48 protein-coding genes, 1 pseudogene and 1 other annotated feature (1 of these 50 running past the window's edge) are annotated in these 57,671 nt (G+C 47.6%); of the genes and pseudogenes, 47 read left to right on the top strand and 2 right to left on the bottom strand.

Annotated elements, in window-relative coordinates:
• From rpmJ to argB, 29 genes and pseudogenes are all read left to right on the top strand, one after another.
• Positions 1-83 carry the 3' portion of a 50S ribosomal protein L36 gene (gene rpmJ / locus Tfer_RS08985; protein WP_008516283.1) on the top strand. It extends 31 nt beyond the left edge of the window, so only the last 83 of its 114 coding nucleotides appear in the window; the start codon falls outside the window, past its left edge; it ends in the stop codon at positions 81-83.
• A gap of 49 nt (positions 84-132) precedes the next feature.
• Complete coding sequence (gene rpsM / locus Tfer_RS08980) at positions 133-504, top strand: 30S ribosomal protein S13 (RefSeq protein WP_013119231.1); 372 nt, start codon at positions 133-135, stop codon at positions 502-504.
• Positions 505-523: 19 nt separating this feature from the next.
• Positions 524-910, top strand: a complete 387-nt coding sequence (gene rpsK / locus Tfer_RS08975; protein ID WP_013119232.1) for a 30S ribosomal protein S11 — start codon at positions 524-526, stop codon at positions 908-910.
• Positions 911-924: 14 nt separating this feature from the next.
• On the top strand, positions 925-1,551 hold the full coding sequence (gene rpsD / locus Tfer_RS08970; RefSeq protein ID WP_013119233.1) for a 30S ribosomal protein S4: 627 nt from the start codon (positions 925-927) through the stop codon (positions 1,549-1,551).
• A 42-nt stretch (positions 1,552-1,593) separates the two neighbouring features.
• Positions 1,594-2,541 carry a DNA-directed RNA polymerase subunit alpha gene (locus Tfer_RS08965; RefSeq protein ID WP_052218131.1) on the top strand — a complete coding sequence of 316 codons (948 nt, stop codon included), beginning with the start codon at positions 1,594-1,596 and terminating at the stop codon, positions 2,539-2,541.
• Between the two features lie 14 nt (positions 2,542-2,555).
• Positions 2,556-2,894: a 50S ribosomal protein L17 gene (gene rplQ / locus Tfer_RS08960; RefSeq protein ID WP_083436872.1), complete on the top strand. Its 339-nt coding sequence runs from the start codon at positions 2,556-2,558 to the stop codon at positions 2,892-2,894.
• Positions 2,895-3,043: 149 nt separating this feature from the next.
• Positions 3,044-3,892 (top strand): energy-coupling factor transporter ATPase, encoded by an 849-nt coding sequence (locus Tfer_RS08955; protein ID WP_052218130.1) that lies wholly within the window; start codon positions 3,044-3,046, stop codon positions 3,890-3,892.
• Positions 3,868-4,728, top strand: a complete 861-nt coding sequence (locus Tfer_RS08950) for an energy-coupling factor transporter ATPase (protein ID WP_052218129.1) — start codon at positions 3,868-3,870, stop codon at positions 4,726-4,728. Before Tfer_RS08955 ends, Tfer_RS08950 begins: the two co-directional genes overlap by 25 nt.
• Positions 4,725-5,525, top strand: a complete 801-nt coding sequence (locus tag Tfer_RS08945; protein WP_052218128.1) for an energy-coupling factor transporter transmembrane component T family protein — start codon at positions 4,725-4,727, stop codon at positions 5,523-5,525. Before Tfer_RS08950 ends, Tfer_RS08945 begins: the two co-directional genes overlap by 4 nt.
• A gap of 9 nt (positions 5,526-5,534) precedes the next feature.
• Complete coding sequence (gene truA / locus Tfer_RS08940; protein ID WP_083436871.1) at positions 5,535-6,275, top strand: tRNA pseudouridine(38-40) synthase TruA; 741 nt, start codon at positions 5,535-5,537, stop codon at positions 6,273-6,275.
• Between the two features lie 146 nt (positions 6,276-6,421).
• Complete coding sequence (rplM, locus tag Tfer_RS08935) at positions 6,422-6,856, top strand: 50S ribosomal protein L13 (RefSeq protein WP_052218127.1); 435 nt, start codon at positions 6,422-6,424, stop codon at positions 6,854-6,856.
• A 23-nt stretch (positions 6,857-6,879) separates the two neighbouring features.
• Positions 6,880-7,272 carry a 30S ribosomal protein S9 gene (gene rpsI, locus Tfer_RS08930; RefSeq protein ID WP_052218126.1) on the top strand — a complete coding sequence of 131 codons (393 nt, stop codon included), beginning with the start codon at positions 6,880-6,882 and terminating at the stop codon, positions 7,270-7,272.
• A gap of 185 nt (positions 7,273-7,457) precedes the next feature.
• A complete protein-coding gene (gene pdcA / locus Tfer_RS08925) occupies positions 7,458-8,549 on the top strand; it encodes a periplasmic decaheme cytochrome A (RefSeq protein ID WP_052218125.1) in 1,092 nt (363 codons plus the stop codon).
• A 983-nt stretch (positions 8,550-9,532) separates the two neighbouring features.
• The gene (cwlD, locus tag Tfer_RS08920) at positions 9,533-10,285 is read left to right on the top strand and encodes an N-acetylmuramoyl-L-alanine amidase CwlD (protein WP_052218124.1); all 753 of its coding nucleotides are present in this window, start codon (positions 9,533-9,535) and stop codon (positions 10,283-10,285) included.
• Positions 10,286-10,340: 55 nt separating this feature from the next.
• Positions 10,341-11,747 (top strand): AmmeMemoRadiSam system protein A, encoded by a 1,407-nt coding sequence (amrA, locus tag Tfer_RS08915; RefSeq protein WP_052218123.1) that lies wholly within the window; start codon positions 10,341-10,343, stop codon positions 11,745-11,747.
• A gap of 17 nt (positions 11,748-11,764) precedes the next feature.
• Positions 11,765-12,757: an AmmeMemoRadiSam system radical SAM enzyme gene (amrS, locus tag Tfer_RS08910; RefSeq protein WP_052218122.1), complete on the top strand. Its 993-nt coding sequence runs from the start codon at positions 11,765-11,767 to the stop codon at positions 12,755-12,757.
• A gap of 122 nt (positions 12,758-12,879) precedes the next feature.
• On the top strand, positions 12,880-20,034 hold the full coding sequence (locus Tfer_RS08905) for a DUF6531 domain-containing protein (RefSeq protein WP_052218121.1): 7,155 nt from the start codon (positions 12,880-12,882) through the stop codon (positions 20,032-20,034).
• Positions 20,035-20,043: 9 nt separating this feature from the next.
• Positions 20,044-20,217 carry a hypothetical protein gene (locus tag Tfer_RS16550; RefSeq protein WP_160315547.1) on the top strand — a complete coding sequence of 58 codons (174 nt, stop codon included), beginning with the start codon at positions 20,044-20,046 and terminating at the stop codon, positions 20,215-20,217.
• A gap of 131 nt (positions 20,218-20,348) precedes the next feature.
• Entirely contained in the window at positions 20,349-21,335 is a 987-nt protein-coding gene (locus Tfer_RS08900) for an RHS repeat-associated core domain-containing protein (RefSeq protein ID WP_052218120.1), read from the top strand.
• A gap of 643 nt (positions 21,336-21,978) precedes the next feature.
• Positions 21,979-22,911: a DMT family transporter gene (locus Tfer_RS08895; RefSeq protein ID WP_052218119.1), complete on the top strand. Its 933-nt coding sequence runs from the start codon at positions 21,979-21,981 to the stop codon at positions 22,909-22,911.
• Between the two features lie 83 nt (positions 22,912-22,994).
• Entirely contained in the window at positions 22,995-23,123 is a 129-nt protein-coding gene (locus Tfer_RS17130; protein WP_282432066.1) for a hypothetical protein, read from the top strand.
• A gap of 520 nt (positions 23,124-23,643) precedes the next feature.
• The gene (locus Tfer_RS08885) at positions 23,644-24,885 is read left to right on the top strand and encodes a hydrogenase small subunit (protein ID WP_052218117.1); all 1,242 of its coding nucleotides are present in this window, start codon (positions 23,644-23,646) and stop codon (positions 24,883-24,885) included.
• The gene (locus tag Tfer_RS08880) at positions 24,885-26,291 is read left to right on the top strand and encodes a nickel-dependent hydrogenase large subunit (protein WP_052218116.1); all 1,407 of its coding nucleotides are present in this window, start codon (positions 24,885-24,887) and stop codon (positions 26,289-26,291) included. Before Tfer_RS08885 ends, Tfer_RS08880 begins: the two co-directional genes overlap by 1 nt.
• Before the next feature lie 12 nt (positions 26,292-26,303).
• Positions 26,304-26,903, top strand: coding sequence for a cytochrome b/b6 domain-containing protein (locus tag Tfer_RS08875; RefSeq protein WP_052218115.1), 600 nt, complete (start codon positions 26,304-26,306; stop codon positions 26,901-26,903).
• 179 nt (positions 26,904-27,082) lie between these two features.
• Entirely contained in the window at positions 27,083-28,126 is a 1,044-nt protein-coding gene (gene argC, locus Tfer_RS08870) for an N-acetyl-gamma-glutamyl-phosphate reductase (RefSeq protein ID WP_052218114.1), read from the top strand.
• A gap of 75 nt (positions 28,127-28,201) precedes the next feature.
• Positions 28,202-29,404, top strand: coding sequence for a bifunctional glutamate N-acetyltransferase/amino-acid acetyltransferase ArgJ (gene argJ / locus Tfer_RS08865; RefSeq protein ID WP_052218113.1), 1,203 nt, complete (start codon positions 28,202-28,204; stop codon positions 29,402-29,404).
• Positions 29,405-29,530: 126 nt separating this feature from the next.
• Positions 29,531-30,430, top strand: coding sequence for a radical SAM protein (locus Tfer_RS08860; protein WP_052218112.1), 900 nt, complete (start codon positions 29,531-29,533; stop codon positions 30,428-30,430).
• Positions 30,431-30,554: 124 nt separating this feature from the next.
• A pseudogene (locus Tfer_RS08855) lies at positions 30,555-30,938 on the top strand (pyridoxamine 5'-phosphate oxidase family protein); the annotation flags it as partial.
• Between the two features lie 21 nt (positions 30,939-30,959).
• Entirely contained in the window at positions 30,960-31,847 is an 888-nt protein-coding gene (argB, locus tag Tfer_RS08850; RefSeq protein ID WP_052218110.1) for an acetylglutamate kinase, read from the top strand.
• A gap of 12 nt (positions 31,848-31,859) precedes the next feature.
• Here argB and Tfer_RS08845 read toward each other — a convergent pair whose 3' ends face one another.
• Positions 31,860-32,306 carry a hypothetical protein gene (locus Tfer_RS08845; protein ID WP_052218109.1) on the bottom strand — a complete coding sequence of 149 codons (447 nt, stop codon included), beginning with the start codon at positions 32,304-32,306 and terminating at the stop codon, positions 31,860-31,862.
• A gap of 195 nt (positions 32,307-32,501) precedes the next feature.
• On the opposite strand from Tfer_RS08845, the gene Tfer_RS08840 reads away from it, so the two are divergent.
• The 18 genes from Tfer_RS08840 (at position 32,502) to acs (ending at position 57,256) form a co-directional block, all read left to right on the top strand.
• Positions 32,502-33,713: an acetylornithine transaminase gene (locus tag Tfer_RS08840; RefSeq protein ID WP_052218108.1), complete on the top strand. Its 1,212-nt coding sequence runs from the start codon at positions 32,502-32,504 to the stop codon at positions 33,711-33,713.
• Between the two features lie 25 nt (positions 33,714-33,738).
• Positions 33,739-36,954, top strand: a complete 3,216-nt coding sequence (carB, locus tag Tfer_RS08835) for a carbamoyl-phosphate synthase (glutamine-hydrolyzing) large subunit (protein ID WP_052218107.1) — start codon at positions 33,739-33,741, stop codon at positions 36,952-36,954.
• Positions 36,955-37,022: 68 nt separating this feature from the next.
• Positions 37,023-37,964, top strand: a complete 942-nt coding sequence (gene argF, locus Tfer_RS08830) for an ornithine carbamoyltransferase (RefSeq protein ID WP_052218106.1) — start codon at positions 37,023-37,025, stop codon at positions 37,962-37,964.
• A 52-nt stretch (positions 37,965-38,016) separates the two neighbouring features.
• Positions 38,017-39,228 (top strand): argininosuccinate synthase, encoded by a 1,212-nt coding sequence (locus Tfer_RS08825; RefSeq protein ID WP_052218105.1) that lies wholly within the window; start codon positions 38,017-38,019, stop codon positions 39,226-39,228.
• Positions 39,229-39,262: 34 nt separating this feature from the next.
• The gene (locus Tfer_RS08820) at positions 39,263-39,550 is read left to right on the top strand and encodes a hypothetical protein (RefSeq protein WP_152909016.1); all 288 of its coding nucleotides are present in this window, start codon (positions 39,263-39,265) and stop codon (positions 39,548-39,550) included.
• Positions 39,551-39,564: 14 nt separating this feature from the next.
• The gene (gene argH, locus Tfer_RS08815) at positions 39,565-40,956 is read left to right on the top strand and encodes an argininosuccinate lyase (protein ID WP_052218103.1); all 1,392 of its coding nucleotides are present in this window, start codon (positions 39,565-39,567) and stop codon (positions 40,954-40,956) included.
• Positions 40,957-41,043: 87 nt separating this feature from the next.
• Positions 41,044-42,273 carry an aspartate kinase gene (dapG, locus tag Tfer_RS08810; RefSeq protein ID WP_052218102.1) on the top strand — a complete coding sequence of 410 codons (1,230 nt, stop codon included), beginning with the start codon at positions 41,044-41,046 and terminating at the stop codon, positions 42,271-42,273.
• Positions 42,274-42,330: 57 nt separating this feature from the next.
• Positions 42,331-42,580: a binding site (T-box leader), on the top strand.
• A gap of 110 nt (positions 42,581-42,690) precedes the next feature.
• Positions 42,691-43,569: a branched-chain-amino-acid transaminase gene (gene ilvE, locus Tfer_RS08805; RefSeq protein ID WP_427916561.1), complete on the top strand. Its 879-nt coding sequence runs from the start codon at positions 42,691-42,693 to the stop codon at positions 43,567-43,569.
• A gap of 34 nt (positions 43,570-43,603) precedes the next feature.
• Positions 43,604-45,265, top strand: a complete 1,662-nt coding sequence (gene ilvD / locus Tfer_RS08800; RefSeq protein WP_052218100.1) for a dihydroxy-acid dehydratase — start codon at positions 43,604-43,606, stop codon at positions 45,263-45,265.
• A 109-nt stretch (positions 45,266-45,374) separates the two neighbouring features.
• On the top strand, positions 45,375-47,036 hold the full coding sequence (gene ilvB / locus Tfer_RS08795; protein ID WP_052218099.1) for a biosynthetic-type acetolactate synthase large subunit: 1,662 nt from the start codon (positions 45,375-45,377) through the stop codon (positions 47,034-47,036).
• A 4-nt stretch (positions 47,037-47,040) separates the two neighbouring features.
• A complete protein-coding gene (ilvN, locus tag Tfer_RS08790) occupies positions 47,041-47,592 on the top strand; it encodes an acetolactate synthase small subunit (protein WP_013119270.1) in 552 nt (183 codons plus the stop codon).
• A gap of 3 nt (positions 47,593-47,595) precedes the next feature.
• Positions 47,596-48,591: a ketol-acid reductoisomerase gene (ilvC, locus tag Tfer_RS08785; protein WP_013119271.1), complete on the top strand. Its 996-nt coding sequence runs from the start codon at positions 47,596-47,598 to the stop codon at positions 48,589-48,591.
• Positions 48,592-48,698: 107 nt separating this feature from the next.
• On the top strand, positions 48,699-50,267 hold the full coding sequence (locus tag Tfer_RS08780) for a 2-isopropylmalate synthase (RefSeq protein WP_052218098.1): 1,569 nt from the start codon (positions 48,699-48,701) through the stop codon (positions 50,265-50,267).
• A gap of 146 nt (positions 50,268-50,413) precedes the next feature.
• Positions 50,414-51,679 (top strand): 3-isopropylmalate dehydratase large subunit, encoded by a 1,266-nt coding sequence (leuC, locus tag Tfer_RS08775; protein ID WP_052218097.1) that lies wholly within the window; start codon positions 50,414-50,416, stop codon positions 51,677-51,679.
• Between the two features lies 1 nt (position 51,680).
• Positions 51,681-52,175 (top strand): 3-isopropylmalate dehydratase small subunit, encoded by a 495-nt coding sequence (gene leuD, locus Tfer_RS08770; protein ID WP_013119274.1) that lies wholly within the window; start codon positions 51,681-51,683, stop codon positions 52,173-52,175.
• Positions 52,172-53,251, top strand: a complete 1,080-nt coding sequence (leuB, locus tag Tfer_RS08765) for a 3-isopropylmalate dehydrogenase (protein ID WP_152909015.1) — start codon at positions 52,172-52,174, stop codon at positions 53,249-53,251. Before leuD ends, leuB begins: the two co-directional genes overlap by 4 nt.
• A gap of 19 nt (positions 53,252-53,270) precedes the next feature.
• Positions 53,271-54,857 carry a citramalate synthase gene (gene cimA / locus Tfer_RS08760; protein WP_052218096.1) on the top strand — a complete coding sequence of 529 codons (1,587 nt, stop codon included), beginning with the start codon at positions 53,271-53,273 and terminating at the stop codon, positions 54,855-54,857.
• 470 nt (positions 54,858-55,327) lie between these two features.
• Positions 55,328-57,256, top strand: coding sequence for an acetate--CoA ligase (acs, locus tag Tfer_RS08755; protein ID WP_052218095.1), 1,929 nt, complete (start codon positions 55,328-55,330; stop codon positions 57,254-57,256).
• 201 nt (positions 57,257-57,457) lie between these two features.
• Here the strand turns inward: acs and Tfer_RS17125 are convergent, their stop codons facing one another.
• Positions 57,458-57,592, bottom strand: coding sequence for a hypothetical protein (locus tag Tfer_RS17125; protein WP_282432065.1), 135 nt, complete (start codon positions 57,590-57,592; stop codon positions 57,458-57,460).
• Positions 57,593-57,671: the final 79 nt, after the last annotated feature.

Genomic DNA, 57,671 nt, shown 5'->3' with positions numbered 1-57,671 from the left:
GTGAAAAGTGCAAGATAATAAAACGTAAAGGCAAAGTAATGGTAATTTGCGAGAATCCAAAGCATAAGCAGAAGCAGGGATAAGTTGTCACGGAAAACTATACTTACATTGGAATGACGGAGGTGTAATTTAATGGCCAGGATAGCAGGTGTTGATTTGCCCCGGGACAAAAGGGTAGAGATTGCTTTAACCTATATTTTTGGCATAGGCCGCCCGACTGCCAATCAAATTTTAAGTCAAACAGGGGTAAATCCTGATACCAGAGTTCGGGACCTAACTGAAGAAGAAGTTGCTAAGTTACGTGAAGTAATTGATAAAAACTACAAAGTTGAGGGTGACCTTAGAAGAGAGATTTCTTTAAACATTAAGCGGCTGATGGAAATTGGCTGCTACCGGGGATTGCGCCACCGTAGGGGACTGCCTGTACGGGGCCAAAGAACTAAGACCAACGCCCGGACACGGAAAGGACCGGCTAAGACCGTTGGCGTAAGGCGTAAGAAATAAGTAAAGGGGGAAAGAGTGGATGGCACGAAGAGTCAGGGGCAAACGTAAAGAGCGGAAAAATGTGGAACAAGGTATTGCCCATATCAAATCAACCTTTAATAATACAATTGTTACCATTAGTGACCGTGCAGGAAATGCTATTTCCTGGGCCAGTGCAGGGGTCATGGGCTTTAAGGGTTCCAGGAAAAGCACTCCTTTTGCTGCTCAGATGGCAGCTGAAAAGGCAGCAAAAGAAGCAATGGATCATGGTATGAAAGAAGTAGAAGTCTATGTTAAAGGGCCTGGGGCCGGCCGTGAGGCAGCTATCAGGGCTATTCAGGCGGCAGGAATTGAAGTCAATGTTATTAAAGATGTTACACCAATACCACACAACGGTTGTAGGCCGCCCAAGAGAAGAAGGGTTTAGGAGGTGTTTAAATAATGGCAAGATATACGGGGCCTGTTTGCAGATTGTGTCGTAGAGAAGGCGCTAAATTGTACCTGAAAGGTGATAGATGCTACAGTGACAAGTGTGCCATAGACCGTAGAGGGTATGCCCCCGGTATGCACGGCCAGGGACGGAAGAAGATTTCTGAATACGGAATTCAGTTAAGGGAAAAACAAAAGGCCAGAAGAATCTACGGTGTTCTGGAAAAACAGTTCCGGAACTACTTTGCTAAAGCTGACCGCCAGCCCGGGGTTACCGGTGAGAATTTGCTCCGATTACTGGAAAGAAGGTTGGACAATGTTGTTTACCGGTTAGGCTTTGCTTCATCCAGGACGGAAGCCAGGCAGTTGGTTCGCCATGGTCATTTCACCGTAAACGACAAAAAGGTGAACATCCCATCCTACTCTTTGAAGGTTGGCGATGTTATAAAAATCAAGGAAAAGAGTCTGGAACTGCCGAGAATTAAGGAGCTTTTGGAGCAGGCTGCTCATAAGACTCCCCCCGCTTGGTTGGAATTGGACGTAGATCAGCATCTAGGAAAGGTGGTTGCTATTCCTTCCAGAGAAGAGATTGACGTGCCTATTGAGGAGCACCTCATTGTTGAGCTGTACTCTAGATAAAAGGCCGGGATTAATCGAGTTCTCTAGAAGGAGGGTTATCTTATGTTGGAAATTGAAAAGCCCAAAATTGAGTGTGTGGAACTCAGTGAAGACAATACTTATGGCAAGTTCGTAGTAGAACCCCTGGAGAGAGGATACGGAATTACTCTGGGTAATTCTCTGAGAAGGATTCTGTTATCATCTCTCCCGGGTGCTGCGGTTACATCGGTCAAAATTGATGGAGTACTGCACGAATTTTCTACTGTTCCCGGTGTTTATGAAGATGTTACAGACATTATTCTTAACCTGAAAGAATTGTGCCTTAAGATGTATACCGACGAGGAAAAAGTCCTCCGCATTGAGTCAAAAGGACCGGGTGAGGTTAAGGCAGGAAATATAATAACTGATGCTGATGTGGAGATCCTGAATCCGGAGTTACATATCGCTACTTTATCCGATGATGCTCGTTTAGTTATGGAGATTAACGTTGCAAAGGGTAGAGGATATGTACCTGCGGAAAGGAATAAAAAAGACGATCATGTAATCGGTATTATCCCGGTTGATTCGGCTTTTTCGCCTGTTCGGCGGGTAAATTACTACATTGAAGATACCCGGGTAGGCCAGATTACTGATTATGACAAGCTGACCCTGGAAGTGTGGACTAACGGCAGCATCCGTCCTGACGAGGCTACCAGCTTGTCAGCCAAGATATTAAGCGAGCACCTGCGCCTGTTTATAGGCTTGACAGAAAATATCAAAGATGTTGAAATAATGGTGGAAAAAGAAGAGGAAGAAAAGGATAAAATTTTGGAGATGACAATTGAGGAATTGGACTTGTCAGTTCGTTCATACAATTGTCTTAAGCGGGCCGGGATTAATACCGTGGAAGAGCTTACTCAGCGGACCGAAGAGGATATGATAAAGGTCAGGAATCTCGGGAAAAAATCCCTTGAAGAGGTTATTAATAAATTGGCCGAACTTGGTTTGTCGCTCAAAAAATCTGAAGACTAAAGGGAGGGATTGTCGTGGGGTTATCCAAATTAAGACGTCCTACTGCTCATAGGAATGCTATGCTAAAAAACCTGGTAACTTCTCTGTTGCGAGAGGAAAGAATCCAGACCACAGCTCCCAGAGCAAAGTCTGTCAACCGTTTAGCTGAAAAAGCTATTACCCTTGCTAAGCGCGGCGACTTACATGCAAGGCGCCAGGCGCTGGCAATGATTCAGGATGAAGAAGTGGTAACCAAACTGTTTGATGTTTTGGCAACCCGGTATGAAGACAGGCAGGGAGGTTACACCAAGATTATCAAGGTTGGAAATCGCCGTGGCGATGCGGCAGAAATGGTTATCCTGGAATTAGTTTAATCCCAATACAGGAATTAAAAAGGGCACGAGGTCAGGATGTTTACAAAATAGTCAAGTAAACGGTACTCCTGGCTTCTCTTTCTTTATAACCTGATTTGGGATTGCGGTTCGATAACAAGAAATGTGTGTTATTTAAGCGGAGGGATTTTATGGTCACTCTCGTCGAGATGGCCGGTGTGGAATTTACCTACCCAGATGATAACCATAGAGCCGCGCGGCCTGTGCTCAAAGGGGTTAACCTGCGGGTTGGGCGGGGCGAATTTCTGGCTGTCATTGGACCGAATGGTTCAGGTAAATCAACCCTGGTCAAACATTTTAACGGGATCCTTTTACCTTCGAAAGGACGGGTCACAGTAGACGGCCTGGATACGGCTAACCAGGACAATCTATTGGAAATCAGACGGAAAGTGGGGCTGTTGTTTCAAAACCCGGAAAACCAGTTGGTCTCTTCTATTGTGGAAGAAGATGTGGCTTTCGGCCCTGAGAACCTAGCCCTGCCACCGGTAGAAATACAAAAAAGAGTAGCTGAGGCTCTGGAAGCTGTGGAGATGACCCCTTACCGGCATCAAACGGTACATACCCTGTCCGGTGGCCAAAAACAAAGGGTTGCCATAGCAGGATTATTGGCTATGCGGCCTGATTGCCTGGTTTTGGATGAACCAAGTTCTATGCTTGACCCGGCTGGCAGGAGGCGTTTGTTTGACATTTTGCTGCGTTTACACAAAAGAGGAATGACTATTATATTAGTAACCCATTTAATGGAAGAAGCAGCCCTGGCCGACCGGGTTTGTATATTTGGCAACGGGACCATCCTGCGGGAGGGGACGCCGGAGGAAATTTTCAGTGAGCCCGATTTTCTAATCAGCCAAAACTTGGAGGTCCCCCAAATAAATTGTTTGGCAGCCATGCTGAGAAATGAGGGGTTTAATATCCCTGCCAGTATTTTAACAGTCGATGAAATGGTGGATTATCTATGCACATTGAAACACGCAACCTGAGTCATATTTATGCAAAAGGTACGGCCATGGAGAACAAGGCCTTGATAGACGTTAATGTGACTATTGAAAGGGGTACGTGGGCCGCCATTGTGGGTTCCACAGGCTCAGGGAAATCCACATTTATTCAGCATTTAAACGGGTTGTTAAAGCCTACTTCCGGCCAGGTTTTGATAAATGGCAAAGATATCAATGCCAAAGGGGTTCCGCTCGTTGAGGTCAGGCGAACTGTGGGACTGGTTTTTCAGTACCCCGAACACCAAATCTTTGAAACAACTGTTTACAACGAAGTAGCCTACGGGCCACGCAATTTAGGATTTAAGGATGCGGAGGTGACGGAGGCTGTAAGAACCGCTCTGGAGAAAGTAGGGCTTGATTACGGGGATTTTAAGGACCGGTCTCCTTTGGAGCTGAGTGGGGGAGAAAAGCGTAAAGTGGCTATTGCCAGCGTACTGGCCATGAGACCTCAAATTATGGTGCTGGATGAAGCAACGGCAGGATTAGATCCCTGTGGTCGGGAGAGGCTGCTGCGGGAGATTGCCCGGTTAAAAAAAGATTTGGGCCTGACGATTGTTTGGGTGACTCACAATCTAAATGAAGTTTTAACTTATGCTGACAAGGTTATAGTTTTCCATAAAGGGCGGCTTGCGCTCCAGGGCAAACCAATGGAGGTATTCAGCCAGGTTGAATTATGCGAAAAGGTAAAATTAGGCGTGCCTCAGCTTTTGGAATTGGAGTATAAACTAAAGGCGCGAGGGTTGAACCCCCCAAACAGGTTTACCACTTTAGAGGAAGCTAAAAAGGCAATTGCAAATCTTCTGAGGGGGGAGAACCGTTGATAGATTCCCTGGCTTTTGGCCGGTTTGTGCCGAGAAATTCATTTTTGCACAGATTAGACCCCAGGACAAAAATATTTGCGTCTTTTGTTTTGATTACCACCATAATGCTGATTAATAAAATGCAGGTTTTGTTTGCCTTTGGTTTATTGACGGTGATGATGATATTTCTATCCGGGGTTTCACTGAAAGCTTTTTTGAATTCTGTTAAATTGGTGTTATTTCTGATCATTTTTACTATTATAGCGCATTTTCTTTTTACGCCGGGACAACTTATGTTCAAGTGGGGATTTTTGCAGGTATCCAGGGAAGGGTTTAACCAGGGGATCACCATGTCCTTAAAGCTTTTTTATATTGTTTCTGTCACTTCGCTGGTTACCTTAACCACATCGCCCATGGCTCTGACTGATGGACTGTTGGCCATTTTCCGGCCTTTTAAAAGGATAGGGCTCCCGGCCGACGAACTGGCGCTCATGATGGTGATTGCGTTAAGGTTTATCCCTACTATCTGGGAAGAAACTGATAAAATCAAAAAGGCTCAGATGTCCAGGGGTGCCCAGTTTGATACGGGCAATATTATAACCAGAATCGGTCATATGACAGCTCTTATGGTGCCTATCTTGCTCAGTGCTTTCCGGCGCGCTGACGAACTGGCCCTGGCTATGGAATCTAGAGCCTATAGGGTAGGAATTCCCCGAACAAGAATGAAAATTATGAAGTTTTCTCCTTGGGATTACCTGGTAATGGTTTTGTTGACTGCTGTCCTGGTTGTTGTTGTGGGGTACCGCATGAACTGGTAGGTGGCAAGGGTGAGAAACATTAAAATGACCGTTGAATACGATGGAACATCATATCACGGTTTCCAGAAACAGGCAGACCAGAATCTGCCTACAATTCAGGAGGCTTTGGAAAAAGCTCTCAGAAAGCTCACCGGAGAGGAAATTTCTGTTACCGGGGCCGGGAGAACTGATGCCGGTGTTCATGCGCAGGGTCAGGTGATAAATTTTTATACCGAGTCTTCAATACCCACTGGGAATTTTGTACGGGCATTAAACAGCGTATTGCCTGAAGATATTGTGGCCAAAGATGCTGTAGAGGCGCCCGGAGATTTTCACGCCCAGTTTTGGGCTAAGAAGAAAACCTACAGATACACTATTTTTAACGACACAGTACCATCGGTTTTTTTTCGCCGTTACTCGTTGTTTGTTCCTTATAAGCTCAATGTGGATAATATGCGAAAAGCAGCTTCTTTTCTGGTGGGACAACATGATTTTTCGGCCTTCAGGGCTGCCGGTTCCACGGCCCGTAGTTCCATTCGGACTATGTATAGGGCTGAGGTTGAACAAGAGGGAGAATTAATCCACGTTTACTTAGAAGCAAACGGCTTCCTTTACAATATGGTGCGTATAATAACAGGCACGTTACTCTATATTGGCCAAGGCAAGTTGAGGGTGGAGGAAATGAAAGATATTATAGCTTCTGGGGACCGTACGCTGGCAGGGCCTACAGTCCCGCCGCAGGGGTTATGCCTTATGCGGGTTGAATACTAAAACTTGACATGACATTTCCTGTATATTAAAATATTCTTGTGATTTTTGCACATATAAGGTCCACAGCCCCGGATCTCTGTGTTACTAGTGGTAGATAGTAACACACATAAAAAGTTTATAACTGTTTGCAGCAAGGAGGGAATAGGATGAATACTTACATGGCTAAAGCCGAGGACATACAAAGAAAATGGTATGTTATCGATGCTGCCGGTAAGCCGCTGGGCAGATTGGCTTCCGAAGTGGCCAGGCTCCTCAGAGGCAAACATAAACCGATTTTCACCCCACATGTTGATACTGGAGATCATGTAATAGTAATCAATGCAGAAAAGGTTGAATTAACCGGTAAGAAAAGAAGCCAAAAACTTTATGTTCGCCATACCGGATACCCAGGTGGGCTGAAGACTATGAATTATGAAACTCTTTTAAGAACAAAACCCGAAAGAGCAGTGGAAAAAGCCGTTAAAGGTATGCTTCCTCACAACCGTTTGGGCAGGGCAATGCTCAAGAAGCTGAGGGTATACCGTGGTTCTGAACACCCACATCAGGCTCAAAAGCCGGAAGTATGGCAAATCGGGGAATAAAGAAAGGAAGGAGGGGATAATTCATGGCTCAGGTCCAATACTATGGTACCGGACGGAGAAAAAACGCAGTAGCCCGTGTACGGTTAGTACCCGGTGACGGAAATGTCACCGTTAACAATAGAAGTTTAGATGAATACTTTGGTAAGAAAACCTTGGAAATGATAATAAAGCAGCCCTTGAATCTGACTAATACATTAGGCCAGTATAATGTTCTGGCTAGTGTGCGCGGAGGCGGTACGTCAGGACAGGCAGGCGCTGTAAGGCTGGGCATAGCCAGGGCATTGATCAAGGCCGATCCTAACCTGCGTCCGGCGTTAAAAAAAGCCGGTTTCCTGACCAGAGACCCCAGAATGAAGGAAAGAAAGAAGTACGGTTTGAAAAAAGCCCGCCGGGCCCCACAATACTCAAAACGGTAATTTTGGTAGTTATAAGGAAGGATATTGCCTTCCTTATTTCTTTTTGTCAAAGATTGAGCAAAAATCAGCTTTTTTCGCAAAAAAACTTAATTAAACTAAGCAATTTAAAGAGGAATATAACGGTTTTAATAGAATAGATTAGATTAGGACTTTTGAAAAATTTAGGGAAAGGAGGGGAAAAGAGAGTGTTAAAAAGGCTACATAAATTTTCCTTGAAAAAGGTTATGTTATTAACTGCGCTGGTGTTGTTGGCCTTGCTGGTTGTAGGTTGCTCACAACAAACATCTACGGCTCCAGCCACTGCTCCCGAGAAGGAGACCTCCGGTGACGCGACGCAAAAGCAGGATACCCAGGCAGGCGGTGCAACCCCTACCAAGGTAAGTGATACGGAAATAGCTCAGACTCAGTGTACCGAATGTCACGAAATGTGGCCCGAAATTGCTACCTGGCAGACTTCCGTACACGCCAATGTTCCATGTCTTACCTGCCATAAAGGGTATGATCCCCAGCAAAACAAGAGCGCCCATGACAGCGGCTCTTTCCAGAAACCCATCGCTATTCGCAATAATCCTGTATCAGATGATGCCTGCAGAAGCTGTCATGCCATGCAAAACAGGCTGGCCACTCTGCTGCCTGACCTGATTGCTCCGCACGAAAAGCACGAGGCTGCCAAGGTACCTTGTCTATCTTGCCATAGGTTTGTAACCCATGGCAATATCGCCGAGCGTAAGGTTACTACGAGACCTGAATATTCCGATTATTCCAAATGGTCTCCGCAGTTGGCTAAACAAGCAGCTCCTCAGGTAATGCGCCGTCCGAACATGTTCGTATGTATTAATTGTCACGAACAGCGTAAAGTTACCACTAAGTGTGCTGCTTGCCACTACTACCCTGATAGGAAGAGCCTGCCTTCCCACGAAAATCCAGAGTGGAAGGTTATTCACGGTAGGGAAGGACGGAAAGACGTAAATAACTGTGCTAAATGTCACTATGATAAAGAAAGTCAGAAGTTTGCCACTCCGTCCACCGGAGACTTGATTGCTGATTTTGCACGGGCTAACAGCTACTGCTACGGTTGTCACCTGAAGCGTCCGGCCAACCATGACGGTGCTTGGATGTCCAAACACCCGCAGATGGCTAAAGACAAGGGCCTGCAGAACTGCTTCGCCTGCCATGATAAGAACCAGCCCAGGCCGAATGTTACAGGTACTTATTGTAACACCTGCCACTGGTTCCAGGATCCCAAGCCGGCTGCAGAGCAGGCACAGAAAAAATAAGGTAATATTAAGAGGGCTTCCGGTAAAGGAAGCCCTTCAGATTTTTAGACAAAGTTTCAAATTGGCACGATTAAACCTTGACAAGAAGGCAGGGTACCCAAACCAGATGGCTATATGAACCACGGAGTCCACAGCGCAGCCAAGCTGCAATCAAAATTTAAGAGACCAGAAACCCATGATAAAACTGAAAAAATGACGCAAAGATAAAAAAGAGAGGTACTCTCAGGCACTACTTAACGGTCTGAGAACACAGAGAAAAACATAAAACCAAGAAACAACATAAAAAATCAACAAATCAAAATAAAAAAAGGAAACGACTACAATGAGCATGATAAACAAATTCAAAGAAAAAATCAAAGGTTCTTTAAGCACATTTGACAGAATGATTTTTAAGGGACATTTCTGTTTTATGCATAAGAAAGAAAAACGTTATTATCTTTTGAGTCAGGAGTAGGTTTTACTAAAGGATTTCGGTGAAGCAAACCGTCCGTATATCTACTTAAATAGTCCAAAAGTCTCAAAAGAGGAGATTGCTAAAAAAATTATGGAGACCGATATGTCAATCTATCCAGATTTGGTTGAACATGCAAAGACTTCCCTCAGTTTTTAATGACAGCCTAAAATTTAGTTTTTTTTGCAAACTTTTACGAAGTAGAAGTACAGAGAATTAATTATCAAAGTAAGGTTTATGAGTTGTCCAGTAATGAAGTTTCAATCAGCTCTTAATAAATTTTCTCGACCAGCTTCCTCTGTGCTCTCTGAGTCCTCTGTGGTGAGTTTTTAAACCACAGGTATTACTGAGGTAACAGAATTTTTCAAGTAATTAACTCTTTGTGGTAAACTGTTTCCGCCCACAGCTTCGAGCAACGGTTGTTTTCCGTTACACGGCCGGTGGAATACAGTGACGAATAAATTCTTTTCCTTACATAATTCCCTCCCGTTCTGCATATTGTTAAAAGGGATAAGCATATGGGAGGGCGCCTATGAAAAGGGTTTATTTCTGGTCGGCGAAAATTCAAAAGAGAGACCTGCTCCTGGCCATACTGGCCATAGCCATCATCACGGTCAGTATTGTCTGTCGGGTGGCCGCTTACGAAAATACGGTTGCATCTGCTGTTTCCTGGAAAGTGGCCAACCGGGTGATTGTGATTGATCCTGGCCATGGCGGAATGGATCCGGGAGCGGTAGGTAAAGCAGGTACTCTGGAAAAAGATGTGGTTTTGGAGGTTGCTCACAAATTAAAAAGGCTCTTAAGCGACGCGGGGGCCATTGTAATACTGACCAGAGAAAGCGATAGCGATTTAAGCGGCAAGGCCGCGGGTTCGGCTTATGAGAAGAAACGAAGAGACCTCGCTAATCGGGTGGCCATAGCTAATAAAAATAAGGCTGATATATATGTCAGCCTTCATTTAAACAGTTTTCCGTCGGCACGGTGGACGGGGGCCCAGACCTTTTATCAGCACGGGTCGGCAAAAGCGAAGCTGTTGGCGGAATGCGTCCAGGCCGAAATTATCAAATCATTAAAAAACACTGACCGGCAGCCTTTAGCCGAAAACTTTTACACGACGAGGCAGACCGCCATGCCGGCCGTTACCGTAGAATTAGGTTTTTTATCCAACCCGCGGGAAGAGCAGCTTTTAAGGCAAGCCGATTACCAGGACAAAATGGCAGTGGCTATTTTTTCAGGTATAGCCAAATACTTTGCTGAGGCAGATAACATGGGCAGGAAAAAATAGTCATACGTAGAAATGAATGTGTAAATAAGTTCCGGCAACCGGAGGAGGGCTGAGGATGGGTAAAATTGTATTCGGCGGCATAGTTCCGCATCCGCCTATTATGGTTCCTGAAGTAGGCAGAGGTGAAGAAGAAAAGGTCAGTTCTACCCTGGCGGCCATGGGGCAATTTGCCAAAACATTGGCAGATACCGGGCCCGACCTTGTAGTGATCATTTCGCCCCATGGGGCGGTTTTTTCCGATGGTGTGGCCATTAACGGCGCTTCTGTGCTGAAAGGGAGTTTAAGCCGATTCGGGGCGCCGGAGGTATCCCTGGAATATGTAAATGACCTGGAATTTGCGGGACTTGTTGTTTCTGAAGCTGAGGCCGGTGGCATAACAGCCATAATTATGGACCGGGAGCTGGCCGGGAATTACCGTGTCAGTGTGGAACTTGACCATGGAGTAGTTGTTCCTATGTATTTTGTGGACAGGGCAGGTATCCGCCTGCCGATGGTCATGGTCTCCATGTCCATGTTGCCACCAGTTGAACTGTATAAATTCGGTATAGCGCTGCAGAAGGCTGCCGTTAAATCTGACCGGAAGGTTGCCGTGATAGCCAGCGGTGATTTATCCCACAGGTTAACACCTGACGCGCCGGCGGGCTATGCACCGGAGGGGAAAATACTGGATGAAAAAATTGTACAAGCTATCAAGGATTTCGATGTGCCGGGTTTAGTCAGTTTAGACCCCAATCTGGCTGAAAAAGGCGGCGAGTGTGGTTGGCGGTCCATTATCACGATGCTGGGAAGTCTGGACGGCTATGAAATTCATTCAGAAGTACTGTCATATGAGGGCCCCTTTGGGGTGGGGTATATGGTAGCTGTCTTAGTGCCGGAAGAGGCGTCGGAAAAGAGAAAAATGCTGCCGCAAATGGTTGCTGAACGGGAAAAAATGATCAATGACCGCCGGGCTAACGAGAGCGCCTATGTTAGATTAGCCCGGGAAACCTTGGAGCACTATGTAAGGGAAGGGAAGATTCCCGGGGTTCCGGATCCGCTGCCTGGGGATATGCGAAAGAGGGCCGGTGTTTTTGTCTCCATTAAAAAACACGGGCAGTTGCGGGGCTGCATAGGCACAATTCTGCCGACTACGAAGAACTTGGCGCAGGAGATTATTAACAATGCCATCAGTGCCGGCACCAGGGACCCCAGGTTTGCCCCTGTCCGGGAAGAAGAGCTCGATGAGCTGGTCTACTCGGTAGATGTGTTAAAGGAACCGGAACCTGTAGACGATATGTCCCAGTTGGACCCCTATCGTTACGGGGTAATTGTCCGCAAAGGGCATAGAACTGGTCTTTTGTTGCCCAACCTTGAGGGGATAGATACAGTGGAAGAGCAGGTGGCCATAGCCCGGCAGAAGGCGGGTATCGGGCCCGATGAACCGGTGGAGTTGGAACGGTTTGAAGTGGTGAGGTATTACTAACAAAGGTGGTTGGCAAAATGCACCCTGCTTTGTATTGGGAAAAAGCAGAAAATAATAAAGTACAGTGCAGGTTGTGTCCTCAGTTGTGTGTAATTGCGGAGGGTCGGAGGGGCTTCTGCCGGGTCAGGGCAAACCGGGAAGGGCAGCTTTTTACCTTAAATTACGGACGGTGTTCATCCTATGGTATAGACCCCATTGAAAAAAAGCCTTTGTATCATTTTTATCCGGGGCACAATATTTTTTCTGTGGGCACGGTGGGGTGTAACTTGCGCTGCGGCTTCTGCCAAAACTGGACCATTGCCCACGGGGACCCCGAGACGGTGGAGGTTTCGCCGGAGCTGTTAGTGGAAGCAGCCGCCAGGGAAAAAACCAACGGAAACATCGGGATAGCCTATACCTATTCTGAGCCTTTGATGTGGTATGAATTTGTTCTGGATACAGCCAGACTGGCCCACGCAAAGGGCCTGAAAAATGTCCTGGTGACCAACGGTTTTATTAACCCGGAGCCCATGGAGGTCCTGCTGCCTTATATTGATGCCATGAATATTGACGTCAAAGCTTTTCGGGATGAGTATTACAATACTACCTGTGCCGGTGAACTGCATCCCATCAAATCGACGGTGGAAAAGGTTTTTGCCAAATGCCATGTGGAAATAACTACCCTCTTAGTGACGGGGTTAAACGACAGCGAGGAAGAAATAGGGGAACTGGCCGACTGGCTGGCCGGCCTGAACCCCGATATTCCGCTGCACCTGTCCCGGTATTTCCCCAATTATAAAATGGACCTGCCGCCTACGCCGCTGGAGACGATGGAGCGGGCTTGGGAGGTAGCCATGCGGAAACTGAACTATGTCTACCTGGGCAACGTACAGGACGAAAAAGCCCGTAATACCTACTGCCCCAAATGCGGAGAGCTGCTGATTCAACGGTCCGGTTATTACACCGAAGTAACCAATCTGACCGGTGGCAAGTGTGCCAAATGCGGTCAAGCAATTGCCATTGTTCAATAGATGCTGTTACCATTAGAGAAAAAGGGTTGAGAATAATAGGATAAAGTTTAGGCCTAAATCACCGACTCAACTAATCACCGTCCGTGGTTATGCAGTTGCCACGGTTGCAGTGGACTTAGCTGGTGATTTGGGTCTTTTTTATTGCCATTCGTATTCTTTATCTCTATAAGTCGCACGTTAAATATTACAAGGTTAGTAGGATTATAACAAATTTATCGGCGTTTTTTGTCGATAATTGGCCTAATTTTACGATAAGTTTATCAGGGAAGACGGTAAGCCTCCCCGCTTTTTCCGATGTAAAAATAACGGTGCTGGCAAATAACAAAGTCCGCGTGGAATGGCGGCTGGACGAAGCCGGCGACGCTTACCTGGAATGGGGAAAGACTACAGCCTTTGGTTCTTCAGTGGTGGATAAAGGTTTAAGGTTAAAATACTGGTATGATATCGGTCCGCTGGAGGCTTTTACGACGTATTATTTCCGGATTAAAAGCGCTGACGGCAACGGCAACACTGTAATTTCCGCGGCCTACACGGTTACTACTGACGCGGGGTCAGCCCCTTATATCAAAACATGGCTGGTCAATGGCCCTTATGTAAATAGCGACCCAAATACCCGGCTTTTCCAGGACTACCTGGGAGGAGAAACTGTTGCCCGGCCCAGTGAAGGGGAAGGCACCTTGGCTGCGGGAAAGAAGTGGGAGCTCTTTACAAGCGGCGATTACGTGGACCTTTCCGCTTACGGGACCGACCCGGCCAATGTTATGTATGCCCATACATATTTTGAATCCTACGGAACCACCAATACTTATCTGTGGCTGGGCAATACGGGGGGTATCAGCGCATGGGTCAACGGCGTCAATGTATTTACCAAGGAGCATGTCAGCGGGTACGTTTATGACCGCGTTCCGATAACCCTGGTCCCAGGCTTGAACAAATTACTAATTAAAGTTTCCCCCGCCAACGGTCAGCTCGGTTTTTCGGCCCGGGTGGCGAACGCCGACGGAAATATAATTAACTTCAAAACCTATTATAACTACCTGTTGAGGACTGCCAACCCGGCCACGACCTTCAATGTCCGCGGTGAATGGCTGACTGCCTTTGAATCGGAGGTCACTGCTACCTCTAATACCAAAGGAATTTATCTTAGGAATTCATATGACAACGGTACAGGTTGGTATCCAGCGCTGCCTGTCGTAACCGATGCTTCTGAGCCTGCCTTAACGTCTCTCGGTGCCAAAACAGCGCTGTTCTATAAAAAATCCGACGGGGTAAACCAGCAGTTAAGGCTCAGGGTGACTTCCGATGACGGCACTACCTGGGGGAATGAGATAACCATAACCAATAAAGAGGCCTCCGTTTACCACCTTGAGGCCTTGACGGTGGAGAATACGGCCTATATCTTTTATTCTTACGAAGACGGTACGCTTTATTACCGGACCTCCCGAGACATGGTTGACTGGAGTCCGGAAATCCTGGTGGGCCAGAGGATTGGCATCAAAAAAGATAGTACCAGGCCATATTTCGCTGTAACCAAGCTGTGGAGTGGTAAGTGGGCGCTGGTCTGGCTGGATGTATCCCATCGTACTGATCAACTGCCAGGGGTAGCAAATAATACTGATTTCCCTGTAATGACTTTTGCAACATCCATCGATTTACAGAACTGGACTTCCAGCAAAGAACTCAATGAACCGTATTACGAGCGCTTGCCTGAGGAGATGTTCTTAGCTGAGGATTTGTCCGGGAACCTTGCTTTGGTCTTTACTTTATTTAAGTATCCATGGGATAAGTATATTTATTATAAAGTCAGTTGTGACGAAGGCAATACTTGGACAGACAAGAGAGTGATCAGCGTTCCAGATACTGGAGTAGCTGATGGTTGGCAAAACGGCTATGAGGCTTACAATCCTTATTTAACTTATGACCGGAACGGTAATACGGTAGCGTTTTATGACTACACACCACAGTATGACAAAAATAGAACCCGGGTAACGTACTCTTACTTCCCGAGGGTTTATAATGGACCGATAGGGCCGGAGAACGCTTTCGGCCTGGACAATTATTCCGGTGAAGAAGGTTTTGGGGTCAATCCCGCTATTGGCAACTATAACTACCAGCATGAAGACCTACAGATTGCCGGCAAGGGCCTGCCCTTAAACATCACTCGGTCGTATAATTCTGGCGCCGCTAAGAGTGATGGGCCTTTCGGTTACGGCTGGACTCATAACTATAATTTAAGCCTCTCGGTCGGTGTTAACGGCATTGTTAACGTATCCACCGAAGACGGGCGGGTTGACACTTTTGTGCTTGGCCCGGATAATTCCTATATACCTTTTCCGGGAGTTTTTGACAAACTTATTAAGAATAGCGACGGAACCTGGACTCTTAAGCGGACTAACCGGACTACTCTTTACTTTAATACCGGGGGTATTTTGACTAAAATTACCGATAAAAACGGCAATGCTCTGACTTTCACTTACGATGCCAATAAACGCTTAACCAGGGTGAGCGATGCTACCGGGCGGTTCTTGACCATTGTATACGATGCCAACGGCCATATTATCAGTATAGTTGACCCTATTAACCGTAGGCATCAATATGGTTATGCCGATGGCAATCTAACTACTTATACGGATCCGGCCGGCGGGGTGGTTTTATATGCCTATGACAACGAGCACAGGATTACCCAGGTAACCAACGCCCGAGGGAATATTGCGATAAAAACGGCTTATGATGCCGATGGGAAGGTGAGCAGCCAGCAGGATGCCAAGGGAAACACCACTACTTTTACCTATGACCCGGCCGGCCGCCGGACAACTATTACCGAAGGGCAGAAGACTACAGTTCAGGAGTTTGACGGTTATTACCGGCTGATTAAAGAAACGGATGCTTTAGGCTACACTACAGCTTATACCTATGACGGACCAGGTAATCGGATAAGCATTACCAATGCCAACGGCCACAAAACAACGTACGGTTATGACCTGAACGGGAACCTGACGAAGACCGTCGACCCCCTGGGCGGCGTGACTGTTAACCGATATAATACCGACAGCGACTTGGTGGCCAGAATCGATCCCAACGGCAACACGACAACGTTCGAATATGACGAAAAGGGCAATCTCCTGAAAACCAAATTGCCTAACGGAAAGTTTACTACTTATACCTATTATCCCGACGGTCAACCATGGACCTTTACTGACGCCAACGGGAACACTTATACGTATACCTATGATGACAACGGTTACCTGACCTCCGAGATAAATGCTCTGGGGCAGGCTACCTCCTACACTTACGATACCGTCGGCCGCCGGTTGACTAAAACTGATGCCCTTGGCAATACCACCCAGTACACCTATGATGTTTTGGACAACCTGCTGACGATAACGGACCCTCTTGGTCGGGTGACGTCTTACGAATATGACGCCAACGGCAACAAGGTAAAAGAAACCAATGCTTTAAACAAAGCCACGACCTATGGATATGATGAACTTGAGCAGCTTGTAACCGTAACGGATACGCTCAATAATGTGACCTCTTTTGAATATGACTCGGACGGCAATCAGATAAAGGTTACCGACGCCTTGGGCCATACCACTACCAATACTTATGACGCTGCGGGACGGCTAATCTCCACGACGGATGCCAACGGGCACGCTACCACCTATACATACGACGGCAATGACAACAGGCTGACCATGACCGACGCCCTGGGCAATACCACCAGGTATGCTTACGATGCCTTGGACCGCCTGGTTTCCGTTACCGACCCGTTGGGCAGGACAACGACTTATGAATACGACGCTAACGGAAACAAGGTCAAGGAAACAGACGCTTTGGGCAATATCACCCTTTTTGCCTATGATGCCATGAACAACCTTATCACAGTAACTGATGCTGCTTACCGGACAACCCGTTACGAATATGATGGCAATAACAACAAGGTTAAGGTCATTGACGCCAAGGGGCAGGTTACTCTCTATGAATACGACCAGGCCAACCGTCTGGTCAAAGAGATCAACCCGCTGAACCAGGTTACGCTCTATGAATATGATGCTGTTGGCCGTCTAGTTAAAACGATTCTGCCGGGCAATATCATAACAACTAACACTTTTGACGCGGTGGGCAACCTTATTGCTTACACTGACGGCAGAGGTAATACCACCAGCTATGAGTACAATGCCCTGAATAAAGTGAGCAAAGTTACAGATGCTGTTTATAACGTCCAGTTTACTGCTTATGATGACCTTGGCCGGGTGAAAACCGAAACCGACCGGCGCGGCAATACTACTACGTACGAATATGATAAACTGGGCAGGAGGGTTAAAATTATTTACCCGGACCTGAGTACGAAGACTTTTACTTATGACGCAGTAGGGAACAAGCTCACGGAAACTGACGGGGAAGGTCATACCACAACCTACACCTACGACGCCCTGAACCGGGTAAGTACGGTCACTGATGCGGTTTACGGTACCACCACGTATAATTATGACGCAGCCGGCAACTTGATCGGGGAAACGGACGCCCTCGGCCGGACCGTTACCAACAAATATGACGGGCTAAACCGGCTGATTGAACAAACACTGCCAGGGAACATTACCATTACACAGATTTACGACCAGGTCGGCAACCTCAAGCAGGTTACCGATCCCAACGGCAATGTCACCACTTATGACTATGACGAACTGAACAGGCTGGTCAAAGTCACCGACGCTTTGGGCAACGTCACCCGGAGCGAGTATGACGCACTGGGCAACAGGATCAAACTCATTGACGCCAAGGGCAAAATTACGTCCTACGGATACAACGAGCGGAATCTCCTGGTATCCGTCACTGACCCGCTGAACCATACCACCACATATGATTATGATGCCAACGGTAACATGACTAAAGTTACCGATGCCAAAGGGCACAGTACCCTTTACGAGTTTGACCCGCTTAACAGGTTAACGAAGGTTACCGACCCGCTGAACAGGGCCAAAACCATTACTTATGACGCCAACGGCAACAAAGTCAGCGAGACCGACGCCAAAGGGCAGACCGTGCAGTATGCCTATGACAGCATGGACCGGCTAATCAGCGTTACGGCGCCGGACGGCAAGACCGTAAGTTATTCTTATGACAAAGCCGGAAACCGGACGCAGATGGTTGACGCTACCGGCACCACGGATTATACTTACGATGCTCTGAACAGGCCGGTAAAAATCAGCTATTCCCGGAACGGGTTGGATGTGAATTACAGCTATGACCTGGCGGGCAACCGGACCCTGCTTACCGTAACCAGGGGAGCGACCGTAGTTTACAGCGTATACTACCAGTACAACGAAAGAGATCAGCTTACCCAACTTACGGACAAAAACGGCAAAACTTTCACCTTTGGTTATGATAACGCCGGAAATATCACTGAAGTAGGCTATCCCAACGGCACTAAAGCCCAATTCACTTATGATGCGGCAAACCGTGTAGTAAATATTAACAATATACGGACAGCGGGGGGAAATATCAGAAGTTACGCTTACACTTACGACCCCAACGGCCGTCGCACCCAGATGGTGGTTGACGGTACCGATACAACAACATACGACTATGACGACACGGGGCAGCTCGTCCATGTGGTTGACAAGCGCGGCAGCTTTGACTTTATCTATGATGAGGTGGGCAACCGCATCCGCATGGTGGTGGACAGCGTTTACGCCACAGACTACACTTTCGATGTGGCTAGCCAGTTGCTTACTGCCGGACCAAATTCCTATACCTATGACGCCAACGGCAACCGGCTAAGCAAAACGACTGTAAATGGCACCGTTTACTACGCCTACGATTACCGCAATTTGCTTACCGGCATTACCACGCCTGACGGCTCCGTCACTTACACCTATGACGGCGACGGCCGCAAAGTATCCCGGGAAAGCACCCTGTCCGGGGCCAGTTACTTCCTCTTCGACGGTGATACCGCCATATTAGAAGGAACTACTCCTGATCTGACAAATCCGACTGCTTACTTAGAAGGATTAAACGGTCTTTTGGCGAAAGTAACTCCTGAGAACGTGCTTGCCTACTATTACTACGACGCCCAGGGTAACCTTGGAGCCATGGCCGACGATGCCGGGAACCTCTCCGACACTTATGGTTATGACGCCTGGGGGGCAATAGCGGAGCATACAGGGCCGGGCAACGAAAAACTCGCCTATGTAGGCAAATACGGCGTCACCATGGAGCCGGACGACGGCCTGCTGATGATGGGCCTGCGCTTCTATGACCCGGAGCTGGGTATATTCTTGCAAAAAGACCCGTTCCCGGGGTACATCGAAGACCCGGCCATGTTACACCCGTACATGTACACCAGGAACGACCCGGTGAATAAGATTGACCCTACTGGGGAAAGCTGGCTGTCCGACGGGTTGGGATGGCTGAATAGAAAAGTAGTCCAGCCGGCGGCAAGATGGACCAATGAAAATGTAATTAAGCCAACTGCCAGGGTCGTAGAAAAGCACATAATACAACCTGTGAAAAAACATGTTGTTGAACCGGCTAAAAAGGCGATTAATGATTATGTTATAGAACCTCTTAAGAACACTTTTAAAAAGAGCCGGGGAACTGCCAGCGGTAAGTCAAAAAATAAGAAAAAGTATGATAAGAAAAAGACGCAGGCTAAGAAACCAGGGCTAAAAGAAGAAGCTATTAAAACAGCAAAGGAAATAAAGAAAATACCGGGTACAATTGCAAAAGAATTTTCTGCAATTCCAGGCACTGTAAGCGGCGGTATTAAAGGCGGATTCAAGGCGTTCGATGAAGCAGTGGTAAAAGAACGCGGCGGCGCATCAGCTATAGGTATTTTTAACGAACCTTTAGACTGGGCAGTAACATTTAGCGATTGGAAACGCGGCGATTTTAGGGCTACTGATCTAGCGGGATTATTGCCGTTTGTAAGCCACGGAATGGTTCGAGGCGGAATAAAAATAGTTGATGAAGGAGCGGATTTAGTAAAGGATGCTTTAAAGGCTAGTGATGCTGCTAAGGGGACGGGTAAAATTAATAAAGCCAAGAATCTTATTAAAGAATATCTAGGAAACGGAATAAAAGCTGAAAGAAACGAGGCTGGAGATTTAATTCTTCAATCTGAGGATGAGTTAAAGAAAGTAAGGTTTGATATAAATAGACCTAACCCACATAAAAACCCTCATTTCCATGTCGAGGAGTTTAAGAAAGTTAAAAACAAAAAGGTACAGACCCTAAAAAGCGGACCGCAATACCCAATTGATGTTCCAAATGAATAGGAGGTTGTTATGGATAAAAAAGAATGGGATATTGGGGAATTTGTTAGTTACAAACTTGAGGAACATGATAAAGGTTTCCGAATAGTTATTGAAGGTACCAATAAATTCAAGTGGTTAATTGCTAGCAAGATTCAGGAAATTAAAATCACAGAAGATGACCTGCAGGAGTACCACCTAAAATAGGACCATTTTAGTATCCTGATTAAATTCCGAGCATAGAGATATTGTAGTTCTTACCTCAAGTGAGGCAATACTCTCTTGAGGTTCTTCTTTCGTAACCGCATAAAAATACCCCACCCGCCCCGATTTGGGCTATGACTGACGACACCGGAAACATCACCGAAACATACGGCTATGACGCCTGGGGGGCAATAGCGGAGTATACGGGGCTGGGCGACGAAAAGCTCACCTATGTGGGCAAATACGGCGTCACCATGGAGCCGGACGACGGCCTGCTGATGATGGGCCTGCGCTTCTATGACCCGGAGCTGGGTATCTTCCTGCAGAAAGACCCTGTACCAGGGTACAAGGAACTTCCTGTTACCCGTCAACCGTATGTATATGCCTTGAATGACCCGGTCAACAAAATTGACCCAACAGGTGAAAGTCCGTTAGACTGGCTGTATTCTGCTGCTAATTGGCTTGCCAATCGGGGCAGTAATATGGGTAATAAGATCACTAACACAGTGGCAAAGCCTGTGTCTCAAACCGGAACCAAAATAGGTAAAAAAATTAATAAAATAGTTGAACCAAATATATCTGAGCCACTTAACAATGTAGCTCAAAAAACCTTTGGGGGCCAAAACAAGGACAAGACAAAAGGGGTTGCAAGCGAAAAAAGCAAACAGGATAAAAAGAAAGATAAAAGCAGGGCGAGAGGTAAAGAGGCTGGTATAGGTGGGAAAGAAAAAGCCGGTAGTGAGAAACAGGGGACGAAACAAGACAAGAAACCAGCCGCTACAATCGCAACAGCCCCAAAAACCACACCCACTCCACAACCTAAGAAAATAAAAACTATTGAACAGGCAGTCAATGAAGTTGATTTATCAAATGTACCAAGTGATATATGGAAGGGTATGACGTGTGAGGCATGGAAACCTTATCAGCAAACGGGTGGGGCAGTATTAATTGGTACTGGTGTAGTAGCAACTGGATGGGTAGCAGGGGAAGCAGGATTAATAGAATTTGGAAGTACTGCTATCGATGTTTTTATTAGTCCACCGCCACCGAACACTTTAGGTGGAGGTTTCATTACCGTTGGAAGTATGATACTATTCCCTGACGAACCGAAGAAAAAATAATACAACACTGTGAGTTGATATATCTCATTTTCTTGGAGGTATGCTATGTATGGCTATATACCAGGTCTAAGCGAAAAAATCTGGGACAGTTTAGGGTTTTGGGTTTTATGGGGTGTGCTATTAATTGGAAGCCTAGTTTATATCCGTTTCAAAAAAAGAAAATAATGTTTGTAAACTTGCCACCCAGCCTCAAGGGAGTTTACACATATATTCTCTTGAAGTTTTTCTTTTATAAAAGGGCAAAAATATAACCGCCCACCCCTGATTTCGGGGTGGCGGCGGGGTGAAATCTGCACCAAATCATTATTCCAAAAATAGCGGATTGGTGCTCATTTAACCGCACCACGCACCATCTTTCCTAAATTCATTTTCGCTGTTGCCGTGGCTGTTTATTGCATAATAAAAATGGACAAAGTTGCAAAAGAAAATCCTCACTTTTGCAACCCGCCTTCGCGAAAAATATCAGGAAAAGTTTGATTGCCCCTGCCGGATGGTGGCCTCGTTATGTTGCCATGAAATATTTAATATTTATCATAAAAAGCAAAAGAAATAAGTTTTCCTTACCTTTCTATAAAATTTAGTGCTATAATAATTTTATTAATTTTAGCACCAGATAATTATACAAACAAAGGGGTTTTGCTATGTGAACGCTGTATTTTTTGCTGCCTTGTGTTTGATTTGGGGTTCTACCTGGATGGCCATAAAAATAAATTTGGGTTCTTTTCCGCCATTTTTTTCCGCCGGTTTACGTTTTTTGCTGGCGGGTTTTGTACTTTTGGCGGCCATGAAGTTTGCCAAAGTCTCATTTCCAGGCGAATGGAGGAAGCTATCTCCATCCTTCGTCTTTGGCCTTCTAAACGGCATTTCTTACGGGCTTATTTACTGGGGCGAACAATACATACCCTCGGGCCTGACGGCAGTTCTCAATGCGTCCCTGCCCTTTTTCAGTATTATCTTCGCCGCCATGTTTATTGGTGAAAGGATTACGCTGCGCAAGGTGTTTGGTTCAATCATCGGGTTTGCGGGAGTTCTGTTGCTGTTTTACGAAAGCCTGTCGGAGTTGGGTTCCGGAAAAATAATGGGGGAAATAGCCATTGTGGTTGCTGCCGCGGTATATGCTCTGGCCGGTGTACACGTGAAAAAACGTTCCTCAGTAGAACCCCTGGCTGCCGTCACAGTACAGATGCTTACTGCCGCCGCAGTTTTACTCCTAGTAGCCCTCCCCGTTGAATATGGTGCAGCGGTGCACTTCACCTGGCGGGGGTTGGCGGCTTTTATGTACCTGAGTTTATTCGGGTCGGCAGTGGCTTTTTATTTATACAACCATTTAATCTTACGTATGGAAGTTACTGCCTTAAGCTATACCTCGCTGATTACTCCGGCCATAGCAACCTTATTGGGTGTTTTGATCATGGAAGAAGAATTGAACGGGTTCATGATTATCGGCATGATTTTAATATTTACGGGGACCGCCATTATCAACATAAAAGGAGCCCACCGATCTCGGGATAAATTGCCTGATTTATCCGCCGATTCCGAACCATACCGGCAGTCCGAAGAACTACGGCAGTCATAAAAGAATTAACTGAAATTGCAGTTTAAGGCTGGATAATTTTGGCTAACCTATAGTCGATAGACTTATGGGGAGGCGGAGTAAAGTTGAACAAAGCTAAAGTATTGAAGGAAATTAATAATCGGATTGAAATGTATAACCTCTTTATCCGGGCGGTCAAAAAGGCCCACATGGAAAAGAAATTGAAGGCAAGTCCGCAAAAAAGGAGAGGTTAAAGGTCTTGACAGCAGCGGCAGGGCAGAAGGGTATCTCCGCTACCTGGGAGCTTGGTGCTGCAAACCCTTACCAGGAAGTCCGCTAACCGCTATGGAGGCAAAACAACTATTGCTTCAAGGTTACGGGCGCGTTAAGGAGCAATTGTGCCCGCAAAACCGCAGCCAGGCAGGCAAGGGATTCCCGCATGTTTGAAGATGGCGAAGGCCGCCGGGAAGTCCGGCACTCAAGTTAAGTTGAGTAGCCGGACGGGAGGCGGCCTGGCTTTTGAGAAATGCAACATGAGCCATCGAGTTCGGGAACGCTGCCTGCCTGGCCAGGTTTTGCAGCACAAAGCTCCTTGGTAGCGGAGAACCCCACCTACCCCTTCCGAGATCGAAGGAAGGCGTAGCCCTGGAGCAACGGTTGTTCTACTGGTGCAGCGGTTTTCCCATTCCACCTGCGCTTTCCTTGGGACCGGCATAATTGATTTTAACTACGGCCATACTATCTGATAGTGTTATCACCGGGGAGGCAGATAATATGCTGTCACGGCGGGAGTTTATCAAATTGATGGGCGGATTGACCGCCGGTATTTATGCAGCGGATTTTGTGGTGCCAGAACTGGCGGCGGCATTTGCGGGAAAAGCCAAAGTGCCGGTCATCTGGTTGGAGATGATGACCTGTTCAGGCAATGTTTTTTCTGCTCTCAATACCCTTCACCCCGGTATGCGGGAACTGCTGTTTGATATTATTGAACTCAGGTTCAGTAACAGTATCATGTTCGGCGAAGGTGACCAGGCCATAGAGTATCTTTTCCAAACTATCGAACAGGAACGGGGGCGTTACATTCTTATCGCGGAAGGTACTGTTCCGACCAAGGCGAACGGTTATTACAGTCTCATCGGATATTGCCCCGACGGCCGGCCCTTGACCAGCCTGGAGGCCATCAAACTTGCTGCAGGTAATGCTAAATACATTATGAGCCTGGGTACTTGCGCCAGTTTTGGTGGTCCTTACGCTGCCAAACCCAACCCCAGCGGATCAAAACCGGTTATGGACGTAATAGAGGAGCCGGTAGTGAACGTGCCGGGGTGTCCGGTTAATCCTGACTGGTGCGTTGGTACTTTGATTCATCTAATACTCTATGGAATGCCGGATCTGGACGGATACCGGCGTCCGACCATGTTTTACGGGAAGCGGATACATGACTGGTGTCCCCGGCGGCAGCATTTTGATAACGGTAATTTTGCTTCCAGACCTGGCGAAGAGGCTTGTACCTACAAAATAGGCTGCAAAGGTCCCGTTACCTTTGCCGATTGCCCAACCCGGCAATGGAACAGTGAGCATGTAAATTGGCCGGTCGGGGCCAATTCCCCGTGTATAGGCTGTGTTGAACCGGGGTTTCCTGATGCCATGAGCCCCTTTTTTGAGCACCTGCCCGATGCGGTGCCACTGGGTATCAGGGCATCCACTGATGCTATAGGGTTGGGGGTAGCCGGCGCAGTCACCGCCGGTATTAGTGCGCACCTGGTAGCCAGTACCGTATCGGGGCGCATCGGCCAACGTTTAATCGGGGGTACGGAGGCAAAACCTACAGGTTTAAGTGGCATTGTACCCGGGTCAACGGGTAACAAAAGAGTTATTAAGCTTAAGCCCGCAGGCAGGGCCAAACAAATCGGCCTGAAAAGGCATTGGAAACAGTTGCAGGTCAATAACGCACTGCCCAAGCAGAAATGGTATGGCGCTCTGATAAAATATTTACCTAAAAGGAAGGGTAGATAGTGGCAGTTACCAAAAAAATCAGTCCCATCACGCGTATTAACGGATTCTGGAACATAGAAATAACCGTAGACAACGGTAAGATTGTTGATGCCAAGAGCAGCGGAATATATTTCAGGGGTCTCGAACTTATCTTAATTGGCCGTGATCCCAGGGATGCCGCTTACCTTACACAGCGGATATGCGGTATTTGTTCTTCCGTTCATGCCCTGGCTGCTTCTTTGGCCCTGGAAGATGCCCTGGGCATTGAAGTGCCCCCAAACGGTATCCTGATGCGCAATCTGACATTTGGGGCAGATTTGCTGCAGAATCATATCCGGCATTTTTATTTACTGGGAATTGCCGACTGGGTCGAAGGACCTGATTTTCCACCCTTTGTTCCCAGGTACCGGCGGGACTTTCGTTTGTCAAAGAAAGACAATGAGCGCATTTTCAAACATTATATGGAGCACTTTGAATATGCCAGAAAATGTCATGAAATGGTTACTCTGGTCAGTGGGAAAGTTCCCCACCAGCACGGCATTGTTCCAGGGGGGCACACCGTCAGACCAACTATGGATATGATTTACAAGTTTTCCTCTATGCTCCACGAGGTCAGCGAGTTCATTTCAAACAAACTGATCCCTGATATGGAAACCATAGCTGAAAACTATAGCGATTATTATAAACTGGGAGTTGGGGTTAAGAATTTAATGGCCTTTGGAAATTTTCAGATTCCCAAAATGAGAGATAAGTGGGTAGTCCCCTTCGGTATTGTGCGGCGGGGGAAAATAGAACCTGTTGATCTTACAAAAATTAAAGAATATGTAACATTTTCATGGTATCTGGATAAAGAGCCAACCCACCCCGACAGGGGCAGCACTGTTCCTGAGGCGGATAAAAACGTGGCTTATTCGTGGTGTAAAGCGCCCAGGTATGAAGATGAACCTGTTGAGGTGGGTCCTCTGGCCCATATGTGGATGACGGGTGAGTACAGGCACGGAATCTCCACCATGGACCGTTTAATGGCCAGGTATCTGGAATTAAAAATGGCTGCAGAGCTTATGAAACAGTGGGTGAAAGAACTTAACCCTGACCTGCCCGTATATCAACCTTATGAGATACCGGGGGGTGAACACATCGGGGTGGGATTAACGGGAGCCATGCGCGGCGCTCTGGGGCACTGGGTACGGGTAGAAAACAGACGAATCAGCCATTACCAGATCATTACCCCGTCAGCCTGGAACTGTTCCCCCCGAGACGGAACAGGTACTTACGGGCCTATCGAACAGGCCTTAATCGGTACGCCGGTGGAAGATATTCACCAACCCATTGAGGTGGGCAGAATAGCCAGGGCCTTTGATCCATGCCTGGCCTGTGCGGTGCATATGGTTAATCCGCAGGGTGAAATCAAGCAATTCGTTATCTGAGGAGGTTTTTGCATGCCTGGTCAAAAGGTTCTTATACAACCAAGGGGAATAAGAATTCTGCACTGGCTTTTGGCTTTTGGTCTGGTAGCGCTGTTGCTGTCGGGTTTATATATTCATTCCCCTTTCATAACCGCACCGTACGTAACTTTGAGAACGGCGCAAATAATTCAGCTCGGAGCCGGTTTTATTACGGCCGGCATAGTTGCTTTGCGGCTTTATTACGCCCTGGTGACAGGAGACTACAAAAACATTATGTTTAAGCCGGCTGATTTTAAAGAATTCATTAAACTTATTAAGTACTATCTTTTTCTTGCCCAAAAAGAACCTCCACATAAAAAGTACAATGCCGGGCAAAAACTGATTTTCACTTCCTGGCTGATAGCTTTTTTGTTTCAGTTTTGTACCGGCCTTTTGCTGTACTACCCGGTGTGGGTAAATAACCATCCCTTTTTCGGGCACCTGCAAACCATCAGGTTTTATCATTACCTGGTGGCGTTGTGGTTCCTGGCCACACTACCAATACATGTTTATCTGGTCCTAACGGGGGACCCCGGTCGCCTGCAGGCCATTTTTACCGGCTGGGCGCGCCTGGCCAGACCCAAAGGCAGCTAAATTAAATTTTTTATCGCACCCTATTGCATGTTTATGCAAAAATAATGTATAATTATAAATTATTAAACTCCGCATTAAAACTTTGTTCAACTTTCGCAGCTCTATCAGCATTGTAATGGTGAAACAATAGGTTGGGGCTGAGCGGAGGGCCGAAACTGCATATTTTGGAGGGATAGTCTATGATTAATGTAGGAATCGTTGGTGCCACCGGTTACACAGGTACCGAACTGGTGCGGTTTTTATCCAGGCACCCGCAGGTCAGGATTGCCGGTGTAACTTCCCAGAGTTACGTGGACCAGCGATATGCAGATATATTTCCCAATACGGAAAGATTTATTGACCTGGCCTGTGAAGAACAGGATTTGGATAAGCTTTTAGCCAAGTGTGATGTGATTTTTACTGCCTTACCGCACGGCGTTTCCATGGAAGTGGTTGGGGCGGCCGCGGCAAAGGGGAAAAAAGTTATTGACCTGGGAGCTGATTACCGTTTTGATGATGTAAGGGTTTACGAAGAATGGTACAAGATAGAGCATAAAACGCCGGAACTGGCCAAAAAAGCGGTTTACGGCCTGCCGGAGATTCACCGGGACGAAATAAAAAACTCGCAGGTAATCGGTAATCCGGGGTGCTACCCAACCAGTATCATACTGGGATTGGCCCCCTTGCTGAAACACGGTCAGGTTAAAGTGGAAACCCTGATCATTGATGCTAAATCAGGGGTCTCCGGCGGCGGCCGGGGACTTAATCTGGCTTTTCATTATGCCGAATGTAATGAAAATTTAAAAGCTTACAACATTGGCGTACACAGGCATACCCCGGAGATTGAACAGGAATTGAGCAAATTGGCCCGCACTGATGTCCGAGTTTCTTTCACCCCGCATTTGATTCCCATGACACGCGGAATTTTAAGTACCATTTACGCTAGTTTACATAATATCGACACCGATACCGAAGAATTGCTCAATATTTACCGGGATTTTTATAAAGATGAGTTTTTCGTGCGGATTCACCCGGAAGGAAGGTATCCACAGACAAAATACGTGTATGGGTCCAATTTTTGCGATATTGGCCTGCAATACGACCCCAGAACAAACCGGGTAATTGTTGTTTCTGTTATAGATAACCTGGTTAAAGGAGCATCGGGACAGGCGATCCAGAACATGAATATTTTATTTGGTTTGCCCGAAAAAACGGGCTTGGATTACCCGGCTTTGTGGCCGTAAATTAAAAGTCAAATCTTTATTTTTTGCTGACCTGGCTACTAGCCATTGGACATTAACCAGGACGGAGTGATTAAAATGATAAAACGAATTGACGGCGGAATTACGGCGCCAAAAGGCTTTTTGGCCAGTGGCGTAACAGCCCATATCAAAAAGGATAAAAAAGATTTAGCCGTTATATATTCTGAAACCCCTGCATCTGCGGCAGGAGTTTTCACTACCAACCGGGTCAAGGCTGCACCATTGTTGGTTTCCATGCAAAATATTGCCGACGGCAGAGCCCAGGCTGTAGTTGTGAACAGCGGCAACGCCAACGCCTGTACCGGTGAACAGGGCCTGCAGAATGCGCAGCAGATGGTTAAAACAGCGGCGGAGTGTCTGAAATTGCAGCCGGAAGACGTAATTGTGACTTCCACCGGGGTTATCGGTGTGCAACTGCCCATGGATAAAATAACGGCAGGTATAGAAAAAGCCGTGGCGGAATTATCCAGGGACGGTGGTTACAAGGCGGCCAAAGCAATCATGACCACCGATACCGTCGAAAAAGAAATAGCCGTATCTTTTAAACTGGGTGAAGCTGAAGTGGTTATCGGCGCAATGGCCAAAGGTTCAGGCATGATTCACCCGAACATGGCCACCATGTTAGGGTTTATTACCAGCGACGCGCAAATTTGTCCGGCCATGTTGGATAAGGCTTTAAGACAAGTGGTCAATCAAACTTTTAATATGATTACTGTAGACGGCGATACCAGTACCAACGATATGGTAGTGGCCTTGGCCAACGGAATGGCGGGAAATAAACTGATTGATACGGAAAATGAAGATTATGCTGTTTTTAAGCAAGCCCTCTATTATGTTTGCGAACACCTGGCCAAATCGATTGCCAGAGACGGGGAAGGGGCCACCAAGCTGATAGAGATACAGGTTGTTAACGCTTATACCGAAGAGGATGCGAAAAAAGCTGCCAAAGCTGTTGCCAACTCAAACCTGGTGAAAACGGCGATTTACGGCGAGGATGCGAACTGGGGCCGGATTATTTGTGCTGTGGGTTATTCCGGCGCTAATTTCGAACCTGATAAAATTGATATTTACATTGGTGACGTAAAAACGGCTGAACAGGGTTGTGCCCTTGGCTTCAGCGAAGAAAAGGCTAAAGAAGTTTTGATGCAGGAAGAAGTCCTGATTAAAGTTGATATGCATGTAGGTACTGCTTCAGCCAAAGCCTGGACCTGCGACTTTTCCTATGATTATGTGAAAATCAATGCCAGCTACCGGACATAGCAGTCGGCTGGTCACAGATGGCTGCTGAAAGCTTTGCTTTTAAAAATTAATCTCAGTGTCCTCTGCGTTCTCCGTGGTTTAAAACATAGGTTAAGTCTGGTAACCGGCTATCGAAGGGGGGCCTTTATGAATCTTTCCCGGGTTTTGTACCTGGCCCGGTATTATATCAGGGCAAAATTTTTCAATGACAAGAGGCCTATACTGTCGGGCATGAAACTGACCCACAGGTGTACGTTGACATGCCGCCAGTGTCCTTACTGGCAGCGGCCGGCGCCTGATTTGAGCTGGCAGAAGGCCGGGGAATTGTTCCCCTTTTTATATAAAAAGGGTATCCGCCTTTTAATTTTTGAAGGCGGAGAACCCTTGTTATGGAAAGACGGTTCTAAAACTATCCATGATTTGGTACGGGAAGCCAAACGATATTTCTTCTGTGTTGGCGTAACCACCAACGGTACCCTACCCCTTGATGTGGATGCAGATATCATCTGGGTAAGCATCGACGGACTGCGGAAAACCCATGACGCGTTGCGGGGTAAATCTTTTGATAGGATTATAGACAACATCAAATCTTCATGCCATGCTAAAATTTTTGCGAACATTACCATTAACCGTATTAACGCCGGTGAATTGCCGGAGTTGGTAAGGGTCCTGGCCCCGCTTGTCAAAGGCATTACCATACAGTTCTTCTATCCATACCCAGAGAGTGAAGACCTGGCATTGAGCTGGGAGCAGAGGTCGGCAGTGCTGGACCAATTGATAAAAATGAAGAAAGAAGGTTACCCCCTGACAGATTCGGTTTTAGCTTTACAGGCTTTAAAAGACAACAATTGGAAGTGTGAACCCTGGATGATAGCCAACGTGGAACCGGACGGAACCTTTAACCAGGGCTGTTACCTGAAAAACCGGACCGGAGATGAATATCCCTGCACCTTATGCGGTTTTGCTGCCCATACGGAAATATCCCTGGCTTATCAACTGCATTGGTCAGCCATTATGGCCGGGAAGGAGATATTGGGGATATTTTAAATCACTGCTGCTGGGGCCAGCGGCATTTTCCGGCAGGAAAAGAAATGAGGTGATATTAGTGCCCAAAAAGGATCTAGCTCCTGAACGATGTGAAGAGATCCTGCGGTAGGCGGAGTTTGGGTATCTCGGTATGTGCCGGGAAGGGGAGCCCTACTGCATACCCTTTAACTTCCTTTACGATAAGGGGAGAATCTATATACATACAGGCCATAAAGGCACCAAATGGGATTACATCACGGCCAACCCCAGGGTATGTTTTACAGTTTCCGTGCCGGGACGAAAAAAGACAGGGGAAAGCCCCTGCCAATATACCTTCGAATTCGAGAGTGTGACGGTTTTCGGCTGGGCATCGAAAGTGGTTTCGGAAGAAGAGACAGCCGAGTCCCTTGGCAGGCTGATAGACAAATACCGGGAAGGTCCGGTGGGGGCTGTGCCGGGTGATAAACTGGCGAAACTCTGTATGATCAGAATAGATATAGAAAAAATAACGGGCAGGCAAAACCTTTGAGGCCCGGAAGGAGCGGCGACTATGAACAATGCGGTGGAAAAAGCCAATGTTTTGATTGAGGCCTTGCCTTATATCAGGAAATTTTACGGTAAGACTGTGGTGATAAAATACGGCGGCCATGCAATGATAAATGACGAGCTAAAACAGGCCGTTATCAAAGATGTCATTTTGATGAAGCTTATCGGGATAAACCCTGTAATAGTTCATGGCGGTGGGCCGAAAATTACTGATATGCTGAAAAGGCTTAATATCCCTTCACAGTTTGTGGGCGGCTGCCGGGTTACGGATCCGGCCACCATGGAAATAGTGGAAATGGTTCTGGTTGGGAAGATAAATAAGGAAATTGTTGCCTTGATTAACAGGCATGGGGGCAAAGCGGTAGGATTGTCAGGCAAGGATGCCAACCTAATCCAGGCAGTCAGAAAGATGGGCAAATCTATTGATAATGAAGGCAAAGAATTGCTGCAGGATATAGGTTTTGTCGGGGATGTGGAGAAAATTAACCCGGAGATAATCCAAACTGTCATCAACGAGGGATATATTCCTGTTGTGGCGCCTGTTGGAGTCGGTGCGGAGGGCGAGAGTTATAACATCAATGCCGATTATGTGGCCGGGGAAATTGCCATAGCCCTGAAGGCAGATAAATTAATTTTGCTGACCGATGTGGAAGGAATATTTGAGGATTATAACAATAAAGATACCCTTATTTCAGAATTAAAGCTGAATCAGGTAAATGAGAAGATAACCAGCGGGGTTATTAGTGGGGGTATGATCCCCAAAGTAGAGTGCTGTGTCCGGGCAGTTGAGGGCGGAGTTACGACCACCCATATCCTGGACGGGAGGATACCCCATTCCATCCTGCTGGAAATCTTTACAGACCGCGGAATCGGGACAATGGTGGTAAGGTAAGAGATGCCGCGTTTAAACCAGTCTGATTTTGGTGTCCATGAGTTTTAAAATATATGCGGTGACAAGACCCCATATTAGTGCGCCTGCCAGTGTGGCCAAGGCAGATAGCGGGGGGATCTCTTTGAACAGGGGTAAGTTTATGGCTGTTCCTATACCGTTAACGGTAATCCAGATAACAAAACCGAAGCCTGTTCCCTTGAACAGGTAAAACCTGTGAGAAGTAAGCATGATTATATAAGCAAGCATTACACCAAACAGGGCTCCTGCGCCCAGATGGCCGATTGTGCCCACGATGTCGGCAGTCACCCCTTTGAAGGGCTTAAACATCACAAACACTTTGGCGAAATCGATAAATGTGCGGTCTGTAATTTTTAGCATTTTCATAGTTATATCGAATATTACCTGTATCGTGGCGCCGATGAACCCGGCCAGAGCGCCGGCTGTCAATCTGTCCTTCATTGAGTTTTTCACCTTTACTGTTCATTAATTGTCCTAGTAAATAATTTGCCCAACATCAGAATTGTTATTCCAACACTAACAAGTTATATAAAGCATGTTAAAAAATATGATTGAGTATGCATCTAAAAAATGTCTTATAGAAAGGGGGCTATTAGCGGGCCGTTCCTTTTCGTGATCGGCCCGTTAAGATAAGCCATGAAAACGCAAGAGATAATTGAATTAGGCCAGAAATACGTGATGAATACATACGGGCGGCTGCCTATGGCCCTGGTCAAGGGCGAGGGGGCTTTTGTCTGGGATGCCGAAGGTAATAAATATCTGGATTTTGTAGCCGGTCTGGCCGTTAATTCCCTGGGCCACTGCCATCCCAAAGTGGTTGAGGCTATCCGGGAACAGGCCGAGACCCTTATGCATGTATCCAACCTGTACTGGATTGAGCCCCAGGTGAAACTGGCCAGGTTACTGGTGGAAAATTCGGCCTTAGACAAGGTATTTTTCTGCAACAGCGGGGCGGAAGCCAATGAAGGAGCCATCAAATTGGCCCGTAAGTATGCGAAAAAGTACCTGGGCCCCGATAAATACGAAATTATTACCATGGAAAAATCCTTCCATGGCCGCACTCTGGCGGCCATTACCGCCACGGCCCAGCCCAAGTACCAGAAAGACCTGGACCCCCTGCCGCCTGGTTTTAAGTATGTGCCTTTGAACGACTTTGCGGCTTTGGAAAAAGCAATTTCCCCCAACACCTGTGCTGTTATGATGGAACCTGTACAGGGTGAAGGCGGGGTAAATGTGGCCGATTACGATTATATGCAACAGGTGAAACAGCTCTGCCTGGAGAAAAACCTGCTTTTAATTTTCGATGAAGTTCAGTGCGGACTGGGGCGGACAGGTAAATTGTTTGCTTACGAACATTACAATGTAGAGCCCAATATTATGACTTTAGCCAAGGCCATTGCCGGCGGTTTCCCCATGGGGGCTCTGCTGGCCACGGACAAGGTAGCTGAATGTTTCCAACCGGGCGACCATGCCTCCACCTTTGGCGGCAACCCGCTGGCGGCGGCAGCCGGCTGTGCGGCTGTGAGCATTTTGGCCGATAAAGACTTTCTTGTCGAGGTAGCTGAAAAAGGAGCCTATTTTGAGCAAAAGCTGCACCGTTTAAAAGACAAATATTCCTTTATCACCGATGTCAGGGGAAAAGGCCTGATTTTGGGTCTGGGAATAACCGTTGACGGGAAATCGATTGTAGATGGATGTTTGCAGAAAGGGTTAATTATCAATTGTGTTGGTTCCAATGTGTTACGGTTTATACCGCCTTTGATTATAACGAAACAAAATATTGACGACGCCGTTAACATTATTGATGAGGTTATGTCCGGCCTTTCCTTTAATGAAGTTGAGCTATAATCTTGACAAGGGGAGAAGTAATTTTATGCCGAAGCGTACTGACATAAAAAAAGTATTGGTAATAGGCTCGGGGCCGATTATTATCGGCCAGGCGGCGGAGTTTGATTATGCCGGTACCCAGGCTTGCAAAGCCCTAAAGGAAGAAGGTTTGGAAGTAGTCCTGGTCAACAGCAACCCGGCCACTATTATGACCGACGGGCACATAGCCGACAAAGTTTACATAGAACCTCTGACATGGGAATCAGTAGCCAAGATAATCCGGCTGGAAAAGCCTGACGGTTTGCTGCCTACCCTGGGCGGTCAGACGGGGTTGAATATTGCTGTGGAACTGGCCGAGAAAGGAGTGCTGCGGGAAGAGGGCGTGGCTTTGTTGGGCACTTCCCTGGAGACCATTAAAAGGGCAGAAGACCGGGAAATGTTCAAAGAGCTGATGCTGGAAATAAACGAACCTATCCCGGAGAGCGTCATCATCTCCAGGCTGGATGAAGCCTTTGAATTTGTGAAAAGAGTGGGTTATCCCGTTATTGTCCGACCGGCCTATACTTTGGGAGGGACCGGAGGAGGAATAGTCGGAAACGAAGCAGAACTGACAGAAATTGTAACCAAGGGTCTGAACGCATCCCTTATAAATCAGGTGCTGTTGGAACGCAGCGTGGCCGGCTGGAAGGAAATTGAATACGAGGTAATGCGGGACAGCGCCGATAACTGTATTACCATCTGCAACATGGAAAACCTGGATCCGGTAGGCATACATACGGGGGATAGCATAGTTGTGGCACCGTCCCAGACCTTGAGTGACAAAGAATACCAGATGCTGCGGGCGGCGGCGCTGAAAATTATTCGGGCCCTGAAAATAGAAGGGGGCTGCAATGTTCAATTTGCCCTGAACCCTAACAGTTTCGAATACGTTGTTATCGAAGTAAACCCCAGGGTAAGCCGGTCCAGTGCTTTAGCTTCCAAAGCCACCGGATACCCCATAGCCAAGATGGCAGCCAAGATAGCCATAGGGCTGCATTTGAACGAAATAACCAACCCTGTTACGGGGAAGACGACAGCCTGTTTTGAACCGGCGCTGGATTACGTGGTAGTGAAGATTCCCCGCTGGCCCTTTGACAAGTTTGCTACCGCCGACCGCCGGCTGGGCACCCAGATGAAGGCAACAGGCGAAGTTATGTCTATTGACCGCAGTTTTGAAGCTGCGTTAATGAAGGCTATCCGCTCGCTGGAAATAGGTGTCTATGGATTGAGATTAAAGAATTCCGCCCGTTGGACAGATATGGAAATCGAAGACAAACTGGCTAACGGCGATGACGAACGGCTCTTTGTTATTGCCGAAGCCTTTCGCAGGTGTATGACCGTCCGGGAAGTGGCCCAGCTTTCCAAAATTGACAATTGGTTTTTATGGAAGATTAAAAAACTGGTGGATATTGAGCAGGCCCTACAGAGTTCAGGAGGCAACCCCGCAACCGAGCTGCTTCGGGAGGCCAAGGTGAATGGTTTTTCTGATTACAACATAGCTCAGTTGACGGGTTTACCTGAGCCAGAGGTCAGGGAAATGCGCAAGAGAGCCGGCATAATCCCTGTTTACAAAATGGTGGACACCTGCGCCGCCGAATTTGAAGCGGCTACTCCCTACTATTATTCAACTTACGATGATGAAGATGAAGTGGTCGTCAGCGAAAGAAAAAAAGTCATTGTGCTGGGTTCCGGTCCCATCCGGATCGGTCAGGGCATAGAGTTCGACTATTGTTCGGTTCATTCAGTCTGGGGTTTAAAGCAGGAGGGAATAGAATCGATAATCATTAACAATAACCCGGAGACGGTCAGTACTGACTTCGATACTGCCGATAAGCTCTATTTTGAACCACTGACCTTTGAAGACGTTATGAATATTATTGAAAAAGAAAAGCCTTACGGGGTGATCGTCCAGTTTGGCGGTCAGACAGCCATCAACCTGGCCGGTGACCTTTCCGGGGCAGGAGTACGTGTGCTGGGAACTCCGGTAGCCCAGATAGATGAAGCTGAAGACAGGGAAAAGTTCGAACGCCTGCTGAGAACCCTGGCGATTCCCCAATCGGAAGGGAAAACGGCCTTCACGGTTAAAGAAGCCCAAGAAATCGCTGAAAAGCTAGGTTACCCCGTTTTGGTTCGCCCTTCCTACGTACTTGGCGGCCGGGCCATGGAGATAGTGCATAATACCGGTGAACTCCTGAAATATATGGAAACTGCCGTTCAGGTATCACCGAAGCACCCGGTGCTGGTGGACAAATATATACGGGGAAAAGAAGTAGAGGTTGATGCTATCGGCGACGGGGAAAATATCTTGATTCCCGGCATTATGGAACACATTGAACGGGCCGGTGTGCACTCCGGCGACAGTATCGCCTGTTATCCGGTACAGACATTGACACAGGAGGAACAGCAAAAGGTCATCGATTATACTACCCGGATAGCTAAAGCTTTAAAAATTTGTGGGTTGATCAACATCCAGTATGTGGTGGGTGAAGAGGAGGTATATGTTTTAGAGGTTAACCCGCGGGCATCCCGTACCGTGCCCGTTCTGAGCAAGGTTACCGGCGTGCCCATGGTTTCCGTGGCTGCCCGGGCCATGGTAGGGCGCTCTCTGCGGGAACAGGGTTATCCGACGGGTCTGTGGAAACTGCCTAACCATGTTACCGTAAAGGCCCCCGTATTCTCTTTTGAAAAGCTTACGCAGGTAGACATATCTCTGGGCCCGGAGATGAAATCCACCGGTGAAGTTATGGGTGTGGACCGCAGTTTTGCTCATGCCTTATACAAAGCCATGCTGGCGGCCGGTTTGAGATTCAGCACTGCAGGCGCCATATTGGCGGCTATTGCCGATAAAGATAAGCAGGAGGCCGTGCCTATCATAAGACAATACGCCGACATGGGTTTTGCTGTCTTTGCCACCGAGGAAACAGCCAAAGTTCTGCAGGCTGAAGGGATTCCCGCCCAACCTGTCCTGGGGCAGTTGGACCCCTTGCACCTGATTCGCGAAGGGCGGGTGCAGTTTGTGATCAATACCCCTACCAAAGGTAAAGTACGCGGCAGGCTGGGCTTCAGTATCAGGCGTACAGCAGCGGAATTCAGGGTGCCCTGTTTCACTTCCCTGGATACGGCGGCAGCGGTCTTAAAAATTCTGGAGTTTCTCCGCCGGGGAGAAGAGCCCTATCCTGTTTCCATGGACGACTTTACAGCCCACGTCAGAGGTAGAGGCTAAAGAACCTAAAAAATATTGTATAGTTTGCCTTATTAAGGTAAACTAGTAACGTGACAGGAGGGAATGCCATGATTCCGCATACAACTTTAAAGGGAAAGGACCTACTTGCCCTATACGCGTTAACCAGGGAAGAAATAATGGATATATTGAAAGTTGCTGCAGAACTCAAGCAAAAGCAGAAAGAGGGGATACCCCATCCCCTTTTGGCCGGGAAGACGCTGGCCATGATTTTTACCAAGTCTTCCACCAGGACCAGGGTATCCTTTGAAGTAGCCATGCACCAGTTAGGGGGCTATCCCCTGTTCCTGAGCGGCCAGGAACTGCAGTTGGGCCGCGGCGAGACTATTGCCGATACAGCCCGGGTATTGTCCCGTTATGTAGACGGGATCATGATCCGCACCTATGCCCATTCCGATGTGGAGGAACTGGCCAGGTACGCTGATGTGCCCGTCATTAACGGGTTAACCGATTTAAACCACCCATGCCAGATCCTGGCCGATTTCCAGACCATTATAGAGCACAAGGGCCGTCTGGAAGGATTGAAGCTGGCCTATGTGGGAGACGGCAACAATGTCTGTCATTCCCTGCTGAACGGATGTGCCAAGGTGGGGATGCATATATCTGTTGCCACGCCCAAAGGGTATGAACCAAATGCGGAGATAGTGCAGAAGGCTATGGCCGATGCCCGGGCTAGCGGAGCAGTGGTGGAAATTCTGGAGGACCCCTGCCGGGCCGTTAAAGATGCTGACGTAATATATACCGACGTCTGGGCCAGTATGGGCCAGGAGGCAGAATATGCCAAGCGGCTGAAAATATTCAGACCTTATCAGGTAAATCCTGACCTTGTCAAAGGAGCCAAGCCGGATTACCTGTTTATGCACTGCCTGCCGGCCCACAGGGGAGAGGAAGTGGCGGCGGAAGTAATCGACGGCCCCAATTCTGTTGTTTTTGACGAGGCCGAAAACAGGCTGCATGCGCAGAAAGCCGTGCTGGCGCTGACAATAGGGTAGTAAGTGGTCACTGGCCACTGTGCAGAAAATATCTGGGAAGGGAGTTTTAATCATGGCCAAAAAAGTTGTGCTTGCGTATTCCGGAGGTTTGGATACCTCAATTATCATTCCCTGGTTAAAGGAAAATTACGGTTACGAAGTTATTGCCATGGCTGCCGATGTAGGCCAGGGAGAGGAACTGGCACCGTTAAATGAGAAAGCTATCAAAACAGGGGCCAGCAAGATTTACATAGAAGACCTGAAAGAAGAATTTGTCACCGATTTCGTCTGGCCTACCTTGAAAGCGGGGGCTGTATATGAAGGTAAATACCTGCTGGGTACAAGTTTTGCCCGCCCGCTCATTGCCAAACGTCTGGTGGAAATCGCCCGGCAGGAGGGTGCTGAAGCCGTGGCCCACGGAGCCACCGGCAAAGGCAATGACCAGGTGCGGTTTGAACTAACGGTAAAGGCACTGGCGCCCGATTTGAAAATTATCGCGCCCTGGCGTGAATGGGATATCAGGTCCAGGGAGGATGCTATCGAATATGCGGAAGCCAGGGGTATCCCCATTCCTGTGAAAAAAGGCCATGCTTACAGTATGGACCGGAACCTCTGGCATTTAAGCCACGAAGGAGAAGACCTGGAAGACCCATGGAACGAGCCCAAGGACGAAATGTTGTTAATGATTACCCCGCCGGAAAAGGCTCCCGATAAACCGACTTACGTGGAAATCGAGTTTGAAAAAGGCGTTCCGGTTAAGGTTGATGGAAAGGCTTACGGGCCAGTTGAACTGATTCAGTATTTGAACGAAGTTGCCGGCAAAAACGGCGTGGGTATAGTGGACATGGTAGAAAACCGGCTGGTGGGCATGAAGTCCAGGGGTGTTTACGAAACTCCGGGCGGAACCGTTCTGTATGCGGCCCACCGTGAATTGGAGCTTTTGTGTCTGGACAGGGAAACCTTGCATTACAAGGATCTGCTGGCGCAGCGCTATGCAGAACTGGTATACTATGGTATTTGGTACCATCCGTTGCGCGAAGCTCTTGATGCCTTTGTGGATGTGACCCAGAAAACAGTCACCGGTACGGTGCGGATGAAGCTGTATAAGGGTAGTTGTACGCCGGCCGGCAGTAAATCGCCTTATTCCTTGTACAATGAGGAGTTGTCCACCTTTGGACGCGATGAGGTATATAATCAGAAAGACGCTGAAGGCTTCATAAACCTTTTTGGCTTGCCTTTAAAGGTGCGGGCCTTGATGGAGCTGAAGTCCGGACTGAGAAAATAAGTTTTTGTCAAGTTTACCGATAAGGTTGATGCCTATGATGTATTTGATATGGGGACTGCTGGTGTTAATGTCAGCCATGGGGATGTCTCTTGGCTTATTTTACTATTTTAAGCCTGAATATGTTGTGGACAGGCGGGTCAAAAAGATGAACCTTCCTGTCCACGATAAAGACCCGGAGTTCCGGAAATGGTTTAAAAAAGAATATGAGACACAGGTTAACCGGACCCGAAAAATGGGCAAGATGCTGTTCATTATTGAAATGGTATGGTTAATTATCATACTGGCGCTCCTTATCAGCGGCAGCGGTACTTTGACCAAATAAGGGGTTGAAATAAGTTGAAATTATGGGGTGGCAGGTTTCAAAAGGAAACGGACAAGCTGGTGGAGGATTTCCATTCTTCCATTGCCTTTGACCGGAGATTAGCTAAGCAGGATGTCAGAGGAAGTATTGCTCATGCCCGTATGCTGGGGAAGCAGGGCATTATATCGCCGGAAGAGGTAGATAAAATAATAGCAGGTTTGCAATCCATTTTGGCCGACATAGAAGGCGGCAAAGTGGAGTTTGAGATAGGCGCCGAGGATATCCACATGAATATAGAAAAGCTTTTAACGGAGCGGATTGGCGATGTAGGGCGCAAGCTGCACACAGCACGCAGTAGAAATGACCAGGTAGCCCTTGATATTCGTATTTATCTGAAGCAGGAAATCAGGGAGATCGAGGCTTTACTGGTCAATCTGCAGGAAACCTTGCTGGAGATGGCAGAGAAGCACCTGTATACTGTTATGCCCGGTTATACCCACCTGCAGCGGGCTCAGCCAATCACCTTTGGGCACCACCTGATGGCTTATTTCCAGATGTTCAAGCGGGATATAGAACGCATGCAAGACTGCTTTAAGAGAACTGACGTTATGCCATTGGGGTCCGGCGCTTTGGCCGGGACAACTTTTCATCTGGACAGGCAGGCTGTGGCTGCGGAACTGGACTTTTCGGCCATCAGTGAAAACAGCCTGGATGGGGTCAGTGACCGTGACTTTGCCATAGAGTTTTGTGCTGCTGCTGCTATACTGATGATGCATATGAGCCGGTTCTGTGAAGAAATAATTTTATGGGCTTCAGCGGAATTTCAGTTTATTGAGTTGGACGACGCTTATTCCACAGGCAGTAGTATCATGCCACAGAAAAAGAACCCCGATGTGGCGGAACTTATTCGGGGTAAAACGGGCCGTGTATATGGCGACCTGATGGCGCTTCTGACAGTAATGAAGTCTTTACCCCTGGCTTATAACAAGGACATGCAGGAAGATAAGGAAGCATTATTTGATGCCATTGATACGGTAAAAGGCTGTCTCCTGGTCTTTACGCCAATGGTAGAGACGATGCGTGTAAACAGGGAAGTCATGGCCAGGGCTGCCAGCGGCGGATTTACCAATGCCACGGAAGTGGCTGATTACCTGGCCAAAAAAGGGGTGCCTTTCAGAAAAGCCCATGAAATTGTAGGCAAGCTGGTGCTGGGTTGTCTGGAAAAAGGTAAATCTCTGGACCAACTGACCGTTGCAGAGTACAAAGAGGCCTCGCCACTCATCGAGGAAGATATCTATGATGCCATAAACATAGAGAAATGTGTGGCGGCCAGAAAAGTTTCCGGCGGTCCCGCCCCTGAGGCCGTTTTGGAATCCATCAAATCCGGGCGCGCCTGGCTGGAAAGGTTAAAAAATATCGCTTCTTGAATTTCAACGTAGCCGGTTGTATACTAAAAAGAATAGGATATGTTTGAAAATTCTATATCATTGGTTTTTGAGGGGAGAGAGCAAGAATTGAAAATTATTGTGCAGAAATTTGGCGGTACTTCTGTGGCAACGGCAGAAGCCAGGCACAAAGCCATGGAAAAGATTATCCGGGCTAAAAATGAAGGTTTTGCACCGGTGGTGGTTGTTTCAGCTATGGGTAGAAAGGGACAGCCTTATGCCACCGATACCCTCATAGATTTAGTAAAATCAATTGATAAGGAAATAGAACCACGGGAATTGGATCTGCTGATTTCCTGCGGGGAAATTATTTCTTCCGTTGTTTTAGCCCATTCCTTAAAAGCCAAAGGATATCCCGCTGTGGCTCTGACGGGGGCGCAGGCCGGAATACTTACTGACGACAATTATGGAAATGCGCAAATTGTGAACATAGACCCCACACCGATTAAGAAATATGTCGAGGAAGGCAAAATCGTTGTAGTGGCTGGTTTCCAGGGTTGCAGTTCCAATGGGGATGTAACCACTCTTGGGCGGGGCGGCAGCGATACGACGGCAACTGCCCTAGGGGCAGCTATTAAGGCTGAGTTTGTCGAAATTTATACTGACGTTGATGGGGTAATGACCGTTGATCCCCGTTTAGAACCGGAAGCCAATATCTTGAAAGATATTACATACAAAGAAATTTGCGAAATGGCTTACCAGGGGGCCAAGGTTATTCATCCCAGGGCTGTGGAGGCAGCTATGTCCGGGCATGTGCCCATAAAGATCAAAAATACATTTAGCGATGCGGAAGGGACGTTAATTACTGATAGGGCGGCAGCAAGGGTAATTACAGGGTTGGCTCATATCGCAGATCTCTCCCAGATCCGGGTAGTTTTGAGCGAAGAAGCCATTCAAATGGCCAAGGTCAGGGTCTTCAAGTTAATGGCGGAAGCTAAGATAAGCCTGGATTTGATCAACGTTGGGTCTGATTCTCTGCATTTTGTGGTCAGTTCCGAACAGGCCCCAAAAGCGCTGAATATATTGCAGGAGGCGGGATTTGATGCCAGGGTTAGAGCCGGCTGCGCCAAAGTATCCATTATCGGAGCAGGTATGGAAGGCGTGCCGGGCGTTATGGCGAAGGTTATGGAGAGCCTTGATAAAGCAGGTATCAACGTACTGCAGACATCTGACTCCGACATCACTATTTCCTGCCTGGTAAAAGAAGAAGACATGGCTGATGCCGTCAAAGTTCTGCACAATGCCTTTGGGCTTAACCAACAATCAGACGGAGAAGAAAATTCCGAGCAAATTTTATAAAAATTGTCTTGACATACAGGAAGAGAATTTTGTATACTAGATTCAAATTTATTTGCGGCAAAGATAATGAAGGGGAGGAGAAACATTGAATTTCAGGCTGCAGAGAGCCGGAGTAAGGTGCAAGTCCGGCGCCGAAACAATGTTTCAGGATCACCCCGGAATCGTCTTACGAACGGCTGAAAAGCTCAGTAGTTTCGACCGGTTGACATCCGTTACAATGTCGTGGTGAATACATAAGTGGCTGTGTGTTTTGATGCGCGCAGCAAGCAGGGTGGTACCGCGGAAGGTTTAACCTCTCGTCCCTGGCAGATTTCTAACTATGCCCGGATGAGGGGTTTTTCTTTATATATAGGGTAGTTTAAAAGGGTCTATAAATTTCATAATATACAAATTTCAATTTTAAACGGGGGGATGGACATGATTATCTATCTAGACGGTAAGTATGTACCAAAAGAAGAGGCTGTTGTTTCCATTTTTGACCATGGCCTGCTGTATGGTGACGGTGTGTTCGAGGGGATTAGGGCCTATCACGGCCGGGTTTTCCGCTTACAGGAACACCTGGTTCGCCTTTACGAATCAGCAAAATCAATTATGTTAGAGATACCGGTAACGATTGAGGAAATGGAAGAAATTGTCCTCGAGACCCTGCGCAGGAATAATCTGCGGGATGCTTACATAAGACTCGTTGTTACCAGAGGTGTGGGCGACCTGGGGCTGGATCCCCGTAAATGCTCCAAACCGACCCTTTTCTGCATCGCTTCCTCTATTCAGCTTTATCCCAGTGAACTTTATGAAAAGGGGCTGGAAGTTATAACAGTTCCCACGAGGCGGAATATTAGCGATGCTTTGAGTCCACGTATTAAATCACTGAACTACCTCAACAATATCATGGCCAAAATTGAAGCCAACCTGGCCGGTACTTTGGAAGCGATAATGCTGAATGCTGAAGGATATGTGGCAGAAGCTACAGGCGACAATGTTTTCCTGGTCAAGAACGGAGTGCTGATTAGTCCTCCAAATTACGCCGGATTGCTTGAAGGCGTAACAAGAAACGCCGTAATGGAATTGGCCGGGAAAGAGGGAATTGAAGTGAAAGAAACTCTCTTTACCAGGCATGATATTTATATTGCAGACGAGGTATTCCTTACAGGCACTGCCGCAGAAATTATTCCCGTTGTGAAAGTAGACGCCAGGACCATTGGCGATGGCAAACCCGGTCCGATTACCGCCAAGCTTACGGAAGCTTTCCATAAACTGACCGAAATTGACGGGCCCAAGATTTTTCCCGAGGAATAACTCCTATTGATGTAAAATTAAGGGAGAGGATAACATGCGTAGCGATTCTGTAACCAAGGGTCTGGAAAAAGCCCCCCACCGGTCTCTGTTTAAAGCCATGGGTTATACCAATGAGGAACTGTCCAGGCCGCTGATTGGTGTGGTTAATGCACATAACGAAGTTATCCCGGGCCATTATCATCTAAATGAACTAGCAGAAGCGATAAAGGCCGGCATACGCATGGCCGGAGGTACACCCATAGAGTTCCCGGCAATCGGGGTCTGTGACGGCATAGCGATGAACCATGCCGGCATGAAGTATTCCTTGGCCAGCCGGGAGTTAATTGCCGATTCCATTGAGATTATGACGCAGGCCCACGCTTTTGACGGCCTGGTATTGATACCCAACTGCGATAAGATCATCCCCGGGATGCTAATGGCGGCGGCCCGGCTCAATATTCCCACTGTCGTGGTCAGCGGTGGGCCCATGTTAACAGGCAAATACAGAGGCCGCGAAGTATCTCTCAGCAACATATTTGAAGGCATCGGCGCAGTGCGTGCCGGCAGGATGACTGAGGAAGACCTGGCGGAAATGGAAGAGTGCGTATGCCCGGGCTGCGGTTCCTGCGCCGGCATGTTTACCGCCAATACCATGAACTGCCTGACGGAAGTACTGGGCATGGGTCTGCCGGGTAACGGTACCATACCCGCTGTTTATTCCGGTCGCAGGCGACTGGCCAAATACGCCGGTATGCAGATTATGGAGCTGGTGAAAAAGGATATTAAGCCGCTGGATATCATGACAGAAAAGGCCTTCCAAAACGCCATTGCAGTAGATATGGCCCTTGGTGGTTCTACCAATACAATATTGCATTTACCGGCTATTGCCAATGAATGTGGTTTTGAGCTAAGCCTGGATCTATTTCAGGAGATAAACGAAAAGACACCGCAATTATGTAAACTGAGCCCTTCCGATACCCATCATATTCAGGATCTGGACGAAGCAGGCGGTATCCCGGCTGTTATGGCTGAATTAAGTAAAAAAGGGCTTATTCATCTAGACCTTCTGACAGTAACAGGCAAAACAGTGGGTGAAAACATTACCGGTTGCTCCATTCTAAACCCGGAAGTTATTCGGCCCCTGGGCAATCCCTACAGCGAAACGGGCGGATTGGCAATTTTAAAGGGAAACCTTGCACCACAGGGGGCTGTTGTCAAAAAAGCCGGTGTAGTACCGGAAATGCTGAGGCATTCAGGCCCGGCCAGGGTGTTTGACTCCGAGGAAGAAACCATGTCTGCGCTAATGGCCGGTAAGATTAAAAAGGGCGATGTGATTATAATCCGTTACGAAGGGCCCAAAGGCGGGCCAGGTATGCGGGAAATGCTGACGCCGACGGCTACAGTGGCGGGACTGGGCCTGGATAAAGAGGTGGCGCTTATTACAGACGGTCGTTTTTCCGGCGCTACCCGCGGCGCATCTATCGGGCATGTCTCTCCCGAAGCTGCCGAAGGGGGACCTATAGCTATAGTACAGGAAGGAGATATCATTGAAATAGATATTCCCAACGGTAAACTGAACATCCGCCTCAGTGACGAGGAAATAAAAGAGAGGCTGTCCGCGTGGCAGCCACCCGCGCCAAAGGTGAAGAAAGGATACTTGGCCCGGTACGCCAAAATGGTTACTTCAGCCAGTACCGGCGCAGTTCTGAAGGAATAAGCGATGCGTTTAAAAAAAATAAACGGTGTAGTTTAAAAAAATGAACGGTGCAGTTCTAAAGGAATAATAGCCAGCCGCACTGCACCTTTCTACAATGGAGGTGGGAAGGATGAAGTTTTCAGGCGCCGAGATCCTGGTAAAAAGCTTAATGGAAGAAGGTGTTGATACCATATTCGGATATCCCGGCGGGGCCGTTTTGGAAATTTATGATGCTTTATACCATTCTTCAATTAAGCATTACCTGGTGCGGCACGAACAAGGAGCCATCCATGCTGCTGACGGCTACGCAAGAGCCACGGGAAAACCAGGGGTTTGTTTGGCAACCTCCGGCCCTGGGGCTACCAACCTGGTGACAGGGATAGCCACTGCCTATATGGATTCCATCCCCATTGTTGCCTTTACGGGGCAGGTAGCTTGCGACCTGATAGGCAGAGATTCCTTCCAGGAAGCAGATATAACCGGTATAACCTTACCTATAACAAAACATAACTTTCTGGTCAAAGATGTTAGGGACCTGGCCCGGACGATTAAAGAGGCATTCCATATTGCTACAACGGGGCGCCCGGGTCCGGTGCTTATAGATATTCCCAAAGATGTTTCCATTAAAAAGACCAAGTTTAAGTACCCGGAAACAGTAGAACTGAGAGGTTACCGCCCCATTTTGTACGGTAACCCCAACCAAATTAGGCAGGCGGCCCAACTGATTATGGACGCAAAACGGCCGCTGATTTACGCCGGGGGTGGGGTAGTTATATCAGGCGCCCATAAAGAACTTCTGGAATTGGCCGAACTGACGGGCTGCCCGGTAACCACCACCCTGATGGGGATTGGAAGTTTCCCGGAAAATCATCCCTTATCACTAGGTATGCTGGGCATGCACGGGACCAAGTATGCTAACTATGCTGTCTGTGAATGCGATCTGTTAATTTCCGTCGGCGCCAGGTTTGATGACAGGGTAACGGGTAGACTTGACGAATTTGCACCACATGCCAAGATTATACATATCGATGTTGACCCGGCGGAAATAGGGAAGAATGTCAGGGTTGATGTGCCAATTGTCGGAGACGTAAAAAATGTGCTTGCCGAAATTAATAAGCAACTTGAACCTCAAAAACATCCCCAGTGGGAAGAACAAATAAGGCACTGGAAAGAAACCTATCCATTAACCTATTCTAAAGAAGGATGCCTGAAACCACAATACGTTGTCGAACAAATTTACGAAGTTACCAAAGGAGACGCCATTATAACCACCGAAGTAGGGCAAAACCAAATGTTTGCCGCCCAATTTTATACTTATACTGAGCCCAGAACCTTTATAACTTCAGGCGGATTGGGGACCATGGGTTACGGGCTGCCTGCCGCCATCGGAGCAAAGGTAGGCCGGCCCGATAAGGTCGTCATCGACATTGCCGGCGATGGCAGTATCCAGATGAACATTCAGGAACTGGCCACCGCTGTTCACAATGAAATTCCGGTTATAGTGGCCATTTTAAATAATAACTTCCTGGGTATGGTCAGGCAGTGGCAGGAGATATTCTATGAAGGGCGTTACTCATACACGGAAATAAGCGGGCCCGATTTTGTAAAACTTGCAGAAGCGTATGGGGCGCTTGGGTTGAGGGTTACAGAGGCTAAAGATGTGAAACCTGCGCTGGAACAGGCTATTGCCGCCAACAAACCGGTACTCATAGACTTTGTGGTGGAACGGGAAGAGAATGCATTTCCCATGGTACCGCCCGGAGGTACTTTGAACCGGATGTTAGGAGGTTGAGAAAATGAGACATACACTGGCTGTTCTGGTAGAAAATAACCCTGGCGTTTTGACCAGGGTAGCGGGACTTTTCAGCCGCCGCGGGTATAATATTGACAGTCTTGCCGTAGGTAGGACAGAGAATGCAAGGATATCCAGGATGACCATTGTCGTAGAAGGTGACGACAATGTGCTGGAACAGGTTACCAAACAACTGAACAAGTTGATTGACGTAATTAAAATCTGCGATATTACATCGGAACAATATGTAGACAGGGAACTGGTGCTGATCAAAGTTGCGGCAGACCCTTCCGTACGTGGAGAGATAATGCAGATTGTCGATATTTTCAGGGCCCGGATAGTAGATATCGGCAGAAAGACCTTGATGATTGAATGTACCGGTGATGAAGGCAAAATCAATGCGATTATTGAATCCCTTAAGCCCTTTGGTATCCGCGAACTTGTCCGCACCGGTAAAATAGCCATGCTCAGGGGCGCAAAATCTACTTCTGTTGACGGAACAGACGACAGCTCAAACGTGATAAACGGGAATTCAAATGATAGGGAGGATGATTAGACCATGAAAATGTTTTACGACAATGACGCTGATTTAGCGTTACTGCAGGGGAAAACCGTAGCGGTCATCGGGTATGGCAGCCAGGGGCATGCCCAGGCTCTGAACCTGAGAGACAGCGGCGTAAATGTAATTATTGGTTTGCGCCGGGACCTACCGGACTGGGATAAGGCTGTAGAGGCCGGTTTTGAGGTTTATCCCGTTGCCGAGGCCGCTGCTAAAGCTGATATTATCCAGATTCTAGTACCTGACCAGATCCAGGGTGACCTGTACAAAAGTGAAATCGCCGAGCATATGACTGAAGGTAAAGCCCTATGTTTCTCCCACGGTTTTAACATACATTTCGGGCAAATTGTACCGCCGGCAAATGTGGATGTATTCATGGTAGCGCCGAAGAGCCCAGGCCATATGGTACGCAGGATGTATCAGGAAGGAGCGGGGGTTCCCGGCCTGGTAGCAGTACATCAGGATTACACCGGCAAAGCAATGGATATTGCCCTGGCTTATGCCAAAGGTATAGGCTGCACAAGAGCCGGAGTATTTGAAACATCTTTTAAAGAAGAAACGGAAACAGACCTGTTTGGTGAGCAGGCTGTCTTATGCGGGGGTGTTTCCGAACTTATTAAAGCAGGTTTTGATACCCTGGTTGAAGCCGGATATGCGCCGGAAATGGCTTATTTTGAATGTTTACACGAATTAAAGCTGATAGTTGACCTGATATACGAAGGCGGCCTAAGTTATATGCGGTATTCAATCAGTGATACAGCTGAATATGGAGATTATGTTACGGGGCCAAGAATAATCACAGAAGAAACCAGACAAGAAATGAGACAAATTCTTTATGAAATTCAATCAGGTCAGTTTGCCCGTGAATGGCTGTTGGAAAATAAGATTAACCGTCCTGTTTTCAATGCCATGAAAAAAGCAGAAGCAGAACACCCAATCGAAGTTGTGGGGAAACGCTTACGGGAAATGATGCCTTGGTTGAAGAAAAAAGGATAAAATTTCACCACAGGGGCCTCAAAACAGGCCCCTGCCTGTTATAAGGGTTCTGGAATAACCCTTTGAGAATAAGTCAGGGTGAATTGAAAATTTTAGGAGGTGAAGGGATGTCCGATAGCAACAAAATTTACATTTTTGATACTACCTTAAGGGACGGCGAACAGTCGCCCGGGGTCAGTTTGAATAACCACGAAAAACTGGACATTGCCCGGCAACTGCAGAAACTGGGCGTAGATATTATAGAAGCCGGATTTCCCATGGCGTCGCAGGGCGATTTTGAGGCAGTGAAAACTATTGCAGAGAATGTGAAGGGAGTAACTATCTGCGGCTTGAGCAGAGCTGCCTTCAACGACATAGACAGGGCCTGGGAGGCCATTAAAGTCGCAGATCAGCCACGCATTCATACCTTTATTGCCACTTCCGATATTCACTTGCAATATAAACTGAGGATGACCAGGCAGCAAGTTATTGAAGCTGCCGTGGCGGCTGTAAAACACGCCAAGAAATATACCTCCGATGTAGAGTTTTCGGCCGAAGATGCCTTCCGCAGCGAGCTGGGCTTCTTGTGCCAGGTACTGGAAGCCGCCATTGATGCGGGAGCGACTACCGTGAATATCCCCGATACTGTCGGCTATGCCACTCCTGCCGAATTCGGGCAATTTATCAAAGAGATAAGGGAAAAGGTCCCCAATATTCATAAGGCCAGAATCAGCGTCCATTGTCACAATGACTTGGGTTTAGCTGTGGCCAATTCCCTGGCGGCGGTAGCTAACGGTGCAACCCAGGTGGAATGCACCATTAACGGAATTGGCGAACGGGCCGGCAATGCCGCTTTGGAAGAAGTGGTCATGGCTTTGTATACCAGGAAAAGCCTTTTTAACAAAACCACAGGCATAAATACCCGGGAGATTTACCGGACCAGCCGCCTTGTTACCAATTTAACGGGTATGAAAATACAGCCTAACAAAGCGGTGGTCGGGAAAAATGCCTTTGCTCATGAATCAGGCATTCACCAGGACGGGGTTTTAAAAGAACGCAGTACTTATGAAATAATGAACCCTGAATTGATAGGTTTAAATGTCAATAACATTGTGCTCGGCAAACATTCGGGCCGCCATGCCATCAGGGACCGTCTGGCCGAACTGGGATACGTCCTTGATGATTCGGAATTAAACAAAGCTTTCGAAAAATTCAAAAACCTGGCCGATAAGAAGAAGGAAGTTACCGACGAAGACCTGGTTGCCCTGGTTGAGGAAGAAATAAGAAGCATCCCGGCTACTTACGAATTAGAATACTTACATATATCCAGTGGGACCAGGGTCATTCCCACCGCTACTATAAGCTTGAGCAAAAACGGCGAACCGGTTGAGGACGCTGCCTGCGGCGACGGACCTGTTGATGCTATATACAAAGCGGTGGAGAAAATTACGGGCTTAAACTGCACCTTGCTTTTATATAACCTGAGCGCTGTTACCGGGGGAAAAGACGCCCTGGGCGAAGTTACGGTGAAAATCAGGCCCAACGGTTCGGCCAAAACCTATTTGGGCCGCGGTGTCAGCACGGACGTATTGGAAGCCAGCGCCAAGGCTTATATCAACGCAGTAAACAAGGTGGTTTATGACAGAATGCAGGCGGCAGAAGAAACGGTTGCTTTACCGAAAAAAGAAGGGGTCTGACAGGAATAGCAAGCTTAAATTTGAAAGAATGAAGAATTTAACATAAAGAAGGAATTTAACCAAAAGAAGGATCTTGTTGAAAAAGAGAATGTGGCAGGAAAATTATGAGCAGAGTTGCAGTACCAGAAAAGGGAGAGGTGAGAAATATGGGAATGACTATAACCGAAAAAATACTGGCGGCCCATTGTGGGAAAGACAAGGTGGTACCCGGTGAGTTGATTAATTGCAAGGTAGATGTTGTTTTGGGCAACGACATAACTGCCCCGGTAGCGATAAAAGAATTTGAAAAAATCGGCGTGGAAACGGTTTTTGATAAAGATAGGGTGGTACTGGTGCCTGACCACTTTACCCCCAACAAAGATATAAAATCTGCGGAGCAGGCCAAACTGATCCGCGATTTTGCCCGCAAACATAAGATTACCAATTATTTTGAGGTGGGTAAGGTGGGGATTGAACACTGCCTGCTCCCGGAGCAGGGCATTGTCGGGCCCGGCGATGTTGTTATAGGCGCCGATTCCCACACTTGCACCTATGGCGCTCTGGGGGCTTTTTCCACGGGTATCGGTAGTACCGATATGGCGGCAGCCATGGCGACCGGAGAAGTATGGTTTAAAGTTCCCGAATCCATCAAGTTTGTGTTTTATGGCGACCAGCTTAATCCCTGGGTCAGCGGTAAAGACCTGATTCTGTATGTAATAGGCCAAATCGGGGTTGACGGAGCGCTGTATAAAGCAATGGAATTCACAGGACCGGCAATCAGAAACCTTTCCATGGACAGCCGGTTTACGATGGCTAATATGGCTATTGAGGCAGGTGGCAAAAACGGTATAATCGAACCTGACGATATAACATTGGAGTACGTAAAAGGCCGGACAAAGAGGCCATATACCTTATATACCAGCGATCCGGACGCTGAATATTTCGCAGTTTACGAATATGACGTAAAAGACATTGAACCGCAGGTGGCTTTTCCGCACTTGCCCGAAAATACCAAACCAATCAGCCAGGTAGGGCATGTGGAAATTGACCAGGTTGTTATTGGTTCCTGCACCAATGGGCGGATGGAGGACCTGCGTATTGCCGCTGAGGTGTTAAAAGGCCGGAAGGTGCATGACAGAGTAAGGGCCATAGTATTTCCCGGCACTCAGCAAATTTATAAACAGGCTATGCAGGAAGGTTTGTTCGATATCTTTATAGATGCGAATGTTGCTATCAGTACTCCCACTTGTGGTCCGTGCCTGGGTGGACACATGGGCATCCTGGCTAAAGGGGAACGCGCTATAGCTACAACCAATAGAAATTTTGTAGGCCGTATGGGTCACCCGGAAAGCGAAGTTTATCTGTCTAATCCGGCTGTAGCAGCGGCATCGGCCATTCTTGGCCGTATTGCCAGCCCCGAGGAGGTGAAGTAGGATGGAAATCAAAGGAAGGACCTGGAAATTTGGGGCTGACGTGGATACCGATGCGATCATACCAGCCCGCTATTTAAATACTTCTGACCCTATAGAATTGGCAAAACACTGCATGGAGGATGCCGATCCCGAATTTCCGGGCAAGGTGAGGCAGGGTGATATTATTGTCGCTGACAAAAACTTCGGTTGCGGCAGTTCGCGGGAGCATGCGCCTATAGCCATTAAGGCGGCGGGAGTGTCGTGTGTGGTGGCCAAGTCCTTTGCCAGGATTTTTTACCGCAATGCCTTTAATATAGGGCTGCCTATTTTTGAGTCTCCGGAAGCGGTAGACGCTATTCAGGAAGGCGATGAAATAGCTGTCGATACGGAAAAGGGAATTATCACCAACCTCAGAACAGGCCGGCAATTCTCTTCTACTGCCATTCCTCCTTTTATGCAGGAGCTCATTGAAGCAGGCGGTTTAATCAATTACGTAAAAAGGAGGATGCAGAAATGATATGTAAAATTGCAAGCTTACCGGGAGACGGCATAGGAGCCGAAATTGTTCCGGAGGCCATAAAAGCCTTACAGGCGGTAGGCAGAAAATATGGTCATGAATTTGTTTTTACTGAGGCATTGATCGGCGGAGCAGCGCTGGATGCCGTGGGGGTTCCCCTGCCGGAAGAGACGCTGCGTCTTTGTAGGGAAAGTGATGCCGTGCTTTTGGGTGCCATCGGTGGACCAAAATGGGATAACCTCCCCGTGCATTTACGCCCGGAGGCCGGTTCGCTGCTGCCGTTGCGGAAAGAGCTGGGCCTTTATGCCAACCTTAGACCCGTTGTACTTTACGATGCGTTAATTGATGCTTCCACACTGAAAAAAGAAGTCATCCAGGGCACAGATATCCTGGTTATCCGAGAATTGACAGGGGGCCTTTACTTTGGAGAAAAGAAAAGGGAGCAGACCCCTACGGGCCAAATAGCCGTAGATACCCTGGTCTATACTACGGAAGAAATAACAAGGATTGCCCGGCTGGCCTTTGAAACGGCCCGAAAAAGAAAGAAAAAGCTATGTTCTGTAGACAAAGCCAATGTTTTGGAAAGTTCCCGGCTTTGGCGGGAAACTGTTACAGAACTGGCCAGGGAATACCCCGATGTGGAATTGACCCATATGTATGTGGATAATTGTGCCATGCAGTTGGTGCGCTGGCCGAAACAGTTTGATGTAATTGTCACAGAAAATACATTCGGCGACATACTTACCGACCAGGCATCCATGATTTCTGGGTCCCTGGGTATGCTGGCCTCGGCCAGTATTGGCGGAAAAGTGGCCCTTTATGAGCCTAGCCATGGTTCTGCTCCCGATATTGCCGGCCAGAAAAAAGCAAATCCGATTGCAACCATCCTTTCAGCAGCCTTGATGCTGCGGTATTCCTTTAATCTGGAAAAAGAGGCTCAAGACATTGAAAAGGCTATAGTGCGGGTATTGGATAAAGGTTACCGGACTGCCGATATTATGCAGGAAGGCGGTATATTGGTCAATACTGAAGAAATGGGTGACAGGATAGCCGAAGAAATTTTGGAGGCGAAATAAGTAAAGGAGTAGACCGCATATGGGAAAAGTAATCCTTTACGATACAACTTTAAGAGATGGAACGCAGGGAGAAGGAATCTCCTTTTCGGCGGAGGATAAAGTGAAAATTGCCCTGAAACTGGATAAAATGGGCTTTCACTATGTAGAAGGCGGATGGCCGGGTTCTAATCCCAAAGACATGGAATTTTTCCGCATGATTAGAGAATACAACCTGGAACACGCCAAAATTACGGCCTTTGGCTGCACTTGTAAACCGCAGACTTCCCCCGCGGAAGATCCCAATATTCAAAGTATATTGGAAGCCGGCGTACAGGTGGCCACAATTTTCGGTAAAACCTGGGATTTCCACGTAACCCATGCCCTGAAAACAACCCTGGAAGAAAACCTGAAAATGATCAGGGATACGGTAAAGTATTTAAAGAGCAGGGGCCTGGAAGTAATTTATGATGCCGAACATTTTTTTGACGGGTATAAGAGCAACGCAGATTATGCCATGAAGACTATTAAAGCGGCGGAGGAGGCAGGGGCTGATACTATTTGCCTCTGTGACACCAACGGCGGTTCCATGCCTCACGAAATCAGCGAAATAGTCAGAAGGGTCGTAGATGCGGTGCAGGTACCCATAGGCATTCATGCGCATAACGATTGTGAGCTGGCAGTGGCCAATTCTATTGTGGCTGTTCAGGCGGGCGCTGTCCAGGTCCAGGGCACCATCAACGGTTTTGGCGAAAGGTGCGGTAATGCTAACCTGTGTTCCGTGATACCTAACCTGGTATTTAAATTAAAAATTGACTGTATGGACCGCGACAAACTGCAGGCTCTGACCGAGTTATCCAGGTATGTGAGCGAACTGGCCAATGTGCACCCGGATAACAGTCAGCCCTATGTGGGCAGCAGCGCTTTTGCCCACAAAGGCGGGGTGCACGTCAGCGCTTTGTTAAAAAACCCGGAAACCTATGAGCACATAGAGCCTGGCTTGGTAGGTAACAGTAGAAGGGTTCTGGTTTCTGAGTTATCGGGTATGAGCAATATTATATATAAGGCCGAGGAACTTGACCTGGACCTGGATATGAACCGCACCAATCCGGAGACCAAAAAGATTCTGGAACAGATCAAATACCTGGAAAACAAGGGGTTTCAGTTTGAAGGCGCGGAAGGGTCATTCGAGCTTCTGATGCGCAAGGCTTTTAACGGCTATCACGAGCCATTTGAACTGCTGGCATTGCGCATAATCACGGAAAAGAGGGAAGCGGGAGTCATTTATTCCGAGGCAATTATCAAATTGAAAGTAGGCGAGGAAATTGTCCATACGGCTGCAGAGGGGAACGGTCCGGTCAATGCCATGGACAATGCTCTGCGAAAAGCTTTGGAAGTATTTTACCCATTCATTAGGGATATGAAGCTGGCCGATTACAAGGTCCGTGTGTTGGATGGCAATGCCGGGACCCGCGCCCAGGTCCGTGTTCTTATCGAGACCCACGATAAGGAACTTGGTTCCTGGGGTACGGTGGGCGTATCGGAAAACATTATTGAAGCCAGTTGGCAGGCCTTGGTGGACAGTCTTGCTTACGGACTGTTAAAAAAGAAAAAGGAAACAGAAAAATAATATTTATCGACAGCCTGAACCGGGAAAAATTCCCGGTTTTTTCTTTTACTTGGAAAGTGAACCGCGCGGGAAGGTTTTTTTAAGTTGTATATGTTTTTGTCAAATGGGCGTAAGCGGTTATATAACCTGTTTAAACAATGGGCGAACGGTCGGGGAACAGACGGCGAATGGTTTTGTGAACAGTCAGCGAATGGCAAGTCGGCTACAACAGCTAATAAATTTCCCGTTTAGAGTGGTTTAAGGTCTTTAGCTTAGCTATTATGGCAATTCCCGCCCAAAAAATAGATAAATCAGGCTCCTGTATATTAAAATGTAACTAATCCCAAGCCCGTGTCTAGCCAACTTTACAAAAAATGCGTTTTTTATAAACTTCTTAAGAAAGGGGGGAGGTTGGATTAATCATCCGTTCCCGGACTTTTTAAATTAATTATTCGGGCAGTTATTTGAAATTTTAAAAAGGGGGAAATAAAATGGATACCAATGCTAATGCTATTGAAAATCGAGTGTTTTACCCGTCTGAAGAGGTTGTCAAGAATGCTAACGCCACACCGGAACTTTATGAGGAGGCTAAAAAAGACCGGCTTGGTTTTTGGGACAGAATGGCTAAAGAACTGGTTACCTGGTTTGAACCTTATGATAAGGTACTGGATGACAGTAATCCTCCTTTCTATAAGTGGTTTACAAACGGAAAACTGAACGTATCTTATAACTGTGTTGACCGTCACGCCAAATCGGAAAAGCGCAATAAAGCAGCTATCTGCTATGAGAGTGAAATTGGGAAGAAGGTTGTATTGACATACGGACAACTGTACCGGGAAGTGAACATGTTTGCCAGCGCTCTGTCCAAACTGGGCGTTAAAAAAGGCGACCGGGTCTGCCTGTATATGCCGATGATTCCGGAAGCTGCTATTGCCATGTTGGCCTGCACCCGGATCGGCGCTCCTCACTCCATTGTATTCGGCGGATTTAGTTCCGATTCCCTCCGCGATAGGATCAACGATGCCAAGGCCAAAATACTCATTACTGCGGACGGTAACTTCCGTAAGGGCGCGCCGTTTCCATTAAAGAAAAACGCCGATGAAGCCCTTAAAGAAACACCGACCGTAGAAAAAGTTGTTGTCGTGCAAAACGCCGGCAATGAAATCGAGATGGTAGAGGGCCGTGACGTTTGGTATCACGAAATAATGGCCACCGCGGATACTTACTATGAACCCGAAAAAATGGACGCCGAAGATATGCTTTTCATCCTTTATACCTCTGGTTCAACCGGGAAGCCTAAAGGCGTTGTGCATACTACCGGTGGGTACCTCGTACAGACGCAGGCTACAGTGAAGTATGTTTTTGATTTAAAAGAAACTGACGTTTACTGGTGTACGGCAGATATCGGCTGGATTACCGGCCACAGTTATGTTGTTTATGGTCCGCTGGCTCTGGGTATGACTACCTTCATGTATGACGGTACTATTGATTATCCTGACAAGGACAGGATGTGGGATATGGCTGAAAGATGGGGAGTAAACGTATTTTATACGGCTCCCACCGCCATTCGTACCTTCATGAAATGGGGTACTGAGTATCCCAAGAAGCACGATTTATCTCAGCTCCGGCTCCTGGGCACTGTTGGCGAGCCGATCAACCCGGAAGCCTGGATGTGGTACTACGAGAATATCGGCGGTGGCCGTTGCCCAATTATGGATACGTGGTGGCAGACCGAAACAGGCGCCCATATGGTCACGCCATTGCCTATCACTCCGCTGAAACCGGGTACAGCCACTATTCCATTCCCAGGCATTGAAGTGGATATTGTTGATGAAAACAAACAACCATCAGACCGGGGATATCTGGTAGTCAAGTCTCCTTGGCCCTCCATGTTAAGAACCATTTACGGTGATGACCAGAGATACATTGACCAGTACTGGAAGCGGTTCGGCGACTATTATTTCGCCGGCGACGGCGCCAAGAGAGACGAAATGGGTTATATCTGGGTAACGGGTCGTGTTGACGACGTACTGAACGTATCTGGTCACCGCCTTGGTACCGCTGAGATTGAAAGCGCCCTTGTTGAATGCGAAGAAGTGGCTGAAGCTGCTGTCATTGGTAAGAAGCACGATGTTAAAGGCGAATCGGTATGTGCCTTTGTGACCCTGAAAGATGGTTTCGAAGGAACGCCGGAACTTGTTGAAAAACTCAGAAAACATGTGGGCGTGAAGATTGGTCCCATTGCCAGACCCGACGACATTATCTTTACCGCTGCGTTGCCCAAGACCCGTTCCGGTAAGATTATGCGCCGTCTGTTAAGGGATATTGCCGAAGGTCGTGCTCTGGGCGACATAACTACATTGGCAGATCCGGGCGCAATGCAGGAGATTGCTGCCAAATATGCCGGCAAGGAAGACTAAAATGGGAAAAATAGAAGGCCCTGGCCGGCGGTGATTTACCGCCGCAGGGCCTTTTTATATAGCTAGGGTGGAAGGGTAGGAGGGTGTCTCCGCTACCTGGGAGCTTGGTGCTGCAAAACTTTGTCAGGAAAACAAATAGCCGCTGTGGAGGTAAAACAACTGTTGCTCCGAGGTTACGGGCGGAGACAGTGTAAACTCCGTTCAGTTGAAATTGCTGAACCCGGCCAAATCGTCATCCGTGACTCGTGGCCGGGTTTCCGGCGTCCGTGCCGGAAACAACAATTTCAAGCCTTCACTGTCGTTAACACTGTCTATCCGCCCTCCACCAAGTCGCAACTTATTGTTTTACCTCCATAGCGGTGTCTTCTGTTTTCCTTAAAGCAATGGTTGTTTCACCGTACAACGCCTACCAACA

It is taken from the genome of Thermincola ferriacetica, assembly GCF_001263415.1.
In the GTDB taxonomy this organism is placed as follows: domain Bacteria; phylum Bacillota; class Thermincolia; order Thermincolales; family Thermincolaceae; genus Thermincola; species Thermincola ferriacetica.
The sequence above is the reverse complement of the archived record's forward strand: the minus strand, read 5'-3'. Positions and strand labels throughout refer to the sequence as shown.

Bases quoted from the DNA above. Each gene is read 5' to 3' on its own strand.
- cwlD (WP_052218124.1), top strand. From the start codon at position 9,533: ATGAAAAGGGTTTATTTCTGGTCGGCGAAAATTCAAAAGAGAGACCTG.
- Tfer_RS16550 (WP_160315547.1), top strand. From the start codon at position 20,044: ATGGATAAAAAAGAATGGGATATTGGGGAATTTGTTAGTTACAAACTT.
- Tfer_RS08820 (WP_152909016.1), top strand. From the start codon at position 39,263: ATGATGTATTTGATATGGGGACTGCTGGTGTTAATGTCAGCCATGGGG.
- ilvN (WP_013119270.1), top strand. From the start codon at position 47,041: ATGAGACATACACTGGCTGTTCTGGTAGAAAATAACCCTGGCGTTTTG.
- rplM (WP_052218127.1), top strand. From the start codon at position 6,422: ATGAATACTTACATGGCTAAAGCCGAGGACATACAAAGAAAATGGTAT.
- argJ (WP_052218113.1), top strand. From the start codon at position 28,202: ATGATAAAACGAATTGACGGCGGAATTACGGCGCCAAAAGGCTTTTTG.
- cimA (WP_052218096.1), top strand. From the start codon at position 53,271: ATGGGAAAAGTAATCCTTTACGATACAACTTTAAGAGATGGAACGCAG.
- rpsK (WP_013119232.1), top strand. From the start codon at position 524: ATGGCACGAAGAGTCAGGGGCAAACGTAAAGAGCGGAAAAATGTGGAA.
- Tfer_RS08875 (WP_052218115.1), top strand. From the start codon at position 26,304: ATGCCTGGTCAAAAGGTTCTTATACAACCAAGGGGAATAAGAATTCTG.
- Tfer_RS08840 (WP_052218108.1), top strand. From the start codon at position 32,502: ATGAAAACGCAAGAGATAATTGAATTAGGCCAGAAATACGTGATGAAT.
- rpsI (WP_052218126.1), top strand. From the start codon at position 6,880: ATGGCTCAGGTCCAATACTATGGTACCGGACGGAGAAAAAACGCAGTA.
- argF (WP_052218106.1), top strand. From the start codon at position 37,023: ATGATTCCGCATACAACTTTAAAGGGAAAGGACCTACTTGCCCTATAC.
- argB (WP_052218110.1), top strand. From the start codon at position 30,960: ATGAACAATGCGGTGGAAAAAGCCAATGTTTTGATTGAGGCCTTGCCT.
- rpsM (WP_013119231.1), top strand. From the start codon at position 133: ATGGCCAGGATAGCAGGTGTTGATTTGCCCCGGGACAAAAGGGTAGAG.
- acs (WP_052218095.1), top strand. From the start codon at position 55,328: ATGGATACCAATGCTAATGCTATTGAAAATCGAGTGTTTTACCCGTCT.
- amrS (WP_052218122.1), top strand. From the start codon at position 11,765: ATGCACCCTGCTTTGTATTGGGAAAAAGCAGAAAATAATAAAGTACAG.
- Tfer_RS08965 (WP_052218131.1), top strand. From the start codon at position 1,594: ATGTTGGAAATTGAAAAGCCCAAAATTGAGTGTGTGGAACTCAGTGAA.
- Tfer_RS08900 (WP_052218120.1), top strand. From the start codon at position 20,349: ATGACTGACGACACCGGAAACATCACCGAAACATACGGCTATGACGCC.
- leuB (WP_152909015.1), top strand. From the start codon at position 52,172: ATGATATGTAAAATTGCAAGCTTACCGGGAGACGGCATAGGAGCCGAA.
- Tfer_RS08950 (WP_052218129.1), top strand. From the start codon at position 3,868: ATGCACATTGAAACACGCAACCTGAGTCATATTTATGCAAAAGGTACG.
- leuD (WP_013119274.1), top strand. From the start codon at position 51,681: ATGGAAATCAAAGGAAGGACCTGGAAATTTGGGGCTGACGTGGATACC.
- Tfer_RS08885 (WP_052218117.1), top strand. From the start codon at position 23,644: ATGCTGTCACGGCGGGAGTTTATCAAATTGATGGGCGGATTGACCGCC.
- Tfer_RS08825 (WP_052218105.1), top strand. From the start codon at position 38,017: ATGGCCAAAAAAGTTGTGCTTGCGTATTCCGGAGGTTTGGATACCTCA.
- ilvD (WP_052218100.1), top strand. From the start codon at position 43,604: ATGCGTAGCGATTCTGTAACCAAGGGTCTGGAAAAAGCCCCCCACCGG.
- ilvE (WP_427916561.1), top strand. From the start codon at position 42,691: ATGATTATCTATCTAGACGGTAAGTATGTACCAAAAGAAGAGGCTGTT.
- argC (WP_052218114.1), top strand. From the start codon at position 27,083: ATGATTAATGTAGGAATCGTTGGTGCCACCGGTTACACAGGTACCGAA.
- carB (WP_052218107.1), top strand. From the start codon at position 33,739: ATGCCGAAGCGTACTGACATAAAAAAAGTATTGGTAATAGGCTCGGGG.
- Tfer_RS08780 (WP_052218098.1), top strand. From the start codon at position 48,699: ATGTCCGATAGCAACAAAATTTACATTTTTGATACTACCTTAAGGGAC.
- Tfer_RS08860 (WP_052218112.1), top strand. From the start codon at position 29,531: ATGAATCTTTCCCGGGTTTTGTACCTGGCCCGGTATTATATCAGGGCA.
- amrA (WP_052218123.1), top strand. From the start codon at position 10,341: ATGGGTAAAATTGTATTCGGCGGCATAGTTCCGCATCCGCCTATTATG.
- ilvB (WP_052218099.1), top strand. From the start codon at position 45,375: ATGAAGTTTTCAGGCGCCGAGATCCTGGTAAAAAGCTTAATGGAAGAA.
- Tfer_RS08955 (WP_052218130.1), top strand. From the start codon at position 3,044: ATGGTCACTCTCGTCGAGATGGCCGGTGTGGAATTTACCTACCCAGAT.
- ilvC (WP_013119271.1), top strand. From the start codon at position 47,596: ATGAAAATGTTTTACGACAATGACGCTGATTTAGCGTTACTGCAGGGG.
- Tfer_RS08845 (WP_052218109.1), bottom strand. From the start codon at position 32,306: ATGAAGGACAGATTGACAGCCGGCGCTCTGGCCGGGTTCATCGGCGCC.
- rpsD (WP_013119233.1), top strand. From the start codon at position 925: ATGGCAAGATATACGGGGCCTGTTTGCAGATTGTGTCGTAGAGAAGGC.
- leuC (WP_052218097.1), top strand. From the start codon at position 50,414: ATGGGAATGACTATAACCGAAAAAATACTGGCGGCCCATTGTGGGAAA.